Origin of the sequence: Rhodococcus sp. NPDC077669 (assembly GCF_040686915.1) — a bacterium.
GTDB lineage: Bacteria > Actinomycetota > Actinomycetes > Mycobacteriales > Mycobacteriaceae > Rhodococcoides > Rhodococcoides fascians.
Window position 1 is genome coordinate 112747 of sequence record NZ_JBFBMD010000005.1, and the last position, 57671, is coordinate 170417.

Consider the following 57671-nt stretch of genomic DNA (forward strand, 5'->3'; position numbering starts at 1 on the left):
ACCTGCGCGATGTCGGTCTCACGGCCCAACGGCGCACCGGGGTCGCCGTTGCCGACGCCTTCCTGCGCGACCTTCCCATCAGGAACGACGAGTCCGAGGGGCAGGTCGTTCGCGATGATCTTCCACGTCGCGGTGGAGCGGGACAGCTCGTCGATCAACCACTGACGCTGCGCCGAGCCGAGGATCTCCCCTGACGCAGCGGTGTTCGCACCGTTCGCATCCTTGTACGTGCGCATGTCGAGGACGAAGACGTCGAGCAGCGGCCCGTAGGCGATCTTGCGGTACACCCGGCCGTCGACGGCTTCTGTGGGCGCGATGGGCAACCACTCGTGAAACGCCTGCAACGCTCTCTGCGACAGCAGGTCCACATCCTTCACCGTGTATTGCTCCAGGTCGAGGATCTCACCGGGATACCAGTTGTTGACGGTTTCGTGATCGTCCCACTGGACCATCTGAGCGACAGACGAATTGAAGCGGCGGTAGTTGTCGTCGGTGAGATTGTAGGCGTACTGGCCGCGGTACTCCTCGAGCGTCTCGGCGACCTTGGACTTGGCCTCGCTCATGGTGTTTCGCCAGATTCGACCGTCGGGAAGTGTCACGCGCTCCTCGAGCGGGCCGTCCGCATAGATGACGTCGCCGCTGTGCAGGAACAGATCCGGCTGCCTGTCGGCCATCGCCGAGAAGATGGTCATACCGCCGATGTCGGGGTTGATGCCGTAACCCTGGCCTGCGGTGTCGCCACCCCACAACAGGCGAATGTCGGATGGGCCGTCAGGAGCTGTGGAGAACATTCCGGTGACGGGCTCCGACGTCGCACCGTCCTCGCCCTCGAGCGTGACGCGATAGTGAACCTTCTGTCCCGCAGGCAATCCGGTCAGGCGCAGCACCCCCGTGCCGTCCGACTGCGGAGTCAGCAGTGGCCCCCGCATCGTCGTCACAGAGGAGAACGAGTCCGTCGCGGACGTGTCGACGATCATCGTCGCCGGAGTATCGGAACGTGCCCACACCAGCGCTCCGTCGGCACGCACATCACCGCTGGCGACACCGTGTGTCAGCACCGGCCGGGTGCGAACCAACGCCGGGCTGCATGCCAGCACAGGCGTGGCAGCGGCACCGAGAGCGGCATATCGGAGGAGGGATCGACGGGTGAGCTGCATGCCCTTCACCGTCCAGCATCGACATGAACGGCTCGTAGCGCCCAGGAAGACAGACGAGTTCCACTGCAGCTCGTCGCGCCCTGCGACGAGGAACGCGGCCGCAGGGTCGGAAACACAACCACCGATCCCGACCCTGCGGCGCTACCTCACCGAACCGCCGTGAGGGGTCAGCTCACCCCGGCGCGCACGTCCGGTGCCCCGAGCCTGGCCGCGTCGGCGGTCTCGTCGTCGGGCTGTTGCTGTGAATCCCGTTCTGCCAGAACACGAAGACGGTAGTGCTCGATCTCCTCGGCCCGGTGCTGATCGTCCCAGCCCAGAATCGGAGCCACCAGCCGAGCCACTTCCTCGGCTGCTGCTTCACCACGATCGGGAACCTCGATGGAGATACGGGTCCGCCGGGTCAGGATGTCCTCGAGATGCTGCGCGCCTTCGTGACTCGCGGCATAGACAACCTCTGCCTTGAGGTACTCCGGTGCGCTGTCGAGAGGCTTCCCGAGTTCGGGATCGGCGTCGATCAGATCCAGCACCTCACCCATCAGGGTGCCGTACCGACCCAACAGATGCTCGACGCGTGAGACCCGCATGCCGGTGCGTTCGGCCGTCAGATTGCGGGAGTTGTACGCCCCGAGGTAGCCGTCGGCCCCGACGAGTGGGATGTTCTCGGTGACACACTTGGGCACTGTGCGTTCGAGCCCGTGCACCGCGGCATCCACTGCGTCCTTGGCCATCACGCGGTAGGTGGTGTACTTGCCACCGGCAATGACGGTCAGTCCTCGCACCGGGCTGGACACCGCATGCTCGCGGGAGAGCGTGCTGGTGGAGTCGGATTCTCCGAACAGCAACGGCCGCAGACCTGCGTAGACCCCGACGACATCGGCGCGGTCCAGTGGATCGGCCAGCAGCTTGTTCACGTGCCCCAGGATGTAGTCGATGTCGCTCTGGCTCGCGGCCGGGTGAGCGAGATCGAGCTTCCAGTCGGTATCGGTGGTGCCGATGATCCAGTGGCTTCCCCACGGGATGACGAAGAGCAGGCTTTTCTCGGTGCGCGTGATGATGCCCGTGGCGCTGTTGATGCGGTTGCGGGGCACCACCAGGTGCACGCCCTTGGATGCGCGAACCTGGAACTGTCCACGCCCGCCGACCATCTGCTGGACCTCGTCGGTCCACACACCCGCGGCGTTGATGACCTGTTTGGCACGCACCTCGAACGAACGACCCGTTTCCAGATCGCTCGCCAAGACTCCGACGACCTTGTCGTCCTCACGAAGGAAGCCCGTGACGCGAGTGCTGTTGGCGCACAACGCCCCATAGGCGGCTGCGGTCCGCGCAATCATCATTGTGTGCCGAGCGTCGTCGACCTGGCCCTCGTAGAACTTCACCGCACCGCGAATCGCCGAACGCTTACCGGAAGGGAAGGATTCGAGCGTCTTCTTCTTACCGAGGTGCTTGTGATGACTCGGGACGCCGCGTCCGGCACCCATGACGTCGTACACGCCGATGCCGAGCCCCACGTACGGACGGTCGATCACCTTTTCGAGCGGATAGATGAACGGGACCGGCCGAGCGAGGTGCGGGCACAACGTGTTCAGCACGAGCGAGCGCTCTTTGAGGGCCTCGAACACCAGCGAGAAGTTGAACTGTTCGAGGTACCGCAGACCGCCGTGGAACAGCTTGCTCGAGCGACTGGACGTGCCGGCCGCATAGTCGCGTGCTTCGAGCAGTCCGACCTTCAGACCACGTGTCACCGCGTCGAGAGCCGTTCCCGCGCCGACGACGCCGCCGCCGATCACCAGAATGTCGAGCTCTTCGGCTTCCATCCGTGCGATCGCCTCGGCGCGCGCGGTTGGACTCAAAGCCGTTGTGGTGGAACTCATTCTTCATCAACCCAATCGAGAGTACGTGTCACTGCCTTCTTCCAGCCGGCGTACAGCTTTGCCCGCTGGTCTTCGTCCATGGACGGTGTCCATGTCTTGTCCTCGGCCCAGTTCTGGCGAATGTCGTCCTCGCTCGCCCAGTACCCGACGGCAAGGCCTGCCGCGTATGCCGCTCCGAGAGCGGTGGTTTCGGCTACGACGGGCCGCACCACGTCGACGTTCAGGATGTCGGACTGGAACTGCATCAACAGTTCGTTGACGACCATTCCGCCGTCGACCTTGAGTACCTCGAGGTCGACGCCGGAGTCGGCGTTCATGGCCTCGATGACCTCACGCGTCTGGTACGCGGTGGCTTCGAGTACGGCACGGGCCAGGTGGCCCTTGTTGACGAATCGCGTCAATCCCACGATGGCACCGCGAGCATCGGCACGCCAGTGCGGAGCGAACAGACCCGAGAACGCGGGCACGAAATACGCGCCGCCGTTGTCGTCCACCGAACGCGCGTCGGTCTCGATGTCCGCAGTCGAGGAGATCATGCCGAGGTTGTCCCGCAGCCACTGCACGAGCGAACCCGTCACCGCGATCGAGCCTTCGAGCGCGTACACCGTCGGCTGGTCGCCGATCTTGTAGCAGACGGTGGTAAGCAGGCCGTTCTTGCTCATGACCTTCTCGGTGCCGGTGTTGAGCAGCACGAAATTGCCTGTGCCGTAGGTGTTCTTGGCCTCACCGGGAGACAAGCAGGCCTGCCCGAAGGTGGCGGCCTGCTGGTCACCGAGAATCCCGGAGATCGGCACACCGCGGAACGGTCCGCGTTCACGGCCGGTGCCGTACACCTCGGAACTCGACCTGATCTCGGGCAGCATCGACATCGGAATACCCATGTCGGCGCAGATGCCCTCGTCCCACTGCAGGGTGTCGAGATCCATCAACAGGGTGCGCGAGGCGTTGGTCGGATCGGTGTAGTGCAATCCGCCGTCGGTTCCGCCGGTCATGTTCCACAGCACCCAGGTGTCCATGTTGCCGAAACACAGCTCTCCTGCTTCGGCTTTGGCCCGTGCACCGTCGACGTTGTCGAGAATCCACTTGATCTTCGGCCCGGAGAAGTAGGTGGCCAACGGCAGACCGGTCTTGGCGGTGTACTTGTTGGCATCGCCGCCGCCGAGTGCGGTCGCGATGCGATCGGTACGGGTGTCCTGCCAGACGATGGCGTTGTAGATCGGCTTGCCCGTCTCGCGATCCCACACCAGTGCCGTCTCACGCTGGTTGGTGATACCGACTGCGGCAATATCCTCGCGCGTCAGATCCGCTGCGGCCATGGCACCGGCCGCGACGGCGCGCACGTTGTCCCAGATCTCCGACGCGTCGTGCTCGACCCAACCGGCCTGCGGGAAGATCTGCTGGTGTTCCTTCTGATCGACGGCGACGACGGTGCCCGCGTGATCGAAGATCATGCAGCGTGAAGACGTGGTTCCCTGATCGATCGCGGCGACGTACTTTCCTGCGAACTCGGTCATGGCTTCTCTCCTGTGGTCTGGGTGTCTGCTGGGAGTCGTGATGGCGGCTCGGGCGTCGAACCTTCTTGTTTGCGTAGGTTCTTCCCGATCAACAGGTCGTACAGGAACACTCCTATCGGTCCACCTACGAGAGGTCCGACGATCGGCACCCAGAAGTACAGGCCGCCGTATTGATCTCGCCACGCTCCACCGTAGCCCGTGATGTACGACGCCAGGCGAGGTCCGAAATCTCGAGCCGGGTTGATCGCGTAGCCGGCGTTGGTGGCCCAGGCGAATCCGATGGCGACGACGATGAGGCCCACGATCAGGGGAGCCATGTTGGCCATCGGTGCGGTTCCGAGCGAATCGGTCACGGCCACGATGAGGAACAGCAGAATGGCGGTACCGATGATCTGGTCGATCAGCGCCGAGGACACACTCACCGGCAGTGTCCCGTTACCGGGCAGTGTCGAGAAGATGGTCTGGGTGGCGGTGGTGTGCCCTGGGTCGACCGCATTGATCATGTCGTTGTAGTTCCAGCGCACCAGCAGCGCGGCCACGAAGGCACCTGCGGTCTGCGCGAGAATGTACGGCGCAACCATCTTCCAGCTGAATCCGCGGAAGAGTGCGAACGTGATGGTCACCGCGGGATTGAGGTGCGCGCCGGTGATACGGCCCGCGACATATATACCGAACATCACGCCCAGCCCCCACGCCCAGGCGATCGAGTCGTGACCGCCGAGGCTGCCGGACTCACCACCCGAGACCACCTGAGCGACGACGCCGACACCGAACAGAATGAGAATCATGGTTCCGGCGAACTCCGCGGCCATGTGCGCCGGTAGCCCCCATTCCGGTTCCTTACGTGCCATCTTCCAACCTCCACACAGTCAGTGATACACGCCACATTGCGTGCCATTTGCCACGGTAGACGGCCTGCACTGCGTTTCACAGCTGATGCACATATGTGCAATTCGGTCGTACACTGGTGCCGGTGACGGACACCGGCATCACTCCCGAATCCGACCTGCGGACCGGCCATGCCACCCAGGCGGCGCGGCTGTACTACTTCCAGGACATGACGATGGCGGCCATCGGCCGTGAGCTGGGCGTATCTCGTTCGACAGTCTCACGACTCATCACGTTCGCGCGGGCGTCGGGACTGGTGGAAATCAAGATCTCCACCCCACTCGGTCAGGCACCGCGGATCGAGCGTGCATTCGCCGATCTGTACGACATTCGTGCACACGTGGTGCCGGTCGCGGAGACGGTCGACGAACTGCAGCGTCTCGATCGGGTCGCGACCTTCGCCGGCCGACTGCTGACGTCCTTCTTCGAGTCGGACATGGTGATGGGCGTCGCCTGGGGAACCACCGTCAGCGCCGTCAGCCGCAAGCTCGCTCCCAAACGAACCCACAACTCGAGCGTGGTGCAACTGAACGGGGCGGCCAACATGCGCACCACGGGGGTCTCGTATGCCACCGACATCATCCGGACGTTCGCCGATGCGTACGGGGCTGCGGCACAGGGATTTCCGGTCCCGGCATTCTTCGACTATCCGGAAACGAGGCAGCACCTGTGGCGCGAGCGCAGCATCAGGCGCGTGCTCGAACTTCAGGATCGCATGAACCTCGCCGTCTTCAGCATCGGCGTCATGAGTGGAGCCGTTCCGAGTCACGTCTACAGCGCCGGCTATCTCGAACGCGAGGACAGAGCCGAGCTGCAACGTGACGGCGTCGTCGGCGACATCGCCACGGTGTTCCTCCGATCCGACGGCAGCTACAATCGAATTGCGTTGAACGACAGATCGAGTGGCCCGAGTCTCGATCGGCTCAAGGCCGTCCCGCGCAGAGTCGCCATCGTGGCGGGAGAGTCCAAACTCGACGCCCTCACCGCCGCACTGCGCGGTGGCCTGATCACCGATCTGGTGATCGACGACATCAGTGCCGCGAAATTGGTGTTGCGCTCGCGCTGACCCATGTGAGTGGAAACTCGACCCCTGCTACGAACTTCCGCGCACGTGAGCAACCCTTGCGCTCGGCCGAATCTCGTGTCACTCTTGGTTCATGACAACAGGAAAGGCGGACACCGCCTCACCGAAGTGAGCGCCGTGCCGATGCCGTCGACATTCCCCCGTCGAGGCACATTCTCCGAAGATCCCGATTCCTACGCCGAAGACATTCGCGCGGTCTGTGCACAACGCGACCGGTGGCTCGATTACGGACTGAAAGCCGGCCCAGCCGACAGATCTGTCGCGGAACATGCTGTGGCACAACTGTATCGATCTGCCGGGTTCGACGAGCCCGAGTTCCATTGGGTGCCGTCGCCTCGGGCTGCAGCGACCTTCATCGCCGGCAGACACTTGGCGAGAACACCGTCGATATCCACCGCCGGTACCGAGGTGGACGCCGCGATCGCGACCATGTTGTCCGACTCCCGGCACCGCATGGACCGCATCATCGAGCGCCGCCACATCGAATGGCCGCGGGAAGACCGGTGGAGCACAACCAACGGCAGCAACGACTTTCGAGTCCGCGGTATCGTCGCCCGCGGTACCCCGATCGAGGCGGCCCTCGCCGGGATCAGCCCGGATCCCATCATCGACCGGACCGTCCGTGCGTCGTTGCACACCAGCCTGTTCGACGGAATTGCCACTGCCATCCGCACGACCACTCCCCGCCCGTTCGGCTCCATCACCTGGTACGGCCAACAAGAAGCCCATCGCGTCGCCTACTACGACGCTTTCCGTCGCCACGGCCTCGCACGGTTCTCTTTCGAGGACGTCGAACTACTCGACGTCCAAACCGCCCTCATCGAGTCGACGGGGTGGTGGTGGGCGTTCGAGAACATCGCAGTGATGGCCGAACGGCCCACCGCAGTACACGTCGAACCGTTGCCCGATTCGCCGCACGGTGAAGTGCGACTGCATAATTCGGACGGGCCGGCCGTGGAGTTCGCCGACGGCAGCGCGGTCCACGTACTGAGCGGCACCGTCGTTCCGAGCTGGGTCATCCACGACCCGACGGTCGACCGCATCACTGTCGAACGCAACGTCGAAGTGCGACGAATCGCCATCGAACGAATCGGCTGGGACACCTATCTGGAGCAGGCGGGCCTACGTCTTGTCGACGCCGGCCAGGATCCGGGGAACCCGGGCTGCACCCTGGAGCTGTACGCAGCACCGGAGGGCTGGCAGGACGGGGGACGAATTCTGCTCGCCGTCAACGGTTCCCGTGAACGCGATGGCCGGCGTCGCCGCTACGGCCTGCGGGTCCCCGCCGCCTTCACCTCCGCCATCGACGCGGCAGGCTGGACCTACGGTCTGGCCGGAGCCGACTATGCCCGGCTCCTCCGCCGTACGTGACTCCGCACGAACTCCATCGATACCCACACCACAACTACCCACCCCAACGACCAACCACAGGTGACCCCATGAACTCGAACATCACGCTGTCCACTCTCACCGACCGCACCGGTCTGGATGTCTTCGACTACCTCGACAAGGAGATATCGGTGCCCGTCGTCAACGGGTCGCAGGCCCAGGGAGATCTGATCGTCGTCCCGCTCGCCGTACTCGACGGCATCGTCGTCACCACCGAACGGACACGACACGAGACCGTGCCGTTGTCCGGCATCGAACTACTCCGCAGTGCGGCGGGCGGCAATCCGCACAGCCTCGTCGCCGACGGCCGCGGATGCACGTGGTCGAGTCCGGTGCACGACGTTCGACGCCTCGCTCTGGGCATCCTGAGCAACTCGGAGACCGCCTATCTCATTCACCCCGAACACGGGGCCACCGGAATTGCACCCGGCCGATACGTCATCGGTCGTCAGCGCGAACGCGGCGGAGACGGCTGGTTCTCGTCGACGCAACTGATCGCGGACTGACACACCGACCGAGTGTGATCTGTATCGCATCACCCGGGCACTGATAGGTGCATCTCAGAAGGGGCGTCGGAGCAGTAAGTGTGACTCTATGTAGCACTAAGGTTCGCGTCATGACTGCTGTTGTCGCACAGACCGTCGCATGACCGGCGCCCCTTCGCCGGTGCAGAACCGTCTCCTCGGAATCGCCCTCGTCGTGCTCATCGTCGTGTTCGTCGGGTGGAGTGTCACCTCGTACAACAAGACGTTCGTCGACGTCGTGACCGTCTCCCTCGAGACCGACAGCGTCGGCAACGCGCTGCCCCGCAACGCCGACGTCAAGGTGCGCGGCATGATCGTCGGCGAGGTCCGATCCGCCACGACCACCGACGGCGTCGTCACCTCGGAACTTGCGATCGAACCGGACAAGGCTCCGATGATCCCCTCGAACGTCACGGCCCGACTGCTGCCCAAAACACTGTTCGGCGAGCGGTACGTCGCGCTGATCCTGCCGGACGGCAAGCCCGGTTCGCCCATCACCGAGGGCACCGTGCTGAAGCAGGATCGCAGCGGAAATGCCATCGAGGTAGGGCAAGTGCTCGACGGCCTACTGCCGCTGCTCCAAGCCGTGCCGCCGCAGGATCTCTCGAACACCCTCGGCGCGCTGGCACAGGGGTTGAGCGGGCGTGGGGAACAGCTAGGCTCGACGATCGATCGATTGGAGAACATCTTCTCCGGACTGAACACCGAACTCCCCGCAATCCAGCAGGACCTACGCGGATTGGCCGATTTCTCCGAGACCTACGCCGACGCAGCTCCCGAGCTGATCAGCGCCCTCGACAATCTGCGGACCACCGGCAACACCGTCGTCGAGAAGCAATCCGCGCTCGCGACGCTGTACACGTCGGTGACGTCCGCCTCGAACACGACGGCCGGCTTTCTCGAGGCGAACTCGACGCAGCTGATCGGTCTCGCCGCGAATTCACGCGAGGCTCTCGAAGTGCTGGCCGAGTTCTCCCCCGCCCTGGGCTGCACGGTCGCGCAGTTCGCCGAAGGGGCACGTCGCGGCAGGATCGTCACCGGCGTCGGCGACGAGTACCCCGGCATCAACGTCTCGATGCCGTTCGTCAACCCCAAGGGTCGGTACCTGCCGAACCAGGACGAGCCACGGCTGTTCGAGCAGACCCGCGGACCGAGCTGCTACACCCCCCTCGACCGCAATGCGGGCGAGTATTTCCCGCAGTACCCGGGCGGCTCGCCCAACGACGGCTCGTACCAGGTACCCACCAGAAACCCGGGCGAGCAGAACATCCCGGTGCTCTCGGCTCCACAGCTCTCCCCCGTACCCGCCTCGTATGCGGGCTCGGTCACCGAGCAGCAGACCCTGGCCGTCATCTACGGCGGTGCCACCGGAATCGCACCGGAGGCCGTCCCCTCTTGGACCACGACGGTGGGCGCACCTGCGCTTCGAGGAACTCAGGTCACGCTCCGCTGACACCGCCTGATTGAATGGTCCGCATCCCCCGTCGACGAGCGCGGCGGGTAACGATTCAGGAGTACAGATGCCAGTCGACACGAACGCCGCAGGATTCTCGATCCAGTCCTCCAACGACGGGCGCGCGGCCGTCATCTCGGTAGCCGGCGAGCTCGACGTCACGACTGCCCCGGCACTGTCCGAGGCCATTGCCGCACAGACCGCGACCGGCCCGGCTGCACTGATCGTCGATCTGAGCGGAGTGTCGTTTCTGGCCTCGGCGGCCATGACAGTTCTCGCGACGACGCAACAGGAGCACGGCGAGTCCCTGTCGTTCTCGGTCGTGGCCGACGGGCCGACCACCAGCCGGCCGATCAAGCTGATGGGGTTGGATCAGGAATTCACCCTGCACGCCGACCTGCCGTCAGCCCTCGCTGCTCTCGGCTGAGTCGGGGGCCGGAGATACGCCGAGTGCCATCACGGCGGCGTCGTCGGCCAGACCGTCGCCGAAACTGCGCAGCAGCAACCGCAGATCGTCGACGATGGCTGCCGGAGTCGCCGGAGCGTGTGCCGTCGCGAATTCCAGGAGAGCACCGTCGTCGTCGTATCGGCCCCGGCCGACTCGTGCTTCGGTGAGTCCGTCGCTGTAGAGCATCAGGGTGTCCCCTGCTTCGAGCGTGACAGTCGCCGGAACGAAGCGAGCGTGCCGAAGAATTCCGATGAGCTGGCCGCCCGTCATCGGCACGTAGTGGGCGGTGCCGTCAGCCCGAAGGACCAGCGGTGGGGGGTGCCCGCCACTGGCCATCGAAACCTCGAATCCCGTGTCCGTCCGGCTCAGAATGCCGAAGACCGCGGTGCAGAACTGCGCGTTTGCATCCCGGAACTCTTGTCGTAGAACAGAATCCAGATTCTGCAGCACCGCAACAGGGTTCTCGTCGTACACCGCCGCCGCACGCAGGGTGTACCGCGTCAGCGACGTCACAGCGGCCGCCGCTGCACCCTTGCCACAGACGTCGCCGAGAAAGAACCCCCAACAGTCGTCGGACAACGGAAACAAGTCGTAGAAGTCGCCGCCCACCTCGTCGCGCGACGCTGCCCGGTAGTGCGCTGCCGCGGTCATCCCCGACGGCGGTAGCAGTGCAGGCGGCAACAGCGACCGCTGCAACGTCTTGGCCAACAATTCTGCTCGCGTGCGTGATTGGACCAGTTCACGCTCGTAGGTGCGGCGATCGCGAGCGTCGAGCGCGGTGATGCGGATCAGTACCGGCCGGCCCGCTGCGTCGATCTTGACGTTCGCCGTGATGAACACCGGCAACCGTCGACGATCTGCCGTCACCAGGTCCAGTGCGATGCCGTCGAGCTTGCCGTTCATCAACAGCATCGGCCCGAAGTGGGTCTCGAAGTGAATGCGTCCACCGACGGTGAGCAGCTCCCCGAAGTCGGTGCCGACCAGCGCGTCGACCTCGAAGCCCAGCCAGGTTGCCAGCGTCGAGTTCAGTCGCGCGATACGCATGTCGGGGCGCACGGACAGGTACCCGCATGGCGCATTCTCGTACAGGTCCTCGACGTCGAGGTCATCGATCACGACGGTCTCACGAAGTCCGCGATGGTCTCGGCCGTCAGTTCGGGTGCGGTGATCTGCGGGCAATGGCCACTGACGTCGAGCGTGATGCGGACGCTCCCCGGGATCTGTTCGTGCACGAACCGGCCGACCTGAGACGGTGCGAGCGAGTCGCGCGCACTGTCGATGATCAACGTCGGCACCGGTACTCCAGGCAGATCCGCCCGATTGTCGGACAGAAAGGTCGTGCGGGCGAACACCCGTGCGCAGGTCGGATCGGTTCGGCACACGCTCGCGGTCCACATGCTCTCGAGTTCGGGTCGATCGGGTGCGTTCACGACCACCGATGCCATCGATGCAGACCAACCGAGGTAGTTGCTGTCCAGCGATTCGAGCAGCTCGTCGATGTCCTCGGAACTGAACCCGCCGCGATAGTCGCCGTCGTCGATGTACCGGGGAGACGGAGTCAGCAGAATCAACTTGGTGAATCGATCGGGCGCAGCGGTTGCGGCCAGCACCCCCATCATCGACGCCACCGAGTGACCGACCAACGTCACGTCGGTCAGGTCGAGTTCCTGCGCTATATCGACGATGTCGGCGGCGTACGTGCTCATGTGGGCGTATCGCTCGGCGTCCCAGGCCGCCGGGTCCGATGCCCCGGCCCCCACATGGTCGAACAGGACGATCCGGAACCGCGAAGCCAGGATTTCGGTGACGCCACGCCACAGCGTCTGGTCGCAGCCGAAGCCGTGCGCCAGCATCACGACCGGGCCGTCGGCAGCTCCGACGACTTTCACGTTGTTCCTGATACGTGCACTCACCCGCACAGTGTGTCATCCGGCACCGGCAGCGGGGAGTGAGACCGCCTGGACGGGGTATGACCCCTGTCTACAGAAACGAGAATCTCATGCGAGTGCTGGTCACCGGCGCAACCGGATACATCGGATCTCGGCTGATCCCCGTGCTTCTCGAACAGGGCCACGAGGTGCACGCCGCGATGCGTGATCCGAAGAAGAAGTCGCGTTTCGCCTGGGGTGCGCATGTGACGGCAGTCCACTTCGACCTCGACGACCACGACAGCTTCGACTCTGCCACCGAGAACGTCGACGCGGTCGTCTACCTGGTGCATTCGATGGACGAAGGCGATTTCGTCGAGAAGGATCGCCATGCCGCGCAGTCCATGGCCGCCGCTGCGGAACGCAACGGGCTCCAGCGAATCGTCTACCTGTCCGGACTGATTCCCGACGACGGCACTCCGCTGTCGGACCACCTGCGCTCACGGCTGCAGGTCGAGGAGGCGTTCCTCGACAGTTCCGTCGATGCCACCGTCCTTCGGGCCGCCATTATCCTCGGCTCCGGATCGACGTCCTTCGAGTTGGTGCGACGCATGACCGAGCGACTGCCGGTGACGCCGATTCCGACGTGGATGCGGAGGCAGGTGCAGCCGATCGCCGTCGTGGACGTCGTCGCCATCATCGCCCGCGCCCTCGGCGATACAGCCCGTCCCGGATCGTTCGACATCGGCGGCACCGAGACGATGAGCTACCCGGAACTGCTGCAGGCGTACGGCAGCGTCGCCAGTCTGCGTCGGGCACAAATTCCGGTGCCACTGCTGCCGACGGGGTTGGTGGGCCGCGCGGTCGCAGTCATCACCGCGATGCCGCCCGGCACCGTGATCTCGTTGGTGGAGAGCCTCACCCACGACATGGTCGTGCGACGCGGTAATGCCGCGACGGAAGTGTTCGCAGAACCGGATACGACGTTGCTCAGCGTTCGGGAGGCCTTGGAACGCTCCATCACCGTGGCAGCCGAGGAAGGTACGGACGCACACGCCGATCCTCAGGCCGCAGCCGACACCGATCCCGACTGGGCAGGCGGAGTCGTCGACATCGTCGACGGCACCGTGCGACAGCGTCCGTCCGGCATCGCCGGCAAGGTCCAGCTCGGCGCGACCCGATAGCCGATGTCGCTGTAGCTGTCAGCCGATGTCGCTGTAGCGATGGGCCCAGGGCACTGCTCGTTCCAACTGCGCCGCGAGTTGGACGAGCAGCCCCTCCCCGCCCAGCGGCGCGAGAAAGTGTGCGCCCATAGGCAGACCGGTGCCCGTCCAGTGCAGCGGAACCGACAGGGCCGGACGCCCGGTGACATTGGCGGTCTGGGTGTACGGGATCCACGAGATGTTCTCGTCGATCATCTGATCGACGATGCCGGTGTACTTGAGCATTCCCGCAGTTCGGCTGCGCAGCAACAAGTCCGACGCCAGCTGCAACGGCTTCGCGAGTTCGAACGCCCCGATCTTGGGCGGCAGCTCGGCCAGAGTCGGGGTCAGCAGTAGGTCGTACGTCTCGAAGTAGGTGGCCAGGGCCCGCACGTGCAGGTGACGACCTTCCACCGCATCGAGGTAGTCGATTCCGCTCGCGGATCGGCCGAGAGCGGCCATGATTCGGGTGTCCCGCTCGAATGCGTCGTCACCGCACCCGGTTCTGCGCTTGACCTCTTCCATTTCCCACGCGAGGTACGTGAACCAGGCGAGCAGGAATTCGCGATTGAGCGCTGCGTCGTCGAACGGCGGGGCCTCGAGCAGTTCGACGGTATGGCCCAGTTCGCCGAGCGTTGTCGCCGCCGATTCCATCGCAGCGATCGCCTCCGGGGCCGGCGACGGATTCACCGAGGTCGCGGCGTACATGCCGATCCGTAACGGCCGCGGGTCGGTGTCCATCCGGGACAGGAAGCCGTCGGGCGGCGGCATGGACGAGTATCCCGACGTCGGCTCACCACCGGCGAGGACGTCGAGCATCGCGGCGGTGTCTCGGACCGACCGCGACACCACGCCCTGCACTGCGGCCCCGTGCATCGGCTCGCCGAAAGTCGGTCCCGACGGCACCAGTCCACGGCCGGGCTTGAGCCCGACCAATCCACAGCACGCCGCCGGAATGCGAATCGAGCCGCCGCCGTCGTTCGCTCCCGCCACCGGCGCGATTCCGGCCGCGACCGCCGCAGCAGAGCCACCGGACGAGCCACCGGGAGTTCTGCTGCGGTCCCACGGGTTTCGAGCCGGTCCGAACACTGTCGGCTCGGTGATTCCCTTGGCACCGAACTCCGGGGTGTTCGTCTTACCGAAGATGACCAGGCCTGCGTCGAGCCAGCGCTGCACCACCGTGGCGTGTTCGGGCATCGGCAGCTCGGTGAGTGCACGTGAACCACTGGACGTGGGCAGCCCCGCGTAGTCCTGGGACAAGTCCTTGATCAGAAACGGCACCCCGGCGAACGGGCCCTCCAGCGTTCCGGCCAGCCGCTGCTCGGCCTCCTCGCGCATCGGGCGGACGATTGCGTTGAGCCCCGGGTTCACCGACTTCGCCTGCTCCAGTGCGCAATCGAGAAGTTCACGCGGGGTGACATCACCTGTGGAGACCAACTCGGCCAGCCCGAGGCCGTCGTACGTCCGATACTCGTCGATGCGCATGTGGCCACCTTAATTACGTGCGGCCCATCCGTGTGCGAAACGGTTTGCCTAAATGCATTAGGCAAATATACGGTTCATATAGGAAGGCAGGTGCGCCAGCTGCCCTTACCTCAGCCCGACACTCCAGAGATCGAGACCACCATGATCACTACCGACATCTCCGACACACTTCTGCACGGCGCGGCCGAGCTGGAACGAACCGACAACGGCGTGCTTCCTCATCGCCTGCCACGCGGAGCTCGTCAGCGCTTCACCGACCCCCAGCTCACGATGGCGGAATCTCAGCCGTCCGGAGTTCGGTTGGTCTTCACCACGACCGCCACCATCATCGAGATCGAGGCAGTGGCGACCCGTCGCACATTCCTGGGCCTCCCGCCGCGGCCGGACGGGCTGTTCGACCTGCGAATCGACGGCGTCCTCATCGAGCGCGTTTCGACGACGGGTGGCATCACCACGACCATCGACATGGCGACGGGGTCGGTCACCGATCAGGTCGAGCCGACTGGTGTCGCGCGGTTCTCCGGGCTGTCCGCAATCGACAAACACGTCGAAATCTGGTTGCCGCACAACGAAATCATCGAACTGGTCGCGCTGCGTACCGACGCCGCTGTCTCACCCGTTATCGACACCCGACCGATCTGGATCGACTACGGCAGCTCCATCAGTCAGGGGTCCAACGCCACAGGGCCCAGCACCACCTGGACGGCCCTCGCCGCCGCGACAGCCGGTGTGCAACTGCGCAATCTGGGTTTCGGCGGAAGCGCACTGCTCGATCACTTCGTAGCGACGGCCATTCGGGACGCGCCCGCCGACCTCATCAGCCTCGAGATCGGAATCAACCTCGTCAACTCCGACGTGATGCGGCTACGCGCATTCACCTCCGCGGTGCACGGATTTCTCGACACCATCCGCGACGGTCACCCCCACACCCCACTGTTCGTGATCTCCGCGCTGCTGTGCCCCATCCACGAGAACACCCCCGGCCCAGGTGCATTCGATCCGGCGGCATTGGCGTCGGGCACGGTGAAATTCGCAGCGACGGGTGATCCCGCCGAGGTGCGTGCCGGAAAGCTGACTCTGACCGTGATCCGCGAGGAACTCGCCCGCATCGTGTCCGAGCGCGCCACCGCGGACCCCCATCTTCATTACCTGGACGGCCGAGAACTGTACGGAGACAACGATGTCGAGGACCACCCGTTGCCGGATAGGCTGCACCCCGACCAGTCGACGCATGAGCTGATCGCCCACCGCGTCGTCGACCGAATCTTCCCGCGAACTCGAAGTTAGGGACGGATTCCGCGGATATTCCGTCCCCAACTTCGAGTTCGGCGGGGTCGATCACCCCGCGGAAATGTCCGACGGGTGTTGCGCGAGCGGGGACACCTCGATCGTCATGTACGGGAACAGCGGGAGATTCCACAGGATGTCGTGAAGCCGCTCGTTGTCCCGGACGTCGAAGATGCTGAGGTTGGAGTACTGGCCGACGATTCGCCAGATGCTCACCCACTCCCCGTCCCGCTGCAGTTGCTGCGAGTACGCCTTCTCCCTGGAGAGGGTGTCTGCTCGTACGTCCGCATCGAGGTCCTGCGGCAATGTGACGTGCATCTTCACGGCAAAAAGCATGTGGCTCAGCCCTTGTCGAGTACGAAGTTGTACGTCACTTCTTGGCCGCCGTCGACTTCCCGAGGGTCGAGGATCAGTTCGGGCTTGACGGCGTTGGCGACGTCGTCGTCGTTGTGTGCGTCGCCCGGGAAATAGAGCTGGGTGGTGATCTGCTGATGCCCGGCAGCCGCAACTTTGAGGTGCAGGTGTGCAGGACGCCACGGGTGCCAGCCGGCCGCGGAGATCAGCTTGCCGCAGGCCCCGTCGGTCGGGATCTGGTACGGGGCGGGCTTCATCGTGTGGATCCAGAAGTTGCCCTGATCGTCTGCCGTGACCGTGCCGCGCAGATTCCACTCCGGGATTCCGGGCGCGAACTGCGAGTAGAAGCCGTCGGAATCGGCGTGCCAGATCTCGATGACCGCATGCGGGAGTGGGCTACCGTCGACGCTCGTGACCTGACCTTGGAACAGCAGCGGTGTGCCCTGTTCGCCGTCGCGAGTGGGCAGGATCGCGGCCGACCCGAGCTCCGGGGCATTCGGAACGTAGTACGGACCTTCGATGGTGCCCTTGCTGCCTTCACGGGTTTCGCCGGCAACTTCTTCGACGACGTGCTCTACCCAGACGTCGAGAAACAGCGGCCACTCACCGGTCTGACCGACGTTGATCAGCCAGGCCTTGAATGCGTTGTACTCGTCGTAAGTGACCTTGTGTTCGCGAATCGTGTCATGGACTGCCGAAATGACCTGTCGAGCAAGCAGACTGACTCGCTCCGGCGGGGTGTCGGCGGCTGCCTGCTTGTCGGAGGTGAAACGCTCGGTGGCGTTCGCCCCCGACGCGGCTGCGGTGGCCACCTCGGTAGCGGATTCCGTCGAGGGTGCGTGGTCGATGCTCATGGAGAACTCCTTGGCTCACAGTTGCGTTCTTCGGGGCTGAAGATCAGTGGTCGGTGCGGTATTTCGCGAGCTTGTCGGGGTCGATACGCACGCCGAGGCCCGAGCCCGGCAGTACGTGCAGTTCGCCGTCGCGGATGACGAGGCTTTCGGTCAGCAGGTCGTCGCTCATGTCGAGGAAGTTCGACAGCTCGCCTGCTCGGCGTGAGGTGAGGTCGAAGGCCGCGCCGAAGGCGACGGTGCAGGCTGTGCCGAGCTGGCCGTCGATCTGGTTTCCCATCACCACGTCGACACCGAGCCCTTCGCACAGGTGATGAGTGCGGAGCGAGCGGGTGAATCCGGTGCGAGCGGTCTTGATACTGACGGCCGTTGCGGACCCACCGAGGATCTCGCGAGTGACCTCCGCCGGGGTCGTCGCCGATTCGTCGGCAACGAACGGAACATCGAGTTGCTGTACCAGCCAACGACGCCCGAGGACGTCGTCTGCCGGGCACAGTTCCTCGGCAAGAGTGAGCCCCAGATCCGACATCTCTTTCATGGCACGCGCAGATTCGGCAGCGGTCCATCCGCGATTGCCGTCGACGTACAGTTCGACCGTCTCACCGAGCCCCTCTCGCAGTGCGCGGACCACGGCGGTGTCGAGCTCTACGGGCCTTCGCCCGACTTTGACCTTGAAGACTCCGATGCCGTACATCTCTCGCATCCGACTCGCCTCGTCGACCATCGCTGCAGGCGTGTCGAATCCGAGCATGTGGCTCACCCGCATACGGTCGGTGTAGCCGCCGAGGAGTTCGGTGACGGGTAGGTCGAGCGTCTGCCCGAGCGCATCCCAGATGGCCATGTCCACTGCCGACTTGGCAACCGGATTACCCACTGTACGAGCAAGTTTGGCATTGACCACCTCCCTCGAGGCGAGCGGCAGTCCCACGACGGCCGGCGCGAACAGGGTCTCGATTACCGCCACCACCCCGCACTGGGTCTCGCCGTACGTGAACGGCCGAGGCGGAGCGTCGGCGACTCCGACGACACCGTCGTCGGTATGAACGCGTACGAGAACGTGGTCGGCCGCATCGACCTCGCCGCTGGCGAACTTCAGCGGCTTTCGATACGGAATCGAGTACGGGATAGCCTCCACAGCAACGATTTTCACAACGCCTCCTTCGACTGAGCAGGCGGTACGGATAGTTCGAGCGGAGGGAGCACTCCCGCGTCCTCCAACGCTGCAACCAGCGCATCGACGAGTGCCGACGGTCGGTCGCGGTGCCACGCCAATGCCAGGTCGATCGTGCTCGCTCCGGCGATGTCGCGGAACACGACGCCGGTCAACTGCAGGGCGCGGACGGATTCGGGAACCAATGCCACACCCAACCCGGCCGCGACGAGGGCCAGCAGAACCGAGGTGTCCGGGGCTTCGTGTTCACGACGAGGACTGAAACCCGCTGCGCGACAACTACGCACCACGGCGTCGTTCATCACCGAGTGCGTGTCCGCATACATCACGAAATCCTCGTACATGAGGTCGGCCATGCCGAGCGCTGCCTCGGCGGCGTACCGGTGATCTACGGGCACCGCAAGCAGCAGCGACTCGGTGGTGATGGTGCGTACGACGAGGTCGTCACCTGCCACGGGTGGCCGCAGAACCGCGACGTCGAGCTGCTCCGACCGCAATCCCTCCACCTGAGCGGGGGTCAACAGATCCCCGTGAATTTCGAGCGCGATCCCGGGAAGGCGCTGCTTGATCGCACGGGCGATCGGCGGCAACTGATCGAATGCCGCCGTGCCGGTGAAGCCGATACGTACCAACCCGTACCGGCCATCGGCGATGCGTCGGACACCGCGGTTGCTGCGTTCGAGATTGTCGAGGTTGCGGACGGTCTCGCGGTAGAAGAACTCCCCCGCCGGAGTCAGGCTCACTTGACGCGTGGTTCGGGTGAGCAGGGTGACGCCCAGTTCGGCCTCGAGCTGTCGGACCGACTGAGATAATGCCGGCTGCGCCAGATGCAGGCGTTTGGCTGCCTGACCGAAGTGACAGGTCTCGGCCACGGCGACGAACTGATGAAGATGCCTCAGTTCCATCGATTGCCTCCTGTCGGTTCGTATCACGCTCAGGCGTGACCCTGCCCACAGTAAGCCCGCAATCCATTGATGACAAAGACCTATTTGCAGCTCATTGATAAGTCGGAGCGATCAATTTATCGCGGTGCACACGCCGCCCGCCGATCAGAATCCGATCGGCAATCCGGCGTAGTTCTCCGCCAGTCCCATGGCACCCGCCTCGCTGGACGCCACCCATTTCAGTTGCGAGAGTTGCAATTGCGCGTCGAAGGGGTCGTCGCCGGTATGCAGCATCGTGGTCATCCACCACGAGAAGTGGGTGCAGCGCCAGACGCGTCGAAGGGCGTCGTCGCTGTAGCTGTCTGCGGCCCGCGAATCGTTCCCCTTCAGCTTCTGCGCCAGGGCAGGCGCGAGCAGAGCCACGTCGGCTACCGCGAGGTTGAGGCCCTTCGCTCCGGTGGGCGGCACGATGTGCGCGGCGTCGCCGGCCAGGTACAGGTTGCCGTGTCTCATCGGTGTCTGCACGTAGCTGCGCATCGGCAACACGCTCTTCTCGGTGATGGGGCCGGGGTTCAGAGTCCACCCGTCCTGACCGTGACCGAGCCTGGTCGCCAACGCATCCCAGATGCGGTCGTCGGACCACGTGTCGATATCGGTTCCGTTCGGCACCTGCAGATACAGCCGGCTGACCGTCGACGACCGCATCGAGTGCATCGCGAAGCCGTCCTGGTGCCAGGCGTAGATCAGTTCGTCGGTCGAGGGGGCGACATCGGCGAGCACACCGAGCCAGGAGTAGGGATAGACCCTTTCCCAGGTGTTGCGCACCGAATCGGGCATGGCCGCCCGGCTCGGCCCGAAGGAACCGTCGCATCCCGCAACGACTGTCGCGTCGATTCGCACCACGTTGCCCGACGCGTCGGTGAACGTGACGTAGGGCGCGTCGGATTCGACGTCGTGCAACGCCGTGTCCGAGACGTCGTAGTAGATCTGTTGGCCGGCCTTCTCGCGTGCCACCACGAGGTCCTTGGTGACCTCCGTTTGCCCGTACACCCAGACACTCCGGTCGACGAGATCTCGAAAGTCGATGTGGTGCCGCTCTTCCGGCCACTGCAGGTAGATGCCTCGATGCTCGTCGCCCTCGCGGTGCAGACGCTCACCGAGTCCGTGTTCGTCGAGCAACTGGACCGTCGAGTGTTCGAGGACTCCGGCCCGGATTCGGGAGAGCACGTATTCCTGAGTACGTGACTCGATCAGAATGGAGTCGATCCCCTGCTCGTCGAGCAGGTGGGACAGCAGCAGACCCGCGGGCCCTGCACCGATGATGGCAACCTGTGTACGCATGCATGCAGTAGACCCCGGGATTTCGAGCCGAACAAGACCGCACTTCCACTGAGTGAAAACGGCCGACTACCCGCCGAGACTGCGTCCGATTCCCTGGGCCGCAACCTGAAGTGCGGCAACCAGTCTCACTCGATCGCGGCCCAGCTTGGGAACCACGATTCCCAATGCGGCGACCACACCGTCGCCGGCATGGACCGGCACAGCCACCGAACACGCACCGAGTGTCATCTCCTCGACCGTCTGCGCGAAGCCCTCGCGACGCACTCGACGCAACTCGCTCTCCAGCTGCCCAGGATGCGTCACCGTGTACGGGGTGAGGCGATCCAGGGATCGCATGACCTGCTCCTGCACCTCCCGCGGCGCGTACGCCAGCAGCACCTTGCCGACGCCGGTGGCGTGCAGCGGCAGCCGAGCGCCGACGCGACTGACCGCGGGAACCGATGCGTGGCCGGCCAACCTGTCGAGATAGAGCACTTCGCACCCGTCGCGGATGGCCAGGTGCACCGTCGCAAGGGTCGCTCCGTAGATGTCGTGCAGAAACGGTGATGCGATGTCGCGAAGATCGGACTGATCGGGTGCGAGCAAGCCCAGCTTCCACAACCGCCTACCGACGACGTAGCGCCCGTCGTCGCCCCGGACCAACGCGCCCCACTCCACCAGTTCTCGCACCAGCCGATGCGCAGTGGCGATGGGTAGGTCGGCACCGGCGGCCAGGTCGGTCAAGGTCAGCGACGGAGCCTTCTCGTCGAACACGCCGAGCAGGGCCAGCAGGCGCGCAGCCACCGAGACTCCGGGGTCCCGAGCATTGCCAGCCACCCCAAGGACGATAGCCGCCCCCACTCGCCGCCGAACTCGAAGTAATGGATGAAAACGGACTCGAATCCGTCCATAACTTCGAGTTCGGCGGGAAATCACACAGCGGCAGCGGCAAAACCGATTCGATTGAAACGCTTTTCGCGGGCGATTATGCGCATCGAGGGGTCCTGGGCGATCAGCTCGGCAAGTTCTCGGTGCAATACCGCGCCCACTCGATCGCAGAACTGCTGTGATTCATCTGCGGCGTCGGGCAACTCGGGAACGATGATGTCGACGACACCGGCCCGGAAGAGATCGAGCGAGCGCACTCCCTGCTTGGTCGCCATCTCGGCGGCGTGAGTGGTGTCGCGATGCACGATGGCCGAGGCACCCTCGGGCGGCAACGGCGAGAGCCAGGCGTGCTGAGCAGCGAGAACTCGATCCGCGGGCACCAACGCAAGGGCACCGCCGCCGGTTCCCTGCCCCAACAGCAAGGAGAGCGTAGGGGTTTCGAGGTCGACCATGTCTGCGATGCACCGTGCTATCTCGCCGGCCAGGCCGCCTTCCTCCGCCTCCTTGGACAGCGCGGCACCGGCAGTATCGATGACGGTGACGAGGGGAAGCCTCAAATCCTGCGCCAGCCGCATGCCGCGTCGGGCCTCACGCAGAGCCGCGGGGCCGAGTGGCGTCTTCGTCGTCTGACTCCTCCGGTCCTGCCCGAGCAGAACGCACGGCATGTCGCCGAACCGGACGAGCGCCAGAATGAGGCCCGGATCGGACTCGCCCTGACCGGTTCCGTTGAGCGGTAACACGTCTGCCGCTGTGTTGAACAGCAATTCGCGTACCCCAGGCCGATCGCTCCTGCGTGAGGCCAGAATGGAGGTCCATGCCGGCACGTCCTCGATCTCCCACTCGAGAGCATCGGAATGCCGGACGCGACACGACGGCACGTCGGTCATGATGCGTAGTGCCCGGTCGACGATCTCACCGAGCTGCTCGGGCGGACGGATGGCGTCGATGAGTCCGTGCGCCTGCAGGTTCTCCGAGGTCTGCACGCCGGCGGGGAATTTCGCGTCGTACAACGCCTCGTAGACGCGGGGCCCGAGGAACCCGACGAGCGCGCCGGGCTCGGCAACGGTGACGTGACCGAGCGATCCCCAGGATGCGAAGACGCCGCCGGTGGTGGGGTGCCGCAGATAGACGATGTACGGCAGATTCGCCGCCTTGTGTGCGGTGATCGCCGCGGTGATCTTGACCATCTGCAGAAACGCGACGGTGCCCTCCTGCATGCGCGTTCCACCCGAGGTCGGCAACGCGAGCAACGGAAGCCGCTCATCGGTGGATCGGTGCACCGCACTGACCAAGCGTTCACCCGCGGCCACCCCGATGGACCCGGCAAGAAAAGCGAACTCGCCCAACAGGATTGCCACCGTGCGTCCGCGCACGGTCGCGGATCCGGTGAGAACGGATTCGTCGAGACCCGTCTTCTCACGCGCCGCAGCCAGTTCGTTCGCGTACTCGTCGTCGATGACGTAATCGGCAGCCGGGCTGTCCCACGACTCGAAACTTCCGGGATCGATCACCAGATCGAGGAGTTCGAGCGCGGTCATCCTCGTCATCGGATCGCTTCTTTCAACCAGTCGCGGACGAGTTCGTCGTCGGCTCCGAGAACCGGCGGTGCCAGATGCCGGTTCTCGGTGACCTCCGTGCCGTCGGATTCGAAGAATCGCAGCGGCGGCCCGGGCAGGGTCACCGTGCCGAGAGCCTCGTGTTCGACGTCGATGAGCAGTCCCTGAGACTTGGTCTGCTCCCACTCGTACACTTCTTGCACGTTGCGCACTTTGCCTGCGGGGACGCCTATTTGGTCGAGAAGTGCCAACAACGGCTCGGTCTCGTAGGTGCGGAAGATCTTGGACACGAGTTCGACGACGTCGTCGCGACTGTCGACGCGTTGCGGGTTGGTCGCCATGCCCTCGAGGTCGGGATCGATACCGAATCCTTCACAGAAGCGGTGCCACAGGCCCTCGCTGCCCACCGAGATCTGCACGGCTCCATCGGCGGTGGGAAAGAGGCCGTACGGGCAGATCGACGGGTGGTGGTTGCCCTGCGCCTCACCGATCTCGCCTGCCACGGTCCATTTGGTGCCTTGGAAGGCGTGCACTCCGACGACACTGGCCAGCAACGACGTTCGAACCACCTTGCCGCGGCCGGTGCGGTCGCGCTCGCGCAGCGCAGCGAGAACGCCGAACGCTCCGTACATTCCGGCGAGCAGGTCTGCGATCGGAACCCCCACGCGCTGAACATCGTCGGGACCGGAGCCGGTGAACGACATCAACCCGGCCTCGCCCTGAGCGATCTGGTCGTAGCCGGATCGGCCACCCTCGGGGCCGTCGTGTCCGAATCCACTGATCGACAGCACGACCGTGCGCGGGTTGATCTCGGCGATGCGCTCGGGCGAGAAGCCGAGCCGATCGAGCACTCCCGTGCGGAAGTTCTCGAGCAGAACATCCGCGCGTTCGATCATGCGCTCCAACGCTTCTCGGCCATCGTCGGTTTTGAGGTCGAGCGCGATGGACCGCTTGTTGCGGTTGGCCGAGAGGAAGTACGTCGATTCGCGCTCCGCGTCACGCGGGGTGACGAACGGCGGGCCCCACACCCGAGTGTCGTCGCCGCCCTTGGGGGTCTCGACCTTGATGATGTCCGCACCGAGATCTCCGAGCATCATCGCCGCGTGCGGGCCGGCCAGGGCGCGCGTCAGATCCACCACCACGGTGCCGTCGAGCGGTCCGGTTCTGCCTGTCGTGTTGAGGGGCATCGAATTGATCCTTACGTCGAAAGCAATGAGGGGGTGAATCGCCAGTGTGGCCCATTGGGTCAGTGGCCTAGCCAATTTCATTGGACCAGCGATCCGGGGGGAAGTCAAGATCGAGTTCTCCTACGTCCGCGCAGCTCGAGAGCTAGAGCCAGCCGGGCACGACCAGTACCGCCCAGGCGATCAACGGACCGACGACGACGACCAACGCGCTGTATTTCAGGATCTGCTTGTAGAAGACGTCCCGATCGATGTCCTGGGCGTTGGCCAGCACCAGAGCGCCGTTGGTGGAGAAGGGACTGACGTCGACGATCGTCGAGGCGATGGACAGGGCCACGATGACGCCGATGGCACCGACCTCGCCGGCGAGCAGGAACGGGACGGCCAGTGGGATGGTGACGCCGAGGATGGCCGTCGACGACGCGAACGCCGAGACGATGGCACCGATGTAGCACAGCAACAGAGCCACGAGCAGCGGAATACCGATGCCGGCAACCGCATCACCGACGTACTCGACCGTGCCGGCTTCCTGCAGCACGCCGACGAACGTCAGCACGCCACCGATGAGCAATACCGTCGACCAGCTGATCTGGTTGATCGCACCCTTCTGCGCCTTGGGCGACGCCAGGGCGAGGACCACGGCGACCGTCATCGACACGAAGCCGACATCGAGATCGAGGACGAGTGAGAACAACGCCAGCGAGGCCAGCCCCACGAGCGTGAGGATCTGATCGAACGTGATGGCCTTGACGGCAGTGGCCAGGGGTGGCGCGTTCTCGACCGTGACCGTCTGACCGGACGGCTTGGGCGTCGACGATCCGAAGCCGCGCATCACAGTCCTCGAGCCACCCCCGCCTACTCCGCCCGAATCTCCCTCGGGGCGGGTGCCGTCCTCGTCGTGCACGCTACGACCGAGAAGTGCACGTCCGCCCAGGAACATGAACAGCAACGCACCGATTGCCGCGTTGAACAGCATGCTGCCCAGGAACAAGGTGAGTGGGCTGTTGACCAGCCCCGCCTTCTGAGCGATGTTGTTGACCGTGACGCCGTAGATGCTGATCGGCGAGAACCCGCCCGCCTGTGCGCCATGAATGACCATCATGCCCATGAGCAGGGCATTGATCTTGTACCGCGCCGCGAAGCCGAGTGCGATCGGTGCGACGATGGCCACGGCTGCCGGTCCCAGCGCTCCGATGGAGGTCAGCACGCCGGTGATACCGAACATGACCCACGGAATCAGGGCGACCCGGCCACCGACCAGCCGCACCGCACCGCGGACCAGGAGGTCGACCGTGCCGTTGTTCTGGGCGATCGCGAAGAGGTAGGTGATACCGACCAGCGTCAGGAACAAGCTGCTCGGGAAGCCGGCGATGATGCCGTCGGTGCCCATGCCCACGGCAATGGTTCCGACGAAGAACGCCGCCACGAACCCCAGCGCGCCCATGTTCACCGGGAACACGGTCGCAGCGAGGAACATGACGACGAGCGCAATGATGGGTATCAACTCGGTCGACATCGAAGGTCTCCGGTTCGTCTGAGGTTGTCCCCCGAGCGGGCGCTCGGGTTCCGTGGCCAATTGGACTAGCCACTGAGTCTTTACAGACTGAACCAGTGAAGTGGATCACTTGCCAACAGTTGCTATGACCCGGGCCACTAGCTATCCGACGGTTAAGGTGGGGGTCCAGAGGAGCAGAGAGCGAGTGACACAGTGGCTGAGCAAATTCGCCCGGTGACCCGACCACGGCTGTACGAGGTCATCGTGGAGCAGCTGTGCAAACACATCGCCGATCGCGACATGAAGCCCGGCGATCGACTCCCGCCCGAGCGTGAACTGGCGGGTCACCTCGGCGTCAGCAGAGCCTCACTGAGCCAGGCCCTCGTTGCACTCGAAGTACAGGGCATACTGGCCGTCCGCCACGGCGACGGAGCGGTACTCGTGCGACGGCCCGTGGGAGACATGGCCATTCGCGCCCTCCGTGAGCACGCCGATCGTCTGCCCGAGGTGATCGAAGCCCGCGAGGCACTCGAGGTCAAGCTCGCCGAGCTCGCCGCAAACCGCCGCAGCGACGCCGAAATGGCGGCGATCGACCATGCCCTGTCGGTGATGGCCTCGGAGATCACCGACGGAAATCGCGGCGACTCCGGCGACGAGCTGTTCCATCACGCCATCACCGAGGCCGCACACTCGCCGCTACTCGCCCGCCTCATGGGTGAAATCGCCGGCCTGATTCGCGAAACTCGAATCGAATCATTGTCGCAGTCGAACCGTCCGCAGACTTCACTGGAACACCACCGCCGCATCGCCGACGCTGTGCGACAACAGAATTCGGTCGAGGCCGGACGCGCGATGGCCGAGCACATCCGCCTCGTCTCGGACGTTGCACTACTCCGCTCCGCAGACAGCTAGAGAACTCACCCGCCGCAGAACATGGTTGACATCCGTGGCCACGTCGGTGCATCGTTATTGGCACAGCGCCAACAACGCGTCGTACGCTCCGACCCGAGGACCTCTATGACTGCACTCGCAGACCGCACCGACGACGTCACCACCGATCTCGCCGACGTCCGACAGCTCGCCCGCAGCTTCTTCGAGAAGGAGGTCGCGCCGCACCGCGAGGAATTCGCGACGGCCGGACGCCCCAGCCGGGAGGTCTACCGGAGTGCGGGCAACCATGGACTCCTGGGAATGTCGATACCCCAGCAGTACGGCGGAGGCGGCGGCGACTTCCGCCACGAGGCGGTGCTGTTCGAGGAGCAGGTCCGCGCAGGCGACTCGGCCATGCAGTTGGGTGTGCACAGCGGCATCGTTCCGCATTACATCCTTGCGTACGCAACCGAGGAGAAGAAGCAGCGCTGGCTACCGAAGCTGTGCTCCGGCGAGTGGATCGGCGCGATCGCGATGACCGAACCGGGAACCGGCTCGGACCTCCAGGGCATCACCACCCGCGCGGTGCGCGACGGGGACGAGTACGTGGTCACGGGCGGAAAGACGTTCATTTCCAACGGAGCTCACTGCGATCTGATCATCATCGCCGCCAAGACAGATCCAAACGCCGGAGCCCGCGGGTTATCGCTGCTCGTGGCCGAGGTCTCCGACGACACCGAAGGCTTCCACCGCGGACGGGTACTGCACAAGATCGGCCAGAAAGGCCAGGACACAGCAGAACTCAGTTTCGACGGTCTACGCGTCCCGGCCGCCAATCTGCTGGGTGAAGAAGGTCGCGGCTTCGCGCAGTTGATGCAGCAACTCCCCCAGGAACGGCTGATCTGCGGTATCGCCGCAGCGGCGATGATCGACGCCGCCGTCGAGCAGACCGTCGACTACACCAAGTCGCGCAACGCTTTCGGAAAGACACTCTTCGACCTGCAGAACACCAAGTTCGAGCTCGCCGAGTGCGCCACCATCGGCCGCGTCGTCCGCACCTTCGTCGACGACGCAGTGGCCCAACATATTTCGGGGTCACTGGACGTGACGACGGCTGCGATGGTCAAGTACTGGACCACCGATCGACAATTCGAGGTGGTCGACCGCTGCCTGCAACTCTTCGGCGGCTACGGCTACATGGAGGAATACCCCATCGCCCGCATGTTCGTAGACGGTCGCATCGCCCGTATCTATGCCGGTGCCAACGAAGTCATGAAAGACCTCATCTCTCGCTCTCTGTAGAACCCGCACCGACCCGAGGATCCGATGAACAGCCCAGCCGCACTGCACACTTCCACCATCACCGGCGAGATCGGTACCGACCGTATCGTCGTTCTGACGATCGACGATCCTGCGCATTCCACGAACACCATGAACGCGGCATTCGGTGAATCGCTCGAGCAGACCGTCGACTGGCTCGAGACCGAACTCGATGCGTACGACGGCATCGTCGTCACGTCGGGCAAGGATTCGTTCTTCTCCGGTGGCGACCTCGAATTGCTGCGCGACGCCGGTCCGTCCGACCATGCAGCCATCGCGGGTGCGCTCGATTTCACGAAGGACAAGTTTCGGCGGCTCGAGACGCTCGGCAAGCCGGTCGTGGCCGCACTGGGCGGCACCGCACTCGGCGGCGGCTTCGAGATCGCCCTGGCCTGCCATCATCGAATTGCCCTGAACAACAGCAAGGCTCGATTCGGGCTGCCCGAGGTGACCCTCGGGTTGCTGCCCGGGGCCGGTGGCGTCACCCGAACGGTTCGGATGTTCGGCATCGTAAAGGCTCTGACACAGGTGGTGGGCCAGGGCCAGCGATATCGGCCGGCGCAGGCCCTCGAACTCGGACTCATCGACGAGGTCGTCGACACCCACGAGCAGATGATGGCGCAGGCACGTTCATGGATCACCGCCAATCCCGGGGCCCTCCAGCCCTGGGACAGGGCGGGATTCACGATCCCCGGCGGTACGGCGTCAGCACCGGCTGTGGCCGCGCAGCTGCCGGCACTCACGGCAACAGTGCGTAAACAGGTCAAGGGCGCACCGATGCCGGCCCCCATCGCAGTCGTTGCCGCGGCAGTGGAAGGATCGGTACTCGACTTCGAGGCCGCCTCGCTCGTCGAAACCCGCTACTGCACGTCGCTCGCCTGCGGGCCGATCTCGGGCAACCTGATCCAGTCGATGTTCTTCGATCTCGGCTCCATCACCAAAGGCGCTTCCCGCCCTCCGGCCGAACCACATCGAGTTCCCGAGAAAGTGCTGGTGATCGGGGCCGGAATGATGGGTGCCGCCATCGCCTACGTCGTCGCCTCGGCCGGGGTTCCGGTGATCCTCCGTGATGTCTCGATCGAATCCGCCGAGCGCGGGAAGAGTTATGCACGTTCGGTTCTCGGTAAAGCTGTCGTGAAAGGCCGCGCAAGCCAGGCCGATGCCGATGCGGTGCTCGCGCTCATCACCCCCAGCTCCGACGCGGCGGACGCCGAGGGTTGCGACTTGGTCGTCGAGGCAGTGTTCGAGGATCCCGCCGTCAAGCAGGGTGCCTTCGAGGCCGTCGACAAGTATCTGACCGCCGACGCGCTGCTGTGCTCGAACACCTCCACCCTCCCCATCACCGAACTCTCGCACTCTGTTTCGCGAGCCGGCGACTTCATCGGCACGCACTTCTTCTCCCCCGTCGACAAGATGCCGTTGGTGGAGATAGTGGTGGGAGAACACACCAGCGACTCCGCTCTTGCCCGCGCATTCGACTTCGTCCGCCTGATCGGCAAGACACCCATCGTCGTCGGCGACAGTCACGGCTTCTTCACCACCCGCGTCATCGGCCGATTCATTGACGTGGCGATCTCGCTGGTCGCGGAGGGCGTGCATCCGGCCACCGTCGAGCAGGCCGCACTCCAGGCCGGCTACCCGTCCGGCGCACTGGCTCTGATGGACGAGATTTCGTTGACCCTGTCGCGGCACATCCGAGAGGGCATGGCCGAGGCCGCTCGCGCGGACCGTCGCCCCTGGACCGTCTCGAATTCGTACGCCCTGGTCGATCGCCTCGTCGACGAGTTCGACCGTCCGGGCCGCAAGGCGGGGCGCGGGTTCTACGAGTACGCCGAGGACGGCAGCAAGGTCCAGCTCTGGCCGGGCCTGGTGGAGCACTACCATGACCCCGATCACGGAATTCCGTTCGAGGACATGATGGATCGCATGCTCGTCGCCCAATCGCTGGATTCGGTCGCGTGCCTCGACGAGGGCGTTCTCCGAACAGTCGCCGACGCCAATATCGGTTCCATTCTGGGTATCGGCTTCCCTGCCTGGACCGGCGGTGTGCTGCAGTTCGTCAATCAGTTCGACGGCGGTCTCCCGGGATTCGTGCGCCGAGCCGACGAGCTGCGGGCGCGGTACGGCGACAGGTTCGTCGTACCAAGGTCGCTGCGAGCGCGCACCGAGCGGTACCTCTGAGATCGCGCTCGCTCGGTTCGGTGCGATCATGACAACCATGCCGGCTGCAAGCACACCCAAGTGGAATCGACTGGAACCGGACGAGCGACGGACCCAGATCCTGGCCGCCGCCGTTCGCTTGTTCGGCGACAAGCCGTACGCCGAGGTCTCCATGGCCGACGTGGCTGCGGCTGCGGGTGTTGCACGCGGGCTCATTCATCACTACATCGGCAGCAAACGCGATCTGTACCTCGAGTGTGTACGTTTCCTGGTCACCGTGCCGCCGATCGAGGACGTGCACTTGCCCACGGGCTCGGTCGAGGAGAGGGCTCGCGGGAGTGTGCACTGGCTGGTGGGCGTCATCGAGGCACACGGAACGGCGTGGGTGTCGGTGGCGAGCGGCTCGGGCGTGGACCAGCAGGTGGCGCAGATTCTGGACGAGGCGGACGACCTTGCGGCCGAGCGTGTCTTGGACGCAACGGCTTTCGAGACACAACGCGGCGACAGACGCATCGCAACATCGGCAGTGCGGGCGTTCGGCGGCATGGTGAAGGCGGCAGGCCGCGAGTGGCTGGTGCGCGGCACGCTGACCCGGGACCAGGTGGAAACACTTCTGACAGACGTGCTCGTCACCGTTCTCTCCACCGCACGCTCTCTCGACAACGCCCCAGAACGGTAGCTGGGCAATCCTTTTCACGGTTCACATCCCGTCGATCACCCATTGCTTCGCTATTGACACCACGCCAACAAGGTGGAACTGTGACCGTATTCACTCGGGCGTACCGCGCCCCCTCTCGCACAAGGGACCTCGCCATGTATCTCACTCAAGGCCTCCATCGCTCCGCAGCCACCACACCTGATCGCGCTGCAACGGTGTTCGGCGATCGCGTGCGCACCTTCTCGGAACAGATCGATCGTGTGGCGAGGTTGGCAGCCGGTCTGCATTCCGTCGGAGTCGAGAGCGGCGATCGAGTGGCAATGCTGGCGTTCAACAGTGACCGCTACTCCGAGTACCTGCTTGCGGTCCCGTGGGCCGATGCCGTGCTCAATCCCGTCAACATTCGGTGGTCACCCGTCGAAGTTGCGTATGCACTCAACGACTCCGGGACCAAGGTACTCATCGTCGACGACACCTTCGGAGCGATGGTTCCGGCTCTACGCGCGTCGTGTCCCGACTTGGCGACCGTCGTCTACTGCGGGGGCGGCTCCACCCCTGACGGCATGGTGTCGTACGAGGATCTGGTGGCATCCCACGATCCCGTTCCCGATGTACGACGCAGCGGCGACGCCCTGGCCGGCCTCTTCTACACCGGCGGTACCACCGGATTCCCCAAGGGCGTCATGCTCTCCCACGCGAATCTGGTGACCTCCGGCCTGGGGACGGTGGCCACCGGACAGCTGCTCGACGATGCGTCGGTACTGCTCCACGCCGCACCGATGTTCCACCTCGCCGATCTGGCTGCATGGGTAGGGCAGGTCATGCTCGGTGGCACCCATGTCATGGTTCCGTTCTTCGAACCGACAGCGGTACTGGGCGCGATCGCACAGCACTCCGTCACCGATGTGTTGCTGGTTCCCACCATGATTCAGCTGCTCGTCGACCACCCCACGTTGAGCGAGTTCGACACCTCGTCACTGAGCCGTGTGCTCTACGGAGGATCCCCCATCTCCGCCGGTGTTCTCGAGCGGACCCTCGCCAGGCTTCCGCAGGCACGCCTCACTCAGGCCTACGGCATGACAGAACTCGCGCCGGTCGCATCTCTGCTGTGGCCGGAACACCATGTAGGACAACGTATCGGCTCGGCGGGACGCGCAGCCCCACACTCGGAGATCTGCATCCTCGGCCCGGATGACGAGCAGCTCGCCACCGGTGACGTCGGCGAAATCTGCGTCCGCGGCGGTCATGTGATGCTGGGCTACTGGAACAAGCCGGAGGAGACCGCGGCCGCCGTTCGAGACGGCTGGATGCACACCGGCGACGTGGGTTACCTCGACTCCGACGGATTCCTGTTCGTCGTCGACCGCTTGAAGGACATGATCATCACCGGCGGCGAGAACGTCTACAGCGCCGAGGTGGAGAGTGCGCTCAGTCGTCATCCCGCCGTTCTGGCCTGCGCCGTGATCGGCGTTCCGGACGAGGAGTGGGGTGAACGAGTTCATGCGTGTGTCGTTCTGGCCGAGGGACTCTCACCCACGACAGCCGAATTACGCGAGCACACTCGCACCTACGTTGCCGGGTACAAGACTCCCCGCACCATCGAGTTCGTGACGGCGCTACCCATGAGCGGAGCAGGCAAGATCCTCAAGCGCGACTTACGTGACGCCTACGTGGCCAAGGAATCGGCCGACGCAGTTCTGTGATCACGCGACGGTGGATGCTGTCCGACGAGTCCTCGAGTCACAGTCCGGCGCGCTCGAGAATCTCGTCCCAGTGGATCTCGGCCTCGGCCTCACCCATGCCAGCGGACGCGATGTGCTCGTAGTCGCTGATCAGTGAATCGGCGACCCTCTCATAGCGTTCGATCCATGCTTCCTTGTCGTCTCGCCAGTATCCGACGACGGCCATGCGGCTAGCAGGGAAGCCGACCTCACAGCGGAAGTACTTACGTACGCCTCTACCCGCCGACGCCTCCCCGCCGAACCAGACGTACCCGTTTCCTGCCGGAACTCGGAACGTGCGCACAGCATCGACGAGTTGCGATGGTGCGCGCCCGTTTCCGGCCACCCTCCAGTCCATCGTCACCGAGGCCGCCGATCGAACGTCCAACACGTCGTCGTCGTGAGCCACCTCGACGATCGCATGCGCGCGGAGTCCGGCAGGCAGCTGCTCGAGAGCACGGCACAGAGCGGGTAGCCCCGGTAGATCGGCGATCAACAACATCCACTCCGTGTCGGCGGGCGGCTCGTACCACGACCGTGTTCCCCACATCCCCAGCGCCGTACCCGGCTCGGCCGAGCGAGCCCAGTCCGCGGCCACGCCGCCGACGTGGTCCACGAAGTCGATCGTGATCCGGTTCTCGTCCCAGCACCGGACGGTGTAGTTGCGGCATTCACGAACCACGTCGTCATGGTGCGCGAGAACGCCGTCGCGTCGGGTCATCTCGGGCGGTACGTCCTCTCCGTCGGCCGGAAAGTACAGGTGCACGATTTCGTCGGGCACTCCGCTCGACTCGAACCCGCGTGCAGCGGAAGCATCGAACACGACGCGAATCAGCGACGGTGACAATCGTTTCGATTGGACTACCCGTGCGGTGAGATATCCACCCTCGTCACGTCGACCGGCCATGACAGGGCGTTCAGCTTTGCTCTGCCGGCTCGACGAACATCGTTTCGATGTCGTCCATGATCCTGTTCAGGCCGATCGGGTCCGACGAATTCCACACGCTCGCCGAGACCCAGTGCACCCGATTCTGCTGCACCGCAGGCAGTGTCGACCACAGCGGTGCAGCACTGATCGCGTCCCGTTCACTGTCGGCACCCTGGTCGGTGTACACGAACAGGGTGTCGGCGGAGTTCAGAATGTTCAGCGTCTCGTCGGTGATGTCGATACGGAACACACTGGGATCCTGCTGGCCCTCGGGCTGCGCCATGCCCACACCGCGGAAGGCGATGCTCTCACCCGTGCCGACGCGAATCGAGTACTCCCCACGCTCGCTCAATCGAACAGCGGAGACCGGCTTGTCGGCCAGGCCCGCGTCGGCAACCCGCTGCTTCAGCGCGGCCATTCGATCGGTCAGCCCCTGCATGAGGTCCGTTGCTTGGCTCTGCTTTCCGAGCGCATCCCCTACGGCCGCTACCCCGTGCGAGACATCCTCGAGCGACACCCCGTCGTTGTAGGCGAAGCCGTAGGTCGGCACTCCGCTGGCCGCGAGCTTGTCGTAGATCTCCTTGTTCCAGGCCTTCTCGCCTTCGCCGTCGTACCCGGCGACCACCACGATCAGGTCGGGGTCCTGAGCCAGAATTCCCTCGACGTTGGGATCGAAGCCGCCACCCTCACCCGCAATGTTCGCGATGTCGCCGATGCGCTCGTCGACGTGCGCGGGTAGCGCCAGCGGGTTGAAGGACGCGGCCACGGGATTCACCTCGAGCGACAGCATCAGTGCCAGTGAGATGGGGTCGGCGGCGACGACCCGGGCGGGTCGCTCGGGAACCTCGACCGGGCCGAAGTAGTCCTGCACCGTCCTGGTGCCGGCGGCCTCGGCTGGACCGGACGGTTCCGACGTGGCGCTCGAGCATCCGACCAGAGCCAGAGAGAGTGCGCCGACGAGCGTGTACAGCCCGGCAGAGGCGGAACGTCTCATCCGGCCGGTTGCACGGCCGTGGAACACGAAGAATCGAGGCATGACTGGGCAGCCTAGCCTAACTCCTAGCCGCGGTGGTCATCGCCGACAAGCAACGGCACGATGCTGCGGTGCGCGAAGGCCAGCAGATCGTCGTACGTCTCGAGTGCAGCGCCGGCTGCCGGAGTCAGCAGAATCGAATGCACGACGCGGACCACGATTTCCGGGGCGTCGGGTACCGCGAAACTGTCCGAGTCCAGCCCTCCCCGGGCGATCTGGGCGGCAGCGTCTATTGCAGACGCGAGCAGGGTCGACGCATTGGTCGTCAACTGTTCGAGTACCAACGCACTCTCGGAGTCGAACATCTTGAGCAGGACGGGATTGGTTCGCACCGACTCGATCGTCGTCGCGAATCCGTGCGCGGCACGATCCGCCCGAGACGATTGTTCGGCGGCCGCTGCCGCCACCGCGACGAACAGTCTCGTCGACTCACGTGCCATGACCGCGCGCACCAGCTCGTCCTTGGATCCGATGCGGCGATAGACCGTCACCCGGTTGATCTTGGCGCGCTTGGCTACGTCCCCGATGGTCGTTCTGGGGATGCCGACCTCACCGAACAACTCCAACGCGGCATCGAGGATCGGCCCGTCGTCACCGTCTGGATGCATCGTCCGATCTTAACGGCACCCTCGATAATCGAATGCAACATTGCAACACTATCTGTTGCTATGTAGCATCACTGCATCACCATCTCGACGAATGGAGCTCGAATGTCTCGTGACCGAGCGATCGACCCGAATGCGCGCCACCTGGACGAGTCCTACGCGATCGTGGCCCGCGCAGTGACGTTCGACTGGACCGGCGTTCCGCTGCAGTACATTCCGCACGAGTGGTACGCCACGCACTTCTGGAACGTGATGCACCTGGTGCTGCCCGAGGGCGAACGGGCGATGGCCGACGTGTTCGCCCTCGCGCTCCCGTACATCGACGACCGCAGACTGCACGAGGAGGTCGTCGGATTCGTCGGACAAGAAGCCACGCACGCGTCCTCCCACGAGAGCTTTCGTACGTACCTCGTCGCGCACGGCGTCGACATCGAGCCGATCCTGCAGCGCATTCGATTCGCGGTGGGCGTCGTGTTCGGCGATCACGGACTGACCGGCCGCGCAGGCAAAGCGTGGCTGAACGAGCGCCTCGGGATCTACGCCGCAGCCGAACATTTCACCGCAGTAGTGGGCGAATGGCTGTTGGACAACACCGAATTCGATCGCCTCGGTGTCGATCCGACGATGCTGGACCTGCTTCGCTGGCACGGGGCCGAGGAACTCGAACACCGCAACGTTGCCTTCGACGCATTCCAGTACGTCGACGGGGGTGCGTTTCGCCGCGCCCGCACCGCGGTGATAGCCAGCGCGGGGTTGGCCGTGCTCTGGTTCAGCACCGCCGCGTACCTGTACAAGAACTCGGTAGCCACCCCGCGCACCGGGAAGCGCCGACTTCGCACCCCCTGGCCTCTCGCCTTCGCACGAGCATCCCGCAAGCAACTGATACCTGGCCTGTCGTTTCTGTTCGTCCAACTCGCCCTGTACATCCGACCGGGTTTTCACCCATCGAAGATGGGCGACATCGACAAGGCCGTGCGATACCTGGCGACGTCACCTGCAGCACTGGCGGCCCAGCAGTGACCACCGAAACAGCCTCGAGGCACAGCCATCTGGGTGAGATCACGGTGACCGACCCCGGCCGTGGTCTCCGAGCCATCGCTGCGGCGTCTCGGGTGTACGCAAGACTGGTCACCGACTCGTCCATCGTCACCGCCCTCTCCCCGGCGCGACCGCGCCGATGCGTCGGCTACGAATTCGAGACCACCATCGACGAGATCGTCGACGAGGCCGAGGACGTGCGCTCACTTCTACTGCGTCGCAGCGACGGAAGCGCAATGCCGACCTGGTTGCCCGGTGCACACATCGACGTGACCACACCGGCAGGCTCGGTTCGGCAGTACTCGCTCGCAGGTCAGCCGGCAGGAGGCGATCGATATCGCATCGGTGTCCGCAGGATCCCCGGCGGCACGGCCTCCACCGAGATACACGGTCTCGTTCCAGGAGACACCCTCCGAGTCCGTGGACCCCGCAACGCATTTCCCATGGCCGCCGCCGAGCACTACTTGTTCGTCGCGGCCGGCATCGGCATCACCCCCATTCGGTCCATGATCGAGCGCGCCGTCGCCGACGGCACACGGTGGACCCTCTACTACCACGGGAGATCTCGCGCGAGCCTGCCGTTCGTCGCCGAACTGCAGCAGTCGGCGCTCACCTCCCGCGGTCACGTGATCATCAAAACCGATGACGTGGACGGACTTCCGAGTCCGTCGGACATCGTCGATCTCGGGACGGGACCCTCCGCACTGTACGTCTGCGGCCCCGCGGCACTCTCGCGCCGGCTGCGCGAGCAGGCCACCCGAAGTACCGCCGTTCGAGAGTTCCACACCGAGCTGTTCGCGCCCGCCCCCGTGGTCGACGGCCGTCCGTTCGTGCTGAAGCTCGCACGGTCCGGCGACACCGTCGAAGTCGGCGCACAGGAGACCGCCCTCGACGCCCTCCGACGAGTCCGTCCCGATCAGCCGTTCTCGTGCCGCCAAGGTTTCTGCGGTGCCTGCGTCGTCGGCCTCACCGGCGGACGCGTCGACCATCGCGATCGCGTGCTGAGCAGCATCGAACGCGAGAACTCACTCACCCTGTGCGTGTCACGCGCCGCGGTCGACGGCGACGTCGTCGTTCTCGATCTGTAGAAGGAGCCACACATCATGACCGACAACGACTCTGCCGCGGCGCACATCGACGTCGCCATCATCGGTGCCGGCTTCGGCGGTCTCGGAGCTGCGATCAGGCTCGAACAGGAAGGCCGCGGCGACTTCTTGATCTTCGAGCGTGACAGTGCGGTCGGCGGGACGTGGCACGTGAACACCTATCCCGGCGCCCAGTGCGACATTCCCTCGGCGCTGTATTCGTTCTCGTTCGCACCCAACCCGGACTGGACCCGCCTGTATCCACTGCAGCCCGAGATCGAGCAGTACCTCAACGACTGCACCGACCGGTTCGGTATCCGGAATCGAATCCGGTTCGGACACGAGGTGCTCGACGCGACGTGGGACGACGACCGGGCGCGTTGGATCGTGCGAACGAGCGGCGGAACATGGACTTCTCGGATTCTGATCGGAGCCCTCGGCCCGTTCAGTGAACCCGCCACTCCCAGTATCGACGGTCTGGAATCGTTCGGAGGCAACGTCTTTCATTCGGCCCGCTGGAACCATGACCATTCGGCCGAGGGTAAGCGTCTCGCCGTCATCGGCACCGGCGCATCGGCGGTGCAGTTCGTACCCCGACTCGCTCCGTCGGCCGCACATCTGACGCTCTTTCAACGCACGCCCACGTGGATCCTTCCCCACCCGGACCGTCCCATCTCCGAGTCCGGCAGATCCGCGCTGAGGAAGTTTCCGGCGGCTCAGCGCGCCATGCGTCGTACGTTCGATCTGTTCCAGGAAGCTCTGGTACCCGGCCTGATTCGGCACCGCGCCCTGCTGACGCCGTTGACCGCACTGGGCCGGGCTCACCTACGCAGACAGGTGAAGGATCCCGTACTCCGCGAGAAGCTGACTCCCACCTACACATTCGGCTGCAAGCGGCCGACGTTCTCGAACAAGTTCTACCCCGCCCTGTGCCGCGACAACGTCACCGTCGAGACCACCGCCATCTCCCGCGTCGTGCCCGAGGGCGTCGTCACGACCGACGGAACGGTCCACGAGGTCGACACCATCGTTCTCGGAACAGGTTTCACCGTCGCCGGGCATTCAGGCTTTCGGCGCATCGTCGGTCGTGGCGGTCGGTCGTTGGCGCAGACCTGGCCCGACGGAGAGATGTCGTCGTATCGAGGGACGACGGTGCACGGCTTTCCGAACTTCTTCATGGTGCTCGGCCCCAACTCGGTGGTGTACACCTCGCAGGTCGTCACCATCGAAGCACAGGTGAACTACGTTCTCGCAGCACTGCGGGCGATGGACGACAAAAGCTTGGCCGCAATCGACGTCACCCGCACTGCACAGACGGAATTCGCGGACTACACGGACGAACGGTTGGCCGGTTCGGTGTGGAACTCGGGTGGGTGCAGCAGCTACTACCTGAGCCCATCGGGCCGCAACGTCACCTACTGGCCGGGTTCGGTACGCAACTTCACCCGTCGTATGTCGGCCATCGAACTCGACCACTATTCCTGCCGCAGTGCCACTGTCGATGTGCCGGGCACACTCGCCGTCACCGAGGAGTCCGCATGAGGAACCACATGGACCTCACCGGCAAGGTCGCACTGGTGACCGGCGGTGCACGCGGCATCGGTGCCGCGACCGTAGCAAAACTGGTGGCCGCCGGTGCATCCGTGGCAGTGGTGGATCTTCGCTTCCCGACCGACGCGGCGGGCGCTGCACGGGTGTTGCTGTTGACCGGGGACGTCACGGATCCGGAGGCGATGACGGAGTGCGTGCAGGCGACGGTGCGCGCCTTCGGCGGGATCGACATCGTGATCGCCAACGCCGGCATCACACCGCCGCCTGCCACCATCAGGACCGTCGACCGCGCGGTGTTCGACTCCGTCATGGCGGTCAACTTCGGCGGTGTGCTCACCATCGTCCGCGCCGCGGCGGACGAGATCGTGACCAGTGGTGGGCACATTCTGCTCGTATCGTCCTGTGCTGCATTCACTCCCGGCATGGGCGGGTCTGCCTACATGGTCAGCAAGGCCGCCGTGGAACAACTGGGCCGCGCGCTACGCATCGAACTCGCCGCGGTCGGTGCATCGGCCGGTCTGGCGTACTTCGGGGTGGTCGACACCGATCTGGCGCGCCACACCCTCGACAACGATCCGATGGGCCAGCGGATCGGTGCTTTTCTCCCCTGGCCGTTGAGCCGTCGACTCCCGTCCCCACGGGCGGCGGACCTCCTGGTCGACGCGGTCCGTACGCGTCGAGCACGGCTGATCGCCCCTGCAGTGTGGGCACCGTACTTCTGGTTCCGTGGGATCCTCAACCCGATCCTGGAGTGGAAGCTACTGCGTGACAACGCAGTCGGCGATATCATCCGCGACCTCGAACACAGCCGGGCGCGCTGACACCCGCACGGGCCCGTTACGCGTCGACGCTCGGAACCGCGTCCAACGGAGGCAGGGTTCGCGAACACAGCTCGCGCGCATCCGCGTCGGACATTCCGAGGGCGAGCAGCACGCTGTGCGCCATGTTGTCGACGGCATCGACGTCGCTTCGTTCCGGCTGTTCGAGCAGTAGTTGCCCCATGCCCAGCAGTGCCCCCGCTGCCAGGGCCAGAGCCAGCTGGGTGTCCTGCACGCGGAAATGCCCGCTCAGTACTCCGGCTTCGATGTCACGCGAGGCCCGCGGACCGAGACCGTGCTTCGAGGTGATCAACTCCGGCCCGGAATGGATGAGTACTCGGCTCAGATCCGGTTGTTGCCGGAACAGTCGGCCGGCGATGCGGAACGACCGGGTGAACGCTTCTGCGGGATCGTCCTCGTCGTTGCTCAACGAGTCCAGGTAGATGCCCAACAGCTCGAGGGCACCGTCGACCGCAGCCTGGAACAGCTGCTCTCGGCTCTCGAAATGGTTGTAGAACGACCCCATGCCGACGTCTGCGGCCTGAGTGATCTCGGCAATCGGCACGTGCAATTCGCCGCGGGCTATGAAGCTCTGCGCGGCAGAGATCAGGGCACCGCGCGTGCGCGCTTTGCGTCGCTCGAGGCGATTCGGGGTTTCGGTCATGGTCCCTACTCCTGAGTGCATTTGTCGCCGACTTGACCCTTCCTCACCGCTGACGAATTTGTCAACACTCTTGACTGACCGATTAGTCATAGGTGACGATAGTGTCACCAACGAGGGAGGGCTGATGGGACACGACGTCGACGGCCACAAGAACATGCATGTGGATCAGGGCGCGCTTCCAGGCGAACACCCGGGAAAAGCCGCCGACCCGATCATCAAGGTGCGCGACATCGCGTGGCTCGAGTTCCGCAAACCCGACCTGGCCAAGGCCGAGGCATTCGCGGTGGCGTTCGGTTTCACCGTCTCACTGCGCACGTCCGAGGAGATTCACCTGCGCGGCACGCACGTCGGGTCGCCGTGCGTGATCATCCGACGCGGCAGACGAACGCGGTTCGTCGGCGCGGCGTTCGCTGCCGCCGAGGACGCCGACGTCGTCCGCCTCGCCGATGCCACCGGGCAGCAGGTGCACCGGCTACCCGACACACTCGGCGGCATCGCCGTCACTCTGGCCGATCCGGGCGGACAGCCTGTGCAGATCGTGTCGGGCTACACCGAACATCCCGAACTCCCGGGCCAGGACGCGCACACCTACAACTTCGGCGATCCACGCAACCGGATCAACGCCACCCAGAGGCCCCCGCGTCAGCCTGCGCGCGTCCAACGGCTCGGGCACGTGGTGCTGCAGCGAGTGGACTACCTGGAGAATCTGAACTGGTACCTGCACCACCTGGGTCTGATCGTCAGCGATTTCCTCTACTACGACGGCCAACGCGACCGTGGACCGGTGATGAGCTTCATCCGCTGCGATCGGGGCAGCATCCCGTCCGATCACCACACGCTCGCGATGACTCTCGGCCCGTCGAATCGCTACGTGCACTCGGCGTACCAGGTGACCGACATCGACGCCATCGCCGCCGGTGGCGAATTCCTCACCGAGCGTGGGTACAAGCACTCCTGGGGCATCGGCAGACACATCCAGGGCAGTCAGATCTTCGACTACTGGCGTGATCCCGACGGTTTCCTGGTAGAGCATTTCAGCGACGGCGACATGTTCGACAGCTCGCTCGAACCCGGCTGGGCACCGATGACGGCATCCGGCCTCGCCCAGTGGGGCCCACCGGCATCGAAGGACTTTCTCGGTATCGCCCCGAGCAAAGCCTCTCTGCACGAGCTCAAATCGATCCTGTCCTCCCTACGCACCGACAACGAGTTCGACACCGAACGCCTTCGCGGCCTGATGAAAGTGGCTTCCTCATGAGCATCGCTGTACTACGCACCGCCGACGCCTGGTGGGTCGAGACCCCGGCCGGGGCGTCGCGCATCGACACGTCGGCAACCACGACCGCCGAGCTTCTCGCCGATCGCGCCGCTGTGGACGCAGCGCGTACCGGCACCGATGTGGTTGCAGTGGAGACGCTTTCGCTCGTCTCCCCGGTCACCGCACCATGCCGGGTAGTGGCGAACATGACCAATTTCGTCTCACACGTCAAGGACTCGGGAATGAACCCCGACACGGTGCCACTGACGTTCTTTCGGAAGACGTCCGGTTCGATCAGCGGCCCCACCGACGAGATCGTCAAGCCGACGCACGTGAAACTCCTCGACTACGAAATCGAGATCGGCCTCGTGTTCGGCAAGACGCTGACCGTCGGCACCAAGATCGACGCCAGCAACGTCGCCGAGTACGTCGCCGGACTCGTCATCACCAACGACGTATCGGCGCGAGATGTCCAATTACCGAAAACCCAGTTCTACGAGGGCAAGTCGTACCCCACGTTCACGCCGGTCGGCCCACGACTGCTCCTTCTCGAAGCCGGAGAATTCGACCGGTTCGGCGAGCTGACTCTGACACTGCGCGTCAACGGGACTGTGCGACAGGACAGTACCGTGGCCGACATGATTTACCGGCCGGTCGAATCGCTGAAGGCGCTGAGCAATTTCCAGCGGCTCGACGCGGGCGATCTGCTGCTCACCGGCACTCCCGGTGGTACTGCGCTGAAGGCTCCGGCCAAGCCGATCGAGATGATCGGATCTCTGATCCCGCCGGCGCTCAAATGGAAGGTGTTCTTCAAGAAGCAGGCCAAGAATCCCGACTTCCTGCAGGACGGCGACGTTCTCGAACTGACGTGCTCGACTCCCGACGGTTCCCTCGACCTGGGAGTGCAGCGCACCCGGGTCTCGTACCGATGACCGAACGCGGATCCGACGGCACCCACCACCCGGTGGTCATCGTCGGATCCGGCCCGACGGGCATGACGGCCGCTCTGCTGTTGGCACAGTACGGCATCCCCTGCCTGGTGGTCGATCGCTGGGCCGACGTCTATCCGCAGCCGCGCGCAGTACATCTCGACGACGAGGTGTACCGGATTCTGCACGACATCGGTGTCGCAGAGGATTTCGCCGCTATCTCACGTCCCGGCCGTGGCTTGCGACTGTGCACCAAGGACCTGCGCACCCTGGCCGAGTTCGAGCGCGATCCCGACGACAGACCGCACGGCTACCCCCAGGCGAACATGTTCGATCAACCGGACCTCGAGCGTCTCATGCGCACGCACGTCGCCCGATACGACACGATCGAGATGCGTGGCGGGTGCGAGATCACCGACGTGCAGAACCTGAAAGATGCCGCCCGAGTGTCGTACACATCCACCGAGGACGGAACCCCACACTGGGTGACCGCGGATTACGTACTGGGCTGCGACGGTGCCAACAGCATCGTGCGCCGGTCCATCGGGTCGAAGATGGAGGACCTCGGGTTCGCGCAACGGTGGTTGGTGATCGATATCGCCACCGATGCCGAACTCGATCAGTGGGACGGCGTTCACCAGGTGTGCGACTCCGAACGATCCGCCACGTACATGCGGATCGGCTCCACCCGCTACCGCTGGGAATTTCGGATGCTCGACGGCGAAACCCTCGACGAGTTCGAGGATCTCGCCGCTGTCCGGCCGCTCATAGCGCCGTGGCTGCGGCACGTCGACGACCCCTCGATGGAGCTGATTCGGAGCGCCGAGTACACATTTCGGGCGCAGGTGGCCGACAGCTGGCGGGATCGACGCGTGTTCGTCCTCGGCGACGCGGCGCACTTGACTCCACCGTTCATCGGACAGGGAATGGGCGCGGGTCTGCGTGATGCGCGCAACCTGGTCTGGAAGATCGTCGGGGCCCTGGACGGGCACGTCTCCGATTCGGCACTCGACAGTTACGAAATCGAGCGAAAGGCCCATGCCACAGCCATGATTCGCCTGGCCGTCGCCATGGGCTGGGCGATGACCGGCGGCAGTCGACTGACCGGAATTCTGCGCACCACGCTCGCGCCGGCTCTCGGCCACCTGCCCCTCATCGGAGCGAAGGTGTCCGACAGCACCACCCCTCCACTCACCCGTTCCGACCTCGTCCAGCGCCCGGCCTCGCAGATCCGTTCGGTGGTAGGCGCGCTGTGCCCCAACAGCTCCCTGGACAACGGCGCCCGACTGGACAGCATCGCGCCGGGACAGTTTCTCTTCGTCTCGACGACCCCGTTGACCGTCGAACAGCGACGCGAGGTCGATCGTCGTGGCGCTGTCGTCGTCGAGGTCGCGGCCTCCTCCGAGCTCGGACTGTGGTTGCGGCGCGGTCACGCGGTAGCGGCTGTCGTACGACCGGACCGAACCGTCATGGCGGCGGGTAAGTCGGTGCCGGCCTTGCACACCCGAGTTCCGAGCACCAGGTTGCGAAGAATCGATCGAACCACTCCCACGGCGGCAGTAGCCACCCCGAGAACCGGAAACACCGCAACGAAGAGGCCTAGATGAACACCGCACTTGTCACCGGAGCCACGTCCGGTATCGGCCAAGCTGTCGCCGAACTACTGCTCGCTCGCGGCTACCGCGTCATCGGCACGAGCCGCAGTTGTTCCACCGTGGTCGACCCCATCCCCGGGGTCGAGTACCGAGATCTCGATCTGACCGACCCGGCCTCCATCCGGACGTTCGTCGACGGACTTGCCGACGTGGAGATCGATGTTCTGATCAACAATGCGGGCGAAAGCCAGTGCGGCCCCATCGAGGAACTCCCGATCGAGGCGGTCACCCGGCTGTTCCAGCTCAACGTGTTCGGTGCCGTCGAGCTCATGCAAGCCGTACTGCCGGGGATGCGCGAACGCCGTGGGGGCAAGGTCGTCAATATCGGCTCGATGCTGGCCAGCTTCCCGTTGGCCTATCGCTCGTCCTACGCCGCGACCAAGGCAGCGATCAAGGGCTTCTCGACGGCGGCCCGCTTCGAGCTCGCGCCCTACGGGGTGGACATCACCACCGTCGAACCCGGCTCCATCGCCACCGGACTCTCCGCCCGCCGCACCAAGTACTGCGGACCGCATTCGCCGTACCTCCGCGACTTCACAACGGTGATCTCGCACCTCGACGCCAAAGAGGCACAGGGTATCTCCGCGGACACCGTGGCCGAAACGGTCCTGAAAGCCGTCGAGGACAAGAAGACTCGACCCCTCTATGCCGTCGGCAGCAACGCTCCCGCGGTGTTCATGGCGCAGCGACTGCTGCCGCGCACCGTGCTCGAAAAGTTCACCGCCCGGGCATACGGACTGCCCAGCAAGCGACCGGTGACCTAGCGGAACAGCCCTGCGACGAACGGAATAGTGTCGGCCTGTGATTGCACGAGCGTTCCGCTGTGATCGGCGTCGTAGGGTCGGAAGGTCACCGGCTGACCGTTGGCGGTGAGCCTGGCGACGTACGCGGCGGTCGTCGGGAACGGGACATCGGTGTCCCGCAGCCCGTGGCCCATGAAGAACGGCTTGTCGAAGCCGGCCTCGGGCATGGCCATGTAGTCGTCGAGCACAGCGGTGAAATTCGGCAGGCTGGTCAACGGCGCAGTGAAGAAATCACCGACCTTGACACCCTCGAGCTGCTCCTCGAGGTCCGCGACACAGGCCGTCTCGGCCAGATCCACGTACTTCTTTCCGGCGGGGGTGAGGATATCGTCCAGGCCCAGCTCGGGGTGCGAATAGCGAAGAGCCGCAGCGATGTACGCGACATACGCGGTCAGACCGGCCGGGAGCGCCACCGGCGGCATCCCCGGTCCACCGATCGAGACGAGCTTCTCGATGTACGCGGGAGTCCCGGTGCCCACTGCGCCGCGATAGTCCAGATCCGATCCACCGAATTCGGTCGCGTAGCGCGCGGTGTAGATTGCTGCGCCGCCGCCCTGGGACTGACCGACCGTCACCCACTTGCGCGAGAGTTGATCGCTGTAGTTGCGGCCTGCCTTCACCATGTCGACCACGTTGTGCGCCGTGGTCCGCCCGTCCAGATATGCCTGCAATCCTTCGGTGCCGAGGCCGGCATAGTCACTGGCCACAACGGCGTATCCCTGCGCGAGCCAGTTGCCGAGGTACGGCAGATCTCGTTCGGCCAGCGCCGGTCCCGCAACCGAGGGCGCACACGAGTCACCGAGCCCGGAGGTGCCGTGGGCCCACGAGATCACCGGCCAACCGCCCTCGGGCGCAGTGCCCTGCGGGAGGAAGACGGTGCCGGTGCTCAGGGCCTTCTCGCCGAACGTATCGGTGGTGACGTAGGTGAGCACCTCGGCCGAGGACGAGCCGGGGATCCAGAATTCCTGCGGTAGAGCGCGACTGGAGACGACGTCGCCGATGTTCTGGGTGATCGTCGGTGCAGCCGAGGCAGGGGCGGTCAGCAGGCCAGAAGCCATGCTCGACGCCAGCGCCGTAACTACTGCAAGGGCACCGATCCGACGACGAGCGATCACTGGGTCTCCGTTGCGTTCGAGTGTGCGCCACCGCGTTCGTCGATGCGCGCCACCTTGTAATACACGACCGCGCCGATCCAGACAACGAAAAACGTGCCGACGACGAGTTGGCCCGCGAGGTTGAGGTCGATGACGGCCAGTGCGTCCCACAGGCCACCGGTCAGCTCGAACTGCTCGGCAAGCAGCGTCAGCAGCTGGACCGTCCCGATCACCAACGCAACGAAGACCGACAGGCCCGTCATCGTCATGTTGTAGTAGATCTTGCGGACCGGAGTGACGAACGCCCAGCCGTACGCCTTGGACATGAAGATGCCGTCGATCGTGTCCATCGTGGTCATGCCCGCGGCGAACAGGACCGGAAGCGCGATGATCGCCATCGGTGGGAGTCCGCCGGCGATAGCGGTGGTGCCGGCGATCGCGAGTAGACCGACCTGAGTCGCGGTGTCGAAACCGAGTCCGAACAGTAAGCCGAGCGGGTACATCTGCCACGAGTGGTTGATCATCTTGTCGTAGCGGCCCCGGAACAGTCGATTCATCAAGCCACGCTTGGCCAACAGCTCGTCGAGCCCGGCCTCGGTGACGTCACCTCGTTTTGCGCGCCGCCAGACTCCGACGATGCCGGCGAGGACCGCGATGTTCAGCGCGGCGATAAGGTACAGGAAGGTTCCGGACACCAACGTGCCGATGATGCCGCCGACCCCGGCGAACGCGTCCTGAAACGCCGTCGCCTGCGACGCGACGAAGGCAATCGCGGCGACGAAGACGAACACGACGGTCGAATGCCCGAGCGAGAAGAACAGCCCGACGGCCAACGGCCGCTTGCCCTTCTGCAGCAGAAAGCGGGTGGTGTCGTCGATGGCGGCGATGTGATCGGCGTCGAACGCATGCCTGAGACCGAGGGTGTACGCCAGTACACCGGCTCCGGCGTAGACGAGAGTGCCGTCGGCTCCGGTGAGGCCGTGAATGCTCGGAATCGAGTCGTAGTGGGTGAACAGGCCCCAACCGATCACATGCAGAGCGGCGATGAAGCCGGCCATCGCCAGCAGTCGCGGCACCTCGTCACGAGTGAATCGACTCTGCCGTCGGCCGATCTCGACGGGCGAAAGTTGGGTCGTCATGTCGATCATTGTCTCCGATAACGACGATTTGCTCTTCCTGTGCGCGGCGCAGAGGTGACCTCAGCGCCCACTATTCGTATCTGCAGGCGGAATCCCGCTTACGTAGTCGAATTGTGGGCGCTGAGGTCAGTGCAATACCCCCAATGCCGCCAATGCCATTGCTCGAAGCACCGGTCGAGCATTGCGCGACGGCGTGCGGCCCGCGCTGTAGGGCGTGGAGTTGATGAGTCCGAACACCGCGTGCGCCGTGGTGCGCGCATCGGCCTCGTTCAATTCCGGGTCGACGGCACACAACGTCGACACCCACAGCTCCACGTACTCGCGCTGCATGCGGCGCACCTTGCGTCGCGCACCCTCAGGGAGGCTCTGCAGGTCGCGATCCTGAATCCGAATGAAAGCCGGTGTCTCGAAGGCGAAGTCGAGGTGGAAATCGACCAGGGCCGACACCGTCTCCTCATCGACCTTCCGCGAGCCGACCACCTCGCGACCGCCGTCGAGCAGATACTCCGAGATTCCGACCATCAGTTCGACGAGCACCGCCTCCTTGTTCGGGAAGTGGCGATAGACGGCCGGTCCACTGATGCCGACGGCAGCACCCAGATCCTCGAGCCGCACCGACGCGAACCCGCGTTCGGCGAACAGCGATGCCGCGGCATCGAGCAGTTGCTGCCGACGTTCGGCTTTGCGTTGCTCACGCACCGTGGCCGGCTTGACCTCGATCTCCTGCACTGCCACCCCCTCGAACCTGGACTCTCGGTTAATCGTAGTTTACTATCATGTCAGTTATCAACCATTAACTGAACCCTGTGTGACACCGACGTCCAACCCCTGAAGGCGTGCATCTCATGGCGATCGATACCGCTGCCAACCGCGCAGATCATCAGCTACTCACGCAGCAGCTCTCCCAGAAGCTCGCCGTGGCAGCACTCGGAGGTAGCGGGAAGTCCCGGGAACGGCACATCGCCCGCGGCAAGCTGCTCCCCCGCGACCGCGTCGACGAACTCCTGGATCCGGGTAGCCCGTTCCTCGAGATCGCACCGCTGGCTGCCAACGGCCTGTACGACGACGAGTGCCCCGGGGCAGGCGTGATCGCAGGCATCGGTCGCGTGGCCGGTCGAGAGTGCATCATCATTGCCAACGACGCCACCGTCAAAGGCGGCACGTACTACCCGATGACGGTGAAGAAGCATCTGCGCGCGCAGGAGATCGCCCTGCAGAACACACTGCCGTGCATCTACCTCGTCGACTCCGGTGGCGCATTCCTGCCGCGTCAGGACGAGGTATTTCCTGACCGCGACCACTTCGGACGCATCTTCTTCAACCAGGCGACGATGAGCGCCAAGGGAATTGCGCAGATCGCCGCCGTGATGGGCTCCTGCACCGCGGGCGGGGCATACGTGCCTGCAATGAGCGACGAGGCCATCATCGTCAAGAATCAGGGAACCATCTTCCTCGGCGGCCCGCCCCTGGTGAAAGCTGCGACCGGCGAGGTCGTCACCGCCGAGGAACTCGGTGGCGGAGACCTGCACTCGAAGGTCTCCGGAGTCACCGACCATCTGGCAGACGACGACCGCGACGCATTGCGCCGCGTCCGGAAGATCGTCTCCACCCTCGGGCCCCGCACGCCGCGGCCATGGGATGTCGTTCCCACCCGAGACCCGATCGTCGACCAGAGCGAGATCTACGACGTAGTCCCCACCGACCCACGCACCCCGTACGACGTGCGAGAGGTGATCACCCGGGTGGTCGACGCAGGCGAATTCGACGAGTTCAAAGCCGAATACGGCAAGACACTCGTCACCGGATTCGCCCGCCTCCACGGCCATCCCGTCGGGATCATCGCCAACAACGGTGTGCTGTTCGCCGAATCTGCGATGAAGGGCGCGCATTTCATCGAACTCTGCGACAAGCGCAGCATCCCACTGGTGTTCTTGCAGAACATCACCGGCTTCATGGTCGGCCGAGACTACGAAGCCGGCGGCATCGCCAAGCACGGCGCGAAGATGGTCACCGCAGTGGCCTGCGCCCGCGTTCCGAAGATCACCGTCGTCATCGGCGGCTCGTACGGTGCAGGCAACTACTCCATGTGCGGCAGAGCGTATTCCCCGCGTTTCCTGTTCACGTGGCCGAACGCGCGAATCTCGGTGATGGGCGGCGAACAGGCCGCGTCCGTCCTTGCCACCGTCCGAGGTGACCAATTGGATGCGTCGGGTAATCCGTGGTCGGAGCAAGACCAGGAGGCCTTCAAAGCTCCGATTCGTGACCAGTACGAAAGTCAGGGCAACCCCTACTATTCGACGGCCCGGCTGTGGGATGACGGCATCATCGACCCCGCCGACACCAGAACTGTTCTTGGACTGGCACTCTCGGCGTGCGCCAATGCGCCGCTCGAGCCGGTCTCCTACGGCGTTTTCCGGATGTGAGAGAGATGACCACGATGTTGGACACCATTCTGATCGCCAACCGCGGTGAGATCGCGGTACGCGTCGCTCGAACGTTGCGCCGCATGGGCATTCGGACCGTCGCCGTCTACAGCGATGCGGACGCCGACGCCCGGCACGTCCGCGAGGCCGATACCGCGGTACGACTCGGCCCCGCCAGCGCACGCGAGAGCTACCTCGACATCGACAAGGTGATCGCCGCCGCGAAAGCCACCGGCGCACAGGGAATTCACCCCGGCTACGGATTCCTCTCGGAGAACCCCCACTTCGCTGCGGCCTGCGCCGAAGCCGGAATCGCCTTCCTCGGGCCGCCGGAGAAGGCCATCGAGGTGATGGGCGACAAGATCGCCGCCAAGGCCGCGGTCAGCGCCTTCGGCGTCCCGGTTGTACCCGGCATCTCGCGACCGGGACTGTCCGACGACGACCTCGTCGCCGGTGCACCCGACGTCGGATTCCCGGTCCTGGTCAAACCGTCCGCGGGTGGCGGCGGCAAGGGCATGCGTCTGGTCGAGCGCGCCGAGGATCTGCCTGCCGCGCTGGCCAGTGCCCGCCGCGAGGCGGCCTCCTCGTTCGGCGACGACACGCTGTTCCTCGAGCGATTCGTGCTGCGGCCCCGGCACATCGAGGTGCAGATCCTCGCCGACGGTCACGGCAACGTCATCCACCTCGGTGAGCGTGAATGCAGCCTGCAGCGACGCCATCAGAAGGTCATCGAAGAAGCGCCGTCCCCACTGCTCGACGCGCAGACCCGAGCGCGTATCGGCGAGGCTGCCTGCAACACCGCTCGCAGCGTCGACTACTCCGGTGCCGGCACCGTCGAGTTCATCGTCTCCGCCGACCACCCCGACGACTTCTTCTTCATGGAGATGAACACTCGACTCCAGGTGGAACACCCGGTGACCGAGATGGTCACCGGCATCGACCTCGTGGAGTGGCAGGTCAGGATCGCCGCCGGCGAGCCACTCACGCTGAGTCAGCACGATATTCGACTGACCGGACACGCCATCGAAGCCCGCGTCTACGCCGAGGATCCCGGCCGCGAGTTCCTCCCGACCGGCGGCACCGTCGTCGGGTTGCGCGAGCCCACCGGCACGGGCATCCGCGTCGACTCCGGTCTCGCCATCGGCACCGAGGTGGGCAGCAATTACGACCCCATGCTCTCGAAGGTCATCGCGCACGGCCCCGATCGGACTACAGCGCTGCGCAGCCTGGATCGTGCGCTGGCCGATACCTCGGTACTCGGCGTCGTCACCAACATCGAGTTCGCTCGATTCCTGCTCGCCGACACCGAGGTCCGTGCCGGCAATCTCGACACCGGCCTACTGGACCGCTGCGTCGAGGATTTCGTTGCCGCCGACGCCCCCGACGAGGCGATGATCGCCGCAGCCACCGTCGCCTGGCTCGATACGTGGCAGGAGGCGGGCCAGGACATCTGGGCAACGCCGTCGGGCTGGCGGGTGGGAGCGCACGCACCGTTCCAGCTCCGGCTGACATCCGGCACTCGGACCGCGCACGTGTCCATCACCGGGACCCTCGATGCGGCGACGGTCGTCGTCGACGACGAAGAACCGCGCCGACTGCGGGCCTCCGCTACCGAGGATTCCATCGACCTCGTACTCGACGATCGACGCGAGTCGATGACCGTAGCCCGAAACGAATCGTCCACCTGGGTATCCAGCTCACGCGGCACCTGGAGAATCGATCGAATCGCCGAACCCAATGTGCGCGAGGACGACACGCAGTCCGGCGACGCAGAGATCCTCTCGCCGATGCCGGGTTCGATCATCGCGATCGGAACGACCTCCGGCAGCGCCGTCACCGCAGGCACGGCCATCGTCGTCGTCGAGGCGATGAAGATGGAACACACTTTGACCACGCCCATCGACGGCACCGTCGAACTCACAGTCGCAGTAGGAGATCAGGTCCGCGTCGACCAGGTCCTCGCCCGCATCGTTCCCACCGACACCGAAGAGGACAAGTCATGACCGAACATCTGTCGTCGTCCAATCTGCCCGACGAATACCAGCAACTGGTCAAATCCGTGGCGGACTTCACCCGCACCGTCGTCGCGCCGGTCTCGGCGAAACACGATGCCGAGCACTCCTTTCCGTACGAGGTGGTCGCAGGGATGGCCGAGATGGGCCTCTTCGGTCTGCCCTTCCCCGAGGAGTACGGCGGCATGGGCGGCGACTACTTCGCCCTGTGCCTGGCACTCGAAGAGCTCGGCAAGGTCGACCAGAGCGTCGCGATGACGCTCGAGGCAGGCGTCTCGCTCGGTGCCATGCCCGTCTACCGTTTCGGCAACGACGAGCAGAAGCAGCAGTGGCTACCCAAGCTCACCGCGGGCAAAGCTCTCGCGGCCTTCGGGTTGACCGAGCCGGGTGCCGGTAGCGACGCGGGCGGCACCAAGACCACCGCCAAGCGCGACGGCGGTGACTGGATCATCAACGGCAGCAAGCAGTTCATCACCAACTCCGGAACCGACATCACCGAACTGGTGACCGTCACCGCTGTGACCGGCGTCGACCAGACAACAGGACGCAAGCAGATTTCGTCGATCCTCGTGCCCACCGACACTCCCGGGTTCGTGGCCGAAGCGGCGTACAACAAGGTCGGCTGGAATGCCTCGGACACACACCCGCTCAGCTTCACCGATGTACGAGTCCCGCAGGAGAACCTGCTCGGCCAGGAAGGCCGCGGGTACGCGAACTTCCTGCACATCCTCGACGAGGGCCGGATCGCGATCGCTGCCGTATCGGTCGGTGCGGCTCAGGGTTGCGTCGACGAGAGCGTCAAGTACGCCAAGGAGCGCGAGGCGTTCGGCGCTCCGATTGCCCGCAATCAGGCGATCTCGTTCAAGATCGCCCGCATGGAGGCACGCGCACACACCGCACGGACGGCGTATTACGACGCGGCGGCACTGATGTTGGCGGGCAAGCCGTTCAAGAAGGCCGCGTCCATCGCCAAGCTCGTGGCCTCCGAGGCTGCGATGGACAACGCCCGCGACGCGACGCAGATTCACGGCGGCTACGGATTCATGAACGAATACGTTGTCGCCCGTCACTACCGCGACAGCAAGATCCTCGAAATCGGTGAAGGCACCACCGAGGTTCAGCTGATGCTCATCGCCCGGAGCTTGGGGCTATGAGCGACAAGCGCATTCGGCAACGCGGCCTGTGGTTCGAGGAGATGGAGCTCGGTACCGTCTACGAACATCGCCCCGGCCGCACCATCACCGAGGCCGACAACACATCGTTCACCACACAGACGATGAACACCCAGGCCCTGCATCTCGATGCCGCCTACAGTGAGACAACATCTTTCGGTCAACGGCTGGTGAATTCGATGTTCACCGTGTCCACCCTCGTCGGATTGTCGGTGACGCAGCTGACCCAGGGCACGATTGTCGCCAACCTCGGCTTCTCCGAGGTCTCCTTCCCGAAGCCGCTGTTTCACGGCGACACCCTCTACGCGGAGACGGTGATCTCGGACAAGCGCGAATCCAAGTCCCGCCCCGGCGAGGGAATCGTGACGTTCACCCACACCGGTCGAAATCAGCACGGTGACGTCGTAGCGATTGCCGTCCGCAAGACTCTCGTCCGGATGCGGCCCGAGGACGACGCGTCGTGACCTGGATTCCCCCTGGCCCGGCGTGGCTGTTCTGTCCCGCTGATCGACCCGAGCGATACGAGAAGGCAGCGGCCCGAGCCGATGTCGTCATTCTGGATCTCGAGGACGCTGTCGGTGCCGCGGACAAAGCCGGCGCTCGCGAGTCCGTGGTGTCGACACCGCTGGACCCGTCGCGCACCATCGTTCGAGTCAACGCGCACGGCACCGAAGACCAGGCTGCCGACCTCGACGCGTTGCAGCGCACCGAGTACACGACCGTCATGTTGCCCAAATGTGAATCTGCCGGTCAGATAACAGCTTTGGAACCGCTGAATGTCGTCGTACTGATCGAATCTCCGCTCGGCGCGATGACGGTCTTCGACGCACTCGCAGCCGACAATGCCATCGGTGCCATGTGGGGTGCCGAGGATCTGGTCGCTGCGATGGGCGGGAATTCGAGTCGACTGAGCGACGGCCGCTACCGCGATGTCGCACAGCATGTTCGATCGCAGACCTTGCTGGCCGCCAAGGCGCGGGGACTGTTCGCGTTGGATTCGGTCTACCTCGACATCCCCGATCTCGACGGGGTGCGCGCCGAGGCCGACGACGCTGTAGCCGTGGGCTTCGACGGCAAAGTGGCCATCCACCCCAGCCACATCCCCGTCATTCGCGAGGCCTATGCGCCCACGGTCGGGGAAATCGATTGGGCCACAGCCGTACTCGACGCCGTCGAGCACAATCGCGGGGTGTTCGCCTTCCGAGGTCAGATGGTGGACGCACCGGTGCTGGCCCATGCTCGACGCATCGTCGCCCGCCGACCGATGTAGTTGCAGACGCCGATTAACGGCAGGCGCTGTACGGTGGCTGTACGAGCATCGGCACGGAAGGCGCAGCAATGACGGCGAAGGACCCCGCTCTGACGGCGCTGGCCCAGAACTGGCTGGCGTTGTCGGTCCTGCACGGTCGCATCGAGAGCCGCATCGAGAAAGCTCTGCAGGCCGGCCACAACCTCAGCGCTCGCGAGTATTGGCTGCTCGACGTCCTGGCACGTCAGCACGACGGGGTGGGCGGACACCTGCAGATGAAGCAGGTGGCCGACGCCGTCGTCCTGAGCCAGAGTGCAACGACCCGTCTGGTCACCCGCCTCGAGGACCGCGGGCTGCTCACCCGTTACCTCTGCCCCACCGACCGCCGCGGCATCTACACCGACGTCAGCGACGAAGGCCTGGCTCTGCTCGAGTCAGCGCGGCCGACCAACGACGCGGCCCTGCGTGAGGCCCTCGACGAAGCAGCAAGCGAACCGGATCTCGTCCCCCTCGTCGACGCCGTCCGCCGATCCGAGAACTGACGTCAATCCAGCTGTTCTACGACCGTCCGAGTCGTGTCGGCGACAAGGGCGTTCATGGCCGGTGAGTCCTCCGCACCCGACGTCGTAGCACTGAGGACGACGAGCAGAATCTTCTGACCTTCGGGTCCGAGCATGAGGCCCGCGTCGTTGGAGACACCGTAGCTACCGGTTCCGGTCTTGTCGGCCGACGTCCACTGCGGGGGAATGCCCGCGCGGAAGCGGGCCGTGGAGGTTTGTGTGCCCGCCATCCAGTCCAGCAACTGCTGTCGTGATGCCCGTGTCAGTACGTCGCCGTCGAGCAGGGTCCGATAGCCGGCGGCCATCGAATTCGGAGCTGTGGTGTCCCGAGGGTCGTCCGGGATGGCCGTGTTCAACTCCGGCTCGATGCGATCGAGGCGGAATTCGGTGTCGCCGAGCGATCGCGCGAAGTCGGTGAGCGCCGCTGTGCCACCTGCTTCACGTATCAGCAGATTGCCGGATGTGTTGTCGCTCTTCGTCAACGCTGCGGAGGCGAGATCTGCGATGGTGACGACCGAGCCGGGTGCCCAATCGACGGCCGACTCGGGCACCTTGTCCTCTGCGGCGATTGTTCTGGTGTCGGTCAGCTGCAGCCTGCCTGCGTCGACGGCAGCGAGTACGGCACCGACGGCGTACACCTTGAACGTCGAGCAGAACGCGAAACGTTCGTCACCGCGATAACTCTGGATGGATCCGGACGTGAGATCGAGTGCGCTGACGCCGAGCCGAGCGCTGTCCCTCGCCTCGAGCTGAGAATATGGCTGTTCGGCCATGGCCTGATCGGTCGTGGTCCGAGATGTACTCGCTGCGGATTGCGGTGGCTCGGTAGTGGTCGTCGAGGAGCACGCGACGCCTGCCGTCAACGTTGCCGCCGCGATCACGGTGATCAGTCGGGTGGATGTCGAGGTACGCATGGGGTCATGCGATCACAGAACCGTCGGTACGTAGCTACTGGCCCCACGCCCTTTCATTCCGCTTTCGGCCCAGCAGCTGTTCGCGGGCTCGAGCGCCTGGTTGCGAAAGCCGACCACGCGGGTGCGTGGAACCTTCAGCTCCATTATCGTTACTTCTGGTACGTAACGGAGGCCTCAATCGACCTCGAACGAGCCGCCCGGACGACAACAATCAGGAGGCACTTCATGAACGCCACCACACGCGCGATATTGAGCCCGGTCGTCGGCGCCATCGTCGCGCTGGCAATTCTCTGGGGCGTCGGCGGAGACATCCCGCTCTGGCGAGCCGCATCGATGGTTCTGGTCGGTGCGGGCGTCGTCTTCGGACTGAATTTCGCCTGGGAAGCCAATCCCTGGACCGAGAATCCCACAAGCGACGAGCACGAGCAGGTCATTGCCCGATAGAGGAACACTGCGGGAGGATCACTTGGCTTTCGACGGTGCCTCCCGCACTGCAACCGCCTGAGTAAAGCTTGGATTTCCCACGCTCACGGCCGTGCGTTCACTGCGCGGTCCACGTCGGATCGCGTTTCTGCAGGAATGCGGTGATTCCTTCGACGACGTCCTGCGTGGTGGTGAGTCGATCCAATTCCTGACGGTTCTGTGCCCACGAATCTTTCTCGTGCGCGATGGCACCGTCGGTGATGCGTCGGGCGAGACGCTTGGATGCGCGCACCGCCAGCGGAGCGCCTTCCGCACAGAGCCGAGCAAGTTCGAGCGCGGTGTCGAGGACCTCGGTCGGGGCTACAACTCTGTTGACCAATCCCCACCGTGCGGCTTCCTGCGCGGAGATCGGCTGTCCGGTCAAGATCATCTCCAGGGCAATGTGTTCCGGCACCGCGGACATCAGCCGAAAAGCGCCACCTGCACCGGCGATGAGACCACGCCGGATCTCGGGCAGGCCGAACACTGCCGTGTCCGACGCGACGACCATGTCCGAGACCAGAGCTATCTCGGTTCCTCCTCCCATCGCCGACCCGTTCACGGCCGCGATGACCGGGACCGAGATCGGGTGTTGGACAATGCCGGCGAACCCCCAGTGCTCGGTCTCGGGCGGGGTCACCGCGCCGGGCCCTCCGGTGCCGAGGGCCTTCAGATCGGCACCGCCACAGAAAGTCGCCGATCCCGCGCCGGTCAGGACGATGGCTCGGATGTCTCGATCTGCCTCGGCGGACTCCCACGCCTCCCCGAGCAACGTGTGCGCGCGGGCGTCGATGCTGTTGGCAGCTCGCGGTCGGTTGATGGTGACGACGAGTACGTGACCTTCCCGCCTGGTCAGTACGACAGGTTCTGCGCTAGCTGCTTCGGACACGAATGTTCCCCTCGATGGTGTCGACAGTGACTGTGGTCCCGATGATTTCGCGTGCCGGGTCGGTTCGATACAGAGACAGCGCGCGGGCGCTGACCGTGTCCCCGGGTGCCGTCTGTGCGGCGACGCGTCGCCCGCGTTCGTCTCTCGCGACGAGGAACGCCTGGTTCGGTTCCTGCTGCCGAGAATGCTCGACGGACACTGTCTCCACCACGAGAGTCCCGTCCTGTACAGGTGCACGAGGCGGTGAATCCGGCGTCAGCACTGCGGGTTCGGGATTTCCGACGTAGCCCAGTGGGTGCTGGTCGCTACCGAGCAGCACCGAGTGGTGATACGTCATATAGCCACCGTTCGTGTGCACCAGTGCGCAGTTCTTGCCGCCGCGAATCTCGCGGACGGATGCGGTGATCGAATGCAGCGAATGACTGCTGAGGGGGCCACCGAAGGACGAATGACCACCGGTCACACTGGGTACCAATGATTTCGGCGTTCCGAGGTGACGGGAGGCGAGGGTTGGCACGATCGGGAAACAGCTGTACACGTCGACCACGTCGAGTTGTTCGACTCCGATCTCTGCGGCGCGCAAGGCTCGGTCCATCGCATCCTCCATCGCTGGAGACCGGCCGAAATCGCTGCGGTCGAGAATGTCGACCGAATCCTCGGCACCCGCACCACCCCAGACGAACACGATGTCGCCCTTGGGGACACCGCGTTCTCGGGCTTCGGCCAAGCTGGTCACCACGATGCACGCTGCCTGGTCGACGAAGGGCATGGCGTTCATCGACAAC

General features: G+C 64.7%; 53 protein-coding genes (2 of these 53 only partly in view). 27 read left to right on the top strand and 26 right to left on the bottom strand.

Translation table 11 applies throughout. The features are described 5' to 3' along the window. From AB0P23_RS08330 to AB0P23_RS08345, 4 genes are all read right to left on the bottom strand, one after another. Positions 1 to 1157: the 5' portion of an alkaline phosphatase D family protein gene (locus AB0P23_RS08330; protein WP_032373526.1), read on the bottom strand. It extends 358 nt beyond the left edge of the window; only the first 1157 of its 1515 coding nucleotides appear in the window; its start codon is at positions 1155 to 1157; the stop codon falls past the left edge of the window. Between the two features lie 167 nt (positions 1158 to 1324). Beyond that, complete coding sequence (locus AB0P23_RS08335; RefSeq protein ID WP_032373527.1) at positions 1325 to 3031, bottom strand: glycerol-3-phosphate dehydrogenase/oxidase; 1707 nt, start codon at positions 3029 to 3031, stop codon at positions 1325 to 1327. Beyond that, on the bottom strand, positions 3028 to 4545 hold the full coding sequence (gene glpK, locus AB0P23_RS08340) for a glycerol kinase GlpK (protein ID WP_032373528.1): 1518 nt from the start codon (positions 4543 to 4545) through the stop codon (positions 3028 to 3030). The genes AB0P23_RS08335 and glpK overlap by 4 nt, the downstream gene beginning before the upstream one ends. Then, on the bottom strand, positions 4542 to 5396 hold the full coding sequence (locus AB0P23_RS08345) for an MIP/aquaporin family protein (protein WP_027494674.1): 855 nt from the start codon (positions 5394 to 5396) through the stop codon (positions 4542 to 4544). The genes glpK and AB0P23_RS08345 overlap by 4 nt, the downstream gene beginning before the upstream one ends. A gap of 122 nt (positions 5397 to 5518) precedes the next feature. Between AB0P23_RS08345 and AB0P23_RS08350 the strand changes: the two genes are divergently transcribed. The 5 genes from AB0P23_RS08350 to AB0P23_RS08370 all read left to right on the top strand — a co-directional run bounded on the left by AB0P23_RS08350 (position 5519) and on the right by AB0P23_RS08370 (position 10310). Continuing rightward, positions 5519 to 6499 (top strand): sugar-binding domain-containing protein, encoded by a 981-nt coding sequence (locus tag AB0P23_RS08350; protein ID WP_027494675.1) that lies wholly within the window; start codon positions 5519 to 5521, stop codon positions 6497 to 6499. A gap of 141 nt (positions 6500 to 6640) precedes the next feature. Further along, positions 6641 to 7888 (top strand): DUF6745 domain-containing protein, encoded by a 1248-nt coding sequence (locus tag AB0P23_RS08355; RefSeq protein ID WP_283541777.1) that lies wholly within the window; start codon positions 6641 to 6643, stop codon positions 7886 to 7888. 68 nt (positions 7889 to 7956) lie between these two features. Beyond that, positions 7957 to 8412, top strand: a complete 456-nt coding sequence (locus AB0P23_RS08360; protein WP_027494677.1) for a hypothetical protein — start codon at positions 7957 to 7959, stop codon at positions 8410 to 8412. 139 nt (positions 8413 to 8551) lie between these two features. Then, on the top strand, positions 8552 to 9883 hold the full coding sequence (locus AB0P23_RS08365) for an MCE family protein (protein ID WP_283541776.1): 1332 nt from the start codon (positions 8552 to 8554) through the stop codon (positions 9881 to 9883). Between the two features lie 67 nt (positions 9884 to 9950). Continuing rightward, positions 9951 to 10310 carry an STAS domain-containing protein gene (locus AB0P23_RS08370; RefSeq protein WP_283316119.1) on the top strand — a complete coding sequence of 120 codons (360 nt, stop codon included), beginning with the start codon at positions 9951 to 9953 and terminating at the stop codon, positions 10308 to 10310. Here the strand turns inward: AB0P23_RS08370 and AB0P23_RS08375 are convergent. Continuing rightward, positions 10287 to 11447 carry a SpoIIE family protein phosphatase gene (locus AB0P23_RS08375; protein ID WP_363797231.1) on the bottom strand — a complete coding sequence of 387 codons (1161 nt, stop codon included), beginning with the start codon at positions 11445 to 11447 and terminating at the stop codon, positions 10287 to 10289. The genes AB0P23_RS08370 and AB0P23_RS08375 overlap by 24 nt on opposite strands. Further along, the gene (locus AB0P23_RS08380; protein WP_363797233.1) at positions 11444 to 12244 is read right to left on the bottom strand and encodes an alpha/beta hydrolase; all 801 of its coding nucleotides are present in this window, start codon (positions 12242 to 12244) and stop codon (positions 11444 to 11446) included. The genes AB0P23_RS08375 and AB0P23_RS08380 overlap by 4 nt, the downstream gene beginning before the upstream one ends. A 56-nt stretch (positions 12245 to 12300) precedes the next feature. Here AB0P23_RS08380 and AB0P23_RS08385 point away from each other — a divergent pair, with 56 nt between their 5' ends. Beyond that, a complete protein-coding gene (locus tag AB0P23_RS08385) occupies positions 12301 to 13383 on the top strand; it encodes an NAD(P)H-binding protein (RefSeq protein ID WP_052061570.1) in 1083 nt (360 codons plus the stop codon). 18 nt (positions 13384 to 13401) lie between these two features. On the opposite strand, the gene AB0P23_RS08390 is transcribed toward AB0P23_RS08385, so the two are convergent. After that, on the bottom strand, positions 13402 to 14886 hold the full coding sequence (locus AB0P23_RS08390; RefSeq protein ID WP_032400666.1) for an amidase: 1485 nt from the start codon (positions 14884 to 14886) through the stop codon (positions 13402 to 13404). A 141-nt stretch (positions 14887 to 15027) separates the two neighbouring features. Between AB0P23_RS08390 and AB0P23_RS08395 the strand changes: the two genes are divergently transcribed. Next, positions 15028 to 16173, top strand: a complete 1146-nt coding sequence (locus AB0P23_RS08395) for an SGNH/GDSL hydrolase family protein (RefSeq protein ID WP_287451789.1) — start codon at positions 15028 to 15030, stop codon at positions 16171 to 16173. 51 nt (positions 16174 to 16224) lie between these two features. On the opposite strand, the gene catC is transcribed toward AB0P23_RS08395, so the two are convergent. The 9 genes from catC to AB0P23_RS08440 form a co-directional block, all read right to left on the bottom strand. After that, the gene (gene catC, locus AB0P23_RS08400) at positions 16225 to 16509 is read right to left on the bottom strand and encodes a muconolactone Delta-isomerase (protein ID WP_287451787.1); all 285 of its coding nucleotides are present in this window, start codon (positions 16507 to 16509) and stop codon (positions 16225 to 16227) included. 5 nt (positions 16510 to 16514) lie between these two features. Beyond that, positions 16515 to 17381, bottom strand: a complete 867-nt coding sequence (catA, locus tag AB0P23_RS08405; protein WP_287451786.1) for a catechol 1,2-dioxygenase — start codon at positions 17379 to 17381, stop codon at positions 16515 to 16517. Between the two features lie 43 nt (positions 17382 to 17424). Next, positions 17425 to 18528 (bottom strand): enolase C-terminal domain-like protein, encoded by a 1104-nt coding sequence (locus AB0P23_RS08410; RefSeq protein ID WP_287451785.1) that lies wholly within the window; start codon positions 18526 to 18528, stop codon positions 17425 to 17427. After that, positions 18525 to 19454, bottom strand: coding sequence for a LysR family transcriptional regulator (locus tag AB0P23_RS08415; RefSeq protein WP_032388049.1), 930 nt, complete (start codon positions 19452 to 19454; stop codon positions 18525 to 18527). Before AB0P23_RS08415 ends, AB0P23_RS08410 begins: the two co-directional genes overlap by 4 nt. 144 nt (positions 19455 to 19598) lie before the next feature. Continuing rightward, on the bottom strand, positions 19599 to 20774 hold the full coding sequence (locus AB0P23_RS08420) for a 4-hydroxybenzoate 3-monooxygenase (protein WP_032400643.1): 1176 nt from the start codon (positions 20772 to 20774) through the stop codon (positions 19599 to 19601). Between the two features lie 66 nt (positions 20775 to 20840). Next, entirely contained in the window at positions 20841 to 21590 is a 750-nt protein-coding gene (locus AB0P23_RS08425; protein ID WP_032373531.1) for an IclR family transcriptional regulator, read from the bottom strand. A gap of 95 nt (positions 21591 to 21685) precedes the next feature. Continuing rightward, positions 21686 to 23188 (bottom strand): carboxyl transferase domain-containing protein, encoded by a 1503-nt coding sequence (locus AB0P23_RS08430; RefSeq protein ID WP_363797237.1) that lies wholly within the window; start codon positions 23186 to 23188, stop codon positions 21686 to 21688. Then, a complete protein-coding gene (locus tag AB0P23_RS08435) occupies positions 23185 to 24384 on the bottom strand; it encodes a CoA transferase (RefSeq protein ID WP_283541773.1) in 1200 nt (399 codons plus the stop codon). Before AB0P23_RS08435 ends, AB0P23_RS08430 begins: the two co-directional genes overlap by 4 nt. Positions 24385 to 24526: 142 nt before the next feature. After that, positions 24527 to 25897, bottom strand: coding sequence for an SLC13 family permease (locus tag AB0P23_RS08440; RefSeq protein ID WP_363797239.1), 1371 nt, complete (start codon positions 25895 to 25897; stop codon positions 24527 to 24529). Between the two features lie 192 nt (positions 25898 to 26089). On the opposite strand from AB0P23_RS08440, the gene AB0P23_RS08445 reads away from it, so the two are divergent. The 5 genes from AB0P23_RS08445 (at position 26090) to AB0P23_RS08465 (ending at position 32587) form a co-directional block, all read left to right on the top strand. After that, a complete protein-coding gene (locus tag AB0P23_RS08445; protein WP_032373535.1) occupies positions 26090 to 26788 on the top strand; it encodes a FadR/GntR family transcriptional regulator in 699 nt (232 codons plus the stop codon). Positions 26789 to 26893: 105 nt separating this feature from the next. Then, entirely contained in the window at positions 26894 to 28048 is a 1155-nt protein-coding gene (locus AB0P23_RS08450; protein WP_363797241.1) for an acyl-CoA dehydrogenase family protein, read from the top strand. Between the two features lie 24 nt (positions 28049 to 28072). Beyond that, the gene (locus AB0P23_RS08455) at positions 28073 to 30247 is read left to right on the top strand and encodes a 3-hydroxyacyl-CoA dehydrogenase NAD-binding domain-containing protein (protein WP_363797243.1); all 2175 of its coding nucleotides are present in this window, start codon (positions 28073 to 28075) and stop codon (positions 30245 to 30247) included. Between the two features lie 28 nt (positions 30248 to 30275). Continuing rightward, positions 30276 to 30905 (top strand): TetR/AcrR family transcriptional regulator, encoded by a 630-nt coding sequence (locus tag AB0P23_RS08460; RefSeq protein ID WP_322544802.1) that lies wholly within the window; start codon positions 30276 to 30278, stop codon positions 30903 to 30905. A gap of 134 nt (positions 30906 to 31039) precedes the next feature. After that, positions 31040 to 32587, top strand: a complete 1548-nt coding sequence (locus AB0P23_RS08465; RefSeq protein WP_363797245.1) for a long-chain fatty acid--CoA ligase — start codon at positions 31040 to 31042, stop codon at positions 32585 to 32587. Positions 32588 to 32624: 37 nt separating this feature from the next. On the opposite strand, the gene AB0P23_RS08470 is transcribed toward AB0P23_RS08465, so the two are convergent. Genes AB0P23_RS08470 through AB0P23_RS08480 form a run of 3 tightly spaced genes read right to left on the bottom strand, consistent with a single transcriptional unit; the run spans position 32625 to position 35174 of the window. Next, positions 32625 to 33512, bottom strand: coding sequence for a siderophore-interacting protein (locus AB0P23_RS08470; RefSeq protein ID WP_363797247.1), 888 nt, complete (start codon positions 33510 to 33512; stop codon positions 32625 to 32627). Positions 33513 to 33522: 10 nt separating this feature from the next. Further along, a complete protein-coding gene (locus AB0P23_RS08475; protein WP_222081538.1) occupies positions 33523 to 34569 on the bottom strand; it encodes an ABC transporter substrate-binding protein in 1047 nt (348 codons plus the stop codon). A 23-nt stretch (positions 34570 to 34592) separates the two neighbouring features. Then, on the bottom strand, positions 34593 to 35174 hold the full coding sequence (locus AB0P23_RS08480; protein ID WP_032368713.1) for a TetR/AcrR family transcriptional regulator: 582 nt from the start codon (positions 35172 to 35174) through the stop codon (positions 34593 to 34595). 102 nt (positions 35175 to 35276) lie between these two features. Between AB0P23_RS08480 and AB0P23_RS08485 the strand changes: the two genes are divergently transcribed. Genes AB0P23_RS08485 through AB0P23_RS08500 form a run of 4 tightly spaced genes read left to right on the top strand, consistent with a single transcriptional unit; the run spans position 35277 to position 39666 of the window. Continuing rightward, entirely contained in the window at positions 35277 to 36191 is a 915-nt protein-coding gene (locus AB0P23_RS08485) for a metal-dependent hydrolase (protein ID WP_027494703.1), read from the top strand. Continuing rightward, positions 36188 to 37297: a PDR/VanB family oxidoreductase gene (locus AB0P23_RS08490; RefSeq protein ID WP_363797249.1), complete on the top strand. Its 1110-nt coding sequence runs from the start codon at positions 36188 to 36190 to the stop codon at positions 37295 to 37297. The genes AB0P23_RS08485 and AB0P23_RS08490 overlap by 4 nt, the downstream gene beginning before the upstream one ends. Positions 37298 to 37312: 15 nt before the next feature. Continuing rightward, entirely contained in the window at positions 37313 to 38836 is a 1524-nt protein-coding gene (locus AB0P23_RS08495) for an NAD(P)/FAD-dependent oxidoreductase (protein WP_052060919.1), read from the top strand. Continuing rightward, on the top strand, positions 38833 to 39666 hold the full coding sequence (locus AB0P23_RS08500) for an SDR family NAD(P)-dependent oxidoreductase (protein WP_363797251.1): 834 nt from the start codon (positions 38833 to 38835) through the stop codon (positions 39664 to 39666). Before AB0P23_RS08495 ends, AB0P23_RS08500 begins: the two co-directional genes overlap by 4 nt. A gap of 16 nt (positions 39667 to 39682) precedes the next feature. On the opposite strand, the gene AB0P23_RS08505 is transcribed toward AB0P23_RS08500, so the two are convergent. Beyond that, complete coding sequence (locus tag AB0P23_RS08505; RefSeq protein WP_094693887.1) at positions 39683 to 40327, bottom strand: TetR/AcrR family transcriptional regulator; 645 nt, start codon at positions 40325 to 40327, stop codon at positions 39683 to 39685. A gap of 124 nt (positions 40328 to 40451) precedes the next feature. Between AB0P23_RS08505 and AB0P23_RS08510 the strand changes: the two genes are divergently transcribed. From AB0P23_RS08510 to AB0P23_RS08525, 4 genes are read left to right on the top strand one after another with little or no spacing between them, the layout of a single operon-like run. Continuing rightward, positions 40452 to 41585: a VOC family protein gene (locus AB0P23_RS08510; protein ID WP_363797253.1), complete on the top strand. Its 1134-nt coding sequence runs from the start codon at positions 40452 to 40454 to the stop codon at positions 41583 to 41585. Next, on the top strand, positions 41582 to 42517 hold the full coding sequence (locus AB0P23_RS08515; protein ID WP_363797254.1) for a fumarylacetoacetate hydrolase family protein: 936 nt from the start codon (positions 41582 to 41584) through the stop codon (positions 42515 to 42517). The genes AB0P23_RS08510 and AB0P23_RS08515 overlap by 4 nt, the downstream gene beginning before the upstream one ends. After that, positions 42514 to 44121, top strand: a complete 1608-nt coding sequence (locus AB0P23_RS08520) for a bifunctional 3-(3-hydroxy-phenyl)propionate/3-hydroxycinnamic acid hydroxylase (RefSeq protein ID WP_363797255.1) — start codon at positions 42514 to 42516, stop codon at positions 44119 to 44121. Before AB0P23_RS08515 ends, AB0P23_RS08520 begins: the two co-directional genes overlap by 4 nt. Beyond that, complete coding sequence (locus tag AB0P23_RS08525) at positions 44118 to 44933, top strand: SDR family oxidoreductase (protein ID WP_363797257.1); 816 nt, start codon at positions 44118 to 44120, stop codon at positions 44931 to 44933. Before AB0P23_RS08520 ends, AB0P23_RS08525 begins: the two co-directional genes overlap by 4 nt. On the opposite strand, the gene AB0P23_RS08530 is transcribed toward AB0P23_RS08525, so the two are convergent. From AB0P23_RS08530 to AB0P23_RS08540, 3 genes are all read right to left on the bottom strand, one after another. Further along, positions 44930 to 46030: a lipase family protein gene (locus AB0P23_RS08530; protein WP_363797259.1), complete on the bottom strand. Its 1101-nt coding sequence runs from the start codon at positions 46028 to 46030 to the stop codon at positions 44930 to 44932. The genes AB0P23_RS08525 and AB0P23_RS08530 overlap by 4 nt on opposite strands. Before the next feature lie 53 nt (positions 46031 to 46083). After that, a complete protein-coding gene (locus AB0P23_RS08535; protein WP_051365299.1) occupies positions 46084 to 47205 on the bottom strand; it encodes a HoxN/HupN/NixA family nickel/cobalt transporter in 1122 nt (373 codons plus the stop codon). 126 nt (positions 47206 to 47331) lie between these two features. Beyond that, entirely contained in the window at positions 47332 to 47940 is a 609-nt protein-coding gene (locus AB0P23_RS08540; RefSeq protein WP_027494714.1) for a TetR/AcrR family transcriptional regulator, read from the bottom strand. A gap of 110 nt (positions 47941 to 48050) precedes the next feature. Between AB0P23_RS08540 and AB0P23_RS08545 the strand changes: the two genes are divergently transcribed. The 6 genes from AB0P23_RS08545 to AB0P23_RS08570 all read left to right on the top strand — a co-directional run bounded on the left by AB0P23_RS08545 (position 48051) and on the right by AB0P23_RS08570 (position 54603). Further along, on the top strand, positions 48051 to 49628 hold the full coding sequence (locus tag AB0P23_RS08545) for a carboxyl transferase domain-containing protein (RefSeq protein WP_363797261.1): 1578 nt from the start codon (positions 48051 to 48053) through the stop codon (positions 49626 to 49628). A gap of 5 nt (positions 49629 to 49633) precedes the next feature. After that, positions 49634 to 51631: an acetyl/propionyl/methylcrotonyl-CoA carboxylase subunit alpha gene (locus AB0P23_RS08550; RefSeq protein ID WP_363797263.1), complete on the top strand. Its 1998-nt coding sequence runs from the start codon at positions 49634 to 49636 to the stop codon at positions 51629 to 51631. After that, the gene (locus AB0P23_RS08555) at positions 51628 to 52794 is read left to right on the top strand and encodes an acyl-CoA dehydrogenase family protein (RefSeq protein WP_283541761.1); all 1167 of its coding nucleotides are present in this window, start codon (positions 51628 to 51630) and stop codon (positions 52792 to 52794) included. Before AB0P23_RS08550 ends, AB0P23_RS08555 begins: the two co-directional genes overlap by 4 nt. After that, positions 52791 to 53276: a MaoC family dehydratase gene (locus AB0P23_RS08560; RefSeq protein ID WP_027494718.1), complete on the top strand. Its 486-nt coding sequence runs from the start codon at positions 52791 to 52793 to the stop codon at positions 53274 to 53276. Before AB0P23_RS08555 ends, AB0P23_RS08560 begins: the two co-directional genes overlap by 4 nt. Then, the gene (locus tag AB0P23_RS08565) at positions 53273 to 54082 is read left to right on the top strand and encodes a CoA ester lyase (protein ID WP_222058894.1); all 810 of its coding nucleotides are present in this window, start codon (positions 53273 to 53275) and stop codon (positions 54080 to 54082) included. The genes AB0P23_RS08560 and AB0P23_RS08565 overlap by 4 nt, the downstream gene beginning before the upstream one ends. Before the next feature lie 68 nt (positions 54083 to 54150). Beyond that, positions 54151 to 54603 carry a MarR family transcriptional regulator gene (locus AB0P23_RS08570; RefSeq protein ID WP_222089626.1) on the top strand — a complete coding sequence of 151 codons (453 nt, stop codon included), beginning with the start codon at positions 54151 to 54153 and terminating at the stop codon, positions 54601 to 54603. Positions 54604 to 54605: 2 nt separating this feature from the next. On the opposite strand, the gene bla is transcribed toward AB0P23_RS08570, so the two are convergent. Further along, positions 54606 to 55535, bottom strand: coding sequence for a class A beta-lactamase (gene bla / locus AB0P23_RS08575; RefSeq protein WP_363797265.1), 930 nt, complete (start codon positions 55533 to 55535; stop codon positions 54606 to 54608). 225 nt (positions 55536 to 55760) lie between these two features. Here bla and AB0P23_RS08580 point away from each other — a divergent pair, with 225 nt between their 5' ends. After that, positions 55761 to 55979, top strand: coding sequence for a hypothetical protein (locus AB0P23_RS08580; protein ID WP_363797267.1), 219 nt, complete (start codon positions 55761 to 55763; stop codon positions 55977 to 55979). 97 nt (positions 55980 to 56076) lie between these two features. Here AB0P23_RS08580 and AB0P23_RS08585 read toward each other — a convergent pair whose 3' ends face one another. Next, entirely contained in the window at positions 56077 to 56886 is an 810-nt protein-coding gene (locus AB0P23_RS08585; RefSeq protein WP_222060757.1) for an enoyl-CoA hydratase-related protein, read from the bottom strand. Continuing rightward, positions 56870 to 57671 carry the 3' portion of an acetyl-CoA acetyltransferase gene (locus AB0P23_RS08590; protein ID WP_363797269.1) on the bottom strand. It continues 734 nt past the right edge of the window, so the window shows 802 of its 1536 coding nt (coding positions 735–1536); its start codon lies off the right edge, out of view — the gene reads right to left on this strand; it ends in the stop codon at positions 56870 to 56872. Before AB0P23_RS08590 ends, AB0P23_RS08585 begins: the two co-directional genes overlap by 17 nt.

Excerpts from the sequence above, each read along its gene's own strand:
- bla (WP_363797265.1), bottom strand. The coding sequence starts at position 55,535 with ATGCGTACCTCGACATCCACCCGACTGATCACCGTGATCGCGGCGGCA.
- AB0P23_RS08480 (WP_032368713.1), bottom strand. The coding sequence starts at position 35,174 with ATGCATCCAGACGGTGACGACGGGCCGATCCTCGATGCCGCGTTGGAG.
- AB0P23_RS08510 (WP_363797253.1), top strand. The coding sequence starts at position 40,452 with ATGGGACACGACGTCGACGGCCACAAGAACATGCATGTGGATCAGGGC.
- AB0P23_RS08385 (WP_052061570.1), top strand. The coding sequence starts at position 12,301 with ATGACCCCTGTCTACAGAAACGAGAATCTCATGCGAGTGCTGGTCACC.
- AB0P23_RS08495 (WP_052060919.1), top strand. The coding sequence starts at position 37,313 with ATGACCGACAACGACTCTGCCGCGGCGCACATCGACGTCGCCATCATC.
- AB0P23_RS08485 (WP_027494703.1), top strand. The coding sequence starts at position 35,277 with ATGTCTCGTGACCGAGCGATCGACCCGAATGCGCGCCACCTGGACGAG.
- AB0P23_RS08470 (WP_363797247.1), bottom strand. The coding sequence starts at position 33,512 with ATGGCCGGTCGACGTGACGAGGGTGGATATCTCACCGCACGGGTAGTC.
- AB0P23_RS08435 (WP_283541773.1), bottom strand. The coding sequence starts at position 24,384 with ATGCCCCTCAACACGACAGGCAGAACCGGACCGCTCGACGGCACCGTG.
- AB0P23_RS08420 (WP_032400643.1), bottom strand. The coding sequence starts at position 20,774 with ATGCGTACACAGGTTGCCATCATCGGTGCAGGGCCCGCGGGTCTGCTG.
- AB0P23_RS08365 (WP_283541776.1), top strand. The coding sequence starts at position 8,552 with ATGACCGGCGCCCCTTCGCCGGTGCAGAACCGTCTCCTCGGAATCGCC.
- catC (WP_287451787.1), bottom strand. The coding sequence starts at position 16,509 with ATGCTTTTTGCCGTGAAGATGCACGTCACATTGCCGCAGGACCTCGAT.
- AB0P23_RS08430 (WP_363797237.1), bottom strand. The coding sequence starts at position 23,188 with ATGACGAGGATGACCGCGCTCGAACTCCTCGATCTGGTGATCGATCCC.
- AB0P23_RS08525 (WP_363797257.1), top strand. The coding sequence starts at position 44,118 with ATGAACACCGCACTTGTCACCGGAGCCACGTCCGGTATCGGCCAAGCT.
- AB0P23_RS08335 (WP_032373527.1), bottom strand. The coding sequence starts at position 3,031 with ATGAGTTCCACCACAACGGCTTTGAGTCCAACCGCGCGCGCCGAGGCG.
- AB0P23_RS08455 (WP_363797243.1), top strand. The coding sequence starts at position 28,073 with ATGAACAGCCCAGCCGCACTGCACACTTCCACCATCACCGGCGAGATC.
- AB0P23_RS08395 (WP_287451789.1), top strand. The coding sequence starts at position 15,028 with ATGATCACTACCGACATCTCCGACACACTTCTGCACGGCGCGGCCGAG.
- AB0P23_RS08570 (WP_222089626.1), top strand. The coding sequence starts at position 54,151 with ATGACGGCGAAGGACCCCGCTCTGACGGCGCTGGCCCAGAACTGGCTG.
- AB0P23_RS08465 (WP_363797245.1), top strand. The coding sequence starts at position 31,040 with ATGTATCTCACTCAAGGCCTCCATCGCTCCGCAGCCACCACACCTGAT.
- AB0P23_RS08440 (WP_363797239.1), bottom strand. The coding sequence starts at position 25,897 with ATGTCGACCGAGTTGATACCCATCATTGCGCTCGTCGTCATGTTCCTC.
- AB0P23_RS08560 (WP_027494718.1), top strand. The coding sequence starts at position 52,791 with ATGAGCGACAAGCGCATTCGGCAACGCGGCCTGTGGTTCGAGGAGATG.
- AB0P23_RS08355 (WP_283541777.1), top strand. The coding sequence starts at position 6,641 with ATGCCGTCGACATTCCCCCGTCGAGGCACATTCTCCGAAGATCCCGAT.
- AB0P23_RS08450 (WP_363797241.1), top strand. The coding sequence starts at position 26,894 with ATGACTGCACTCGCAGACCGCACCGACGACGTCACCACCGATCTCGCC.
- AB0P23_RS08475 (WP_222081538.1), bottom strand. The coding sequence starts at position 34,569 with ATGCCTCGATTCTTCGTGTTCCACGGCCGTGCAACCGGCCGGATGAGA.
- catA (WP_287451786.1), bottom strand. The coding sequence starts at position 17,381 with ATGAGCATCGACCACGCACCCTCGACGGAATCCGCTACCGAGGTGGCC.
- AB0P23_RS08515 (WP_363797254.1), top strand. The coding sequence starts at position 41,582 with ATGAGCATCGCTGTACTACGCACCGCCGACGCCTGGTGGGTCGAGACC.
- AB0P23_RS08535 (WP_051365299.1), bottom strand. The coding sequence starts at position 47,205 with ATGACGACCCAACTTTCGCCCGTCGAGATCGGCCGACGGCAGAGTCGA.
- AB0P23_RS08580 (WP_363797267.1), top strand. The coding sequence starts at position 55,761 with ATGAACGCCACCACACGCGCGATATTGAGCCCGGTCGTCGGCGCCATC.
- AB0P23_RS08460 (WP_322544802.1), top strand. The coding sequence starts at position 30,276 with ATGACAACCATGCCGGCTGCAAGCACACCCAAGTGGAATCGACTGGAA.
- AB0P23_RS08520 (WP_363797255.1), top strand. The coding sequence starts at position 42,514 with ATGACCGAACGCGGATCCGACGGCACCCACCACCCGGTGGTCATCGTC.
- glpK (WP_032373528.1), bottom strand. The coding sequence starts at position 4,545 with ATGACCGAGTTCGCAGGAAAGTACGTCGCCGCGATCGATCAGGGAACC.
- AB0P23_RS08545 (WP_363797261.1), top strand. The coding sequence starts at position 48,051 with ATGGCGATCGATACCGCTGCCAACCGCGCAGATCATCAGCTACTCACG.
- AB0P23_RS08550 (WP_363797263.1), top strand. The coding sequence starts at position 49,634 with ATGACCACGATGTTGGACACCATTCTGATCGCCAACCGCGGTGAGATC.
- AB0P23_RS08390 (WP_032400666.1), bottom strand. The coding sequence starts at position 14,886 with ATGCGCATCGACGAGTATCGGACGTACGACGGCCTCGGGCTGGCCGAG.
- AB0P23_RS08415 (WP_032388049.1), bottom strand. The coding sequence starts at position 19,454 with ATGGAACTGAGGCATCTTCATCAGTTCGTCGCCGTGGCCGAGACCTGT.
- AB0P23_RS08555 (WP_283541761.1), top strand. The coding sequence starts at position 51,628 with ATGACCGAACATCTGTCGTCGTCCAATCTGCCCGACGAATACCAGCAA.
- AB0P23_RS08345 (WP_027494674.1), bottom strand. The coding sequence starts at position 5,396 with ATGGCACGTAAGGAACCGGAATGGGGGCTACCGGCGCACATGGCCGCG.
- AB0P23_RS08360 (WP_027494677.1), top strand. The coding sequence starts at position 7,957 with ATGAACTCGAACATCACGCTGTCCACTCTCACCGACCGCACCGGTCTG.
- AB0P23_RS08370 (WP_283316119.1), top strand. The coding sequence starts at position 9,951 with ATGCCAGTCGACACGAACGCCGCAGGATTCTCGATCCAGTCCTCCAAC.
- AB0P23_RS08505 (WP_094693887.1), bottom strand. The coding sequence starts at position 40,327 with ATGACCGAAACCCCGAATCGCCTCGAGCGACGCAAAGCGCGCACGCGC.
- AB0P23_RS08500 (WP_363797251.1), top strand. The coding sequence starts at position 38,833 with ATGAGGAACCACATGGACCTCACCGGCAAGGTCGCACTGGTGACCGGC.
- AB0P23_RS08530 (WP_363797259.1), bottom strand. The coding sequence starts at position 46,030 with ATGGCTTCTGGCCTGCTGACCGCCCCTGCCTCGGCTGCACCGACGATC.